General features: G+C 62.8%; 58 protein-coding genes and 1 tRNA gene. 49 read left to right on the top strand and 10 right to left on the bottom strand.

Features of this window, described 5'->3' with window-relative positions; translation table 11 throughout:
- The coding region (locus IL54_RS25255) for a hypothetical protein (protein WP_237748746.1) at positions 1 to 240 on the top strand (240 nt) is incomplete at its 5' end.
- A 64-nt stretch (positions 241 to 304) separates the two neighbouring features.
- Positions 305 to 481: a hypothetical protein gene (locus IL54_RS24750; protein ID WP_171899226.1), complete on the top strand. Its 177-nt coding sequence runs from the start codon at positions 305 to 307 to the stop codon at positions 479 to 481.
- 342 nt (positions 482 to 823) lie between these two features.
- On the opposite strand, the gene IL54_RS01615 is transcribed toward IL54_RS24750, so the two are convergent.
- Positions 824 to 900: transfer RNA gene (locus IL54_RS01615), tRNA-Pro, on the bottom strand.
- Positions 901 to 1,088: 188 nt separating this feature from the next.
- Here IL54_RS01615 and yajC point away from each other — a divergent pair.
- From yajC to IL54_RS01595, 4 genes are read left to right on the top strand one after another with little or no spacing between them, the layout of a single operon-like run.
- Positions 1,089 to 1,424: a preprotein translocase subunit YajC gene (gene yajC / locus IL54_RS01610; RefSeq protein WP_037472426.1), complete on the top strand. Its 336-nt coding sequence runs from the start codon at positions 1,089 to 1,091 to the stop codon at positions 1,422 to 1,424.
- A gap of 8 nt (positions 1,425 to 1,432) precedes the next feature.
- A complete protein-coding gene (secD, locus tag IL54_RS01605) occupies positions 1,433 to 3,031 on the top strand; it encodes a protein translocase subunit SecD (RefSeq protein WP_037472424.1) in 1,599 nt (532 codons plus the stop codon).
- A gap of 21 nt (positions 3,032 to 3,052) precedes the next feature.
- A complete protein-coding gene (gene secF / locus IL54_RS01600; RefSeq protein ID WP_037472423.1) occupies positions 3,053 to 4,039 on the top strand; it encodes a protein translocase subunit SecF in 987 nt (328 codons plus the stop codon).
- A 56-nt stretch (positions 4,040 to 4,095) separates the two neighbouring features.
- Positions 4,096 to 4,437, top strand: a complete 342-nt coding sequence (locus IL54_RS01595; RefSeq protein WP_076605437.1) for an Mth938-like domain-containing protein — start codon at positions 4,096 to 4,098, stop codon at positions 4,435 to 4,437.
- Between the two features lie 71 nt (positions 4,438 to 4,508).
- Here IL54_RS01595 and IL54_RS01590 read toward each other — a convergent pair whose 3' ends face one another.
- Positions 4,509 to 8,003, bottom strand: coding sequence for an autotransporter domain-containing protein (locus IL54_RS01590; protein WP_037472420.1), 3,495 nt, complete (start codon positions 8,001 to 8,003; stop codon positions 4,509 to 4,511).
- A gap of 338 nt (positions 8,004 to 8,341) precedes the next feature.
- Here IL54_RS01590 and IL54_RS01585 point away from each other — a divergent pair, with 338 nt between their 5' ends.
- From IL54_RS01585 to IL54_RS01575, 3 genes are read left to right on the top strand one after another with little or no spacing between them, the layout of a single operon-like run.
- The gene (locus IL54_RS01585; RefSeq protein ID WP_037472418.1) at positions 8,342 to 9,463 is read left to right on the top strand and encodes a Ppx/GppA phosphatase family protein; all 1,122 of its coding nucleotides are present in this window, start codon (positions 8,342 to 8,344) and stop codon (positions 9,461 to 9,463) included.
- Positions 9,460 to 10,164, top strand: a complete 705-nt coding sequence (locus IL54_RS01580; RefSeq protein ID WP_037472416.1) for an RlmE family RNA methyltransferase — start codon at positions 9,460 to 9,462, stop codon at positions 10,162 to 10,164. Before IL54_RS01585 ends, IL54_RS01580 begins: the two co-directional genes overlap by 4 nt.
- Positions 10,165 to 10,207: 43 nt before the next feature.
- Entirely contained in the window at positions 10,208 to 11,716 is a 1,509-nt protein-coding gene (locus IL54_RS01575) for a YifB family Mg chelatase-like AAA ATPase (protein ID WP_037472414.1), read from the top strand.
- A gap of 180 nt (positions 11,717 to 11,896) precedes the next feature.
- Here IL54_RS01575 and IL54_RS01570 read toward each other — a convergent pair whose 3' ends face one another.
- The 3 genes from IL54_RS01570 to IL54_RS01560 all read right to left on the bottom strand — a co-directional run bounded on the left by IL54_RS01570 (position 11,897) and on the right by IL54_RS01560 (position 15,882).
- Positions 11,897 to 12,274: a bactofilin family protein gene (locus IL54_RS01570; RefSeq protein ID WP_037472413.1), complete on the bottom strand. Its 378-nt coding sequence runs from the start codon at positions 12,272 to 12,274 to the stop codon at positions 11,897 to 11,899.
- On the bottom strand, positions 12,255 to 13,286 hold the full coding sequence (locus tag IL54_RS01565) for a M23 family metallopeptidase (protein WP_156106057.1): 1,032 nt from the start codon (positions 13,284 to 13,286) through the stop codon (positions 12,255 to 12,257). The genes IL54_RS01570 and IL54_RS01565 overlap by 20 nt, the downstream gene beginning before the upstream one ends.
- A 313-nt stretch (positions 13,287 to 13,599) precedes the next feature.
- Positions 13,600 to 15,882, bottom strand: a complete 2,283-nt coding sequence (locus tag IL54_RS01560; protein ID WP_037472410.1) for a putative bifunctional diguanylate cyclase/phosphodiesterase — start codon at positions 15,880 to 15,882, stop codon at positions 13,600 to 13,602.
- A 366-nt stretch (positions 15,883 to 16,248) separates the two neighbouring features.
- Between IL54_RS01560 and rpsL the strand changes: the two genes are divergently transcribed.
- From rpsL to IL54_RS01420, 28 genes are all read left to right on the top strand, one after another.
- A complete protein-coding gene (gene rpsL / locus IL54_RS01555; RefSeq protein ID WP_026002556.1) occupies positions 16,249 to 16,620 on the top strand; it encodes a 30S ribosomal protein S12 in 372 nt (123 codons plus the stop codon).
- A 15-nt stretch (positions 16,621 to 16,635) separates the two neighbouring features.
- Complete coding sequence (gene rpsG / locus IL54_RS01550; RefSeq protein ID WP_037472408.1) at positions 16,636 to 17,106, top strand: 30S ribosomal protein S7; 471 nt, start codon at positions 16,636 to 16,638, stop codon at positions 17,104 to 17,106.
- A 172-nt stretch (positions 17,107 to 17,278) separates the two neighbouring features.
- Positions 17,279 to 19,351 (top strand): elongation factor G, encoded by a 2,073-nt coding sequence (fusA, locus tag IL54_RS01545; RefSeq protein WP_037472406.1) that lies wholly within the window; start codon positions 17,279 to 17,281, stop codon positions 19,349 to 19,351.
- 137 nt (positions 19,352 to 19,488) lie between these two features.
- Positions 19,489 to 20,679 carry an elongation factor Tu gene (gene tuf, locus IL54_RS01540; protein WP_037472405.1) on the top strand — a complete coding sequence of 397 codons (1,191 nt, stop codon included), beginning with the start codon at positions 19,489 to 19,491 and terminating at the stop codon, positions 20,677 to 20,679.
- Positions 20,680 to 20,823: 144 nt separating this feature from the next.
- On the top strand, positions 20,824 to 21,132 hold the full coding sequence (gene rpsJ / locus IL54_RS01535; protein ID WP_007686587.1) for a 30S ribosomal protein S10: 309 nt from the start codon (positions 20,824 to 20,826) through the stop codon (positions 21,130 to 21,132).
- A 293-nt stretch (positions 21,133 to 21,425) separates the two neighbouring features.
- Positions 21,426 to 22,184: a 50S ribosomal protein L3 gene (gene rplC / locus IL54_RS01530; RefSeq protein WP_037472404.1), complete on the top strand. Its 759-nt coding sequence runs from the start codon at positions 21,426 to 21,428 to the stop codon at positions 22,182 to 22,184.
- 3 nt (positions 22,185 to 22,187) lie between these two features.
- Positions 22,188 to 22,811: a 50S ribosomal protein L4 gene (gene rplD, locus IL54_RS01525; RefSeq protein WP_037472402.1), complete on the top strand. Its 624-nt coding sequence runs from the start codon at positions 22,188 to 22,190 to the stop codon at positions 22,809 to 22,811.
- Positions 22,804 to 23,121 carry a 50S ribosomal protein L23 gene (locus IL54_RS01520; protein WP_037472401.1) on the top strand — a complete coding sequence of 106 codons (318 nt, stop codon included), beginning with the start codon at positions 22,804 to 22,806 and terminating at the stop codon, positions 23,119 to 23,121. Before rplD ends, IL54_RS01520 begins: the two co-directional genes overlap by 8 nt.
- A gap of 2 nt (positions 23,122 to 23,123) precedes the next feature.
- Positions 23,124 to 23,960, top strand: coding sequence for a 50S ribosomal protein L2 (rplB, locus tag IL54_RS01515; protein WP_037472400.1), 837 nt, complete (start codon positions 23,124 to 23,126; stop codon positions 23,958 to 23,960).
- A 6-nt stretch (positions 23,961 to 23,966) separates the two neighbouring features.
- Positions 23,967 to 24,242, top strand: a complete 276-nt coding sequence (gene rpsS, locus IL54_RS01510; protein ID WP_037472398.1) for a 30S ribosomal protein S19 — start codon at positions 23,967 to 23,969, stop codon at positions 24,240 to 24,242.
- The gene (gene rplV, locus IL54_RS01505) at positions 24,242 to 24,628 is read left to right on the top strand and encodes a 50S ribosomal protein L22 (protein WP_037472396.1); all 387 of its coding nucleotides are present in this window, start codon (positions 24,242 to 24,244) and stop codon (positions 24,626 to 24,628) included. The genes rpsS and rplV overlap by 1 nt, the downstream gene beginning before the upstream one ends.
- A 4-nt stretch (positions 24,629 to 24,632) precedes the next feature.
- Positions 24,633 to 25,328 (top strand): 30S ribosomal protein S3, encoded by a 696-nt coding sequence (gene rpsC, locus IL54_RS01500; RefSeq protein ID WP_037472395.1) that lies wholly within the window; start codon positions 24,633 to 24,635, stop codon positions 25,326 to 25,328.
- A gap of 21 nt (positions 25,329 to 25,349) precedes the next feature.
- A complete protein-coding gene (rplP, locus tag IL54_RS01495; protein ID WP_037472393.1) occupies positions 25,350 to 25,781 on the top strand; it encodes a 50S ribosomal protein L16 in 432 nt (143 codons plus the stop codon).
- Positions 25,782 to 25,784: 3 nt separating this feature from the next.
- Positions 25,785 to 25,994, top strand: coding sequence for a 50S ribosomal protein L29 (gene rpmC, locus IL54_RS01490; protein WP_037472392.1), 210 nt, complete (start codon positions 25,785 to 25,787; stop codon positions 25,992 to 25,994).
- 12 nt (positions 25,995 to 26,006) lie between these two features.
- Positions 26,007 to 26,270: a 30S ribosomal protein S17 gene (rpsQ, locus tag IL54_RS01485; RefSeq protein WP_037472391.1), complete on the top strand. Its 264-nt coding sequence runs from the start codon at positions 26,007 to 26,009 to the stop codon at positions 26,268 to 26,270.
- 200 nt (positions 26,271 to 26,470) lie between these two features.
- Entirely contained in the window at positions 26,471 to 26,839 is a 369-nt protein-coding gene (rplN, locus tag IL54_RS01480; RefSeq protein WP_007686569.1) for a 50S ribosomal protein L14, read from the top strand.
- Positions 26,839 to 27,150 carry a 50S ribosomal protein L24 gene (rplX, locus tag IL54_RS01475; RefSeq protein WP_037472390.1) on the top strand — a complete coding sequence of 104 codons (312 nt, stop codon included), beginning with the start codon at positions 26,839 to 26,841 and terminating at the stop codon, positions 27,148 to 27,150. The genes rplN and rplX overlap by 1 nt, the downstream gene beginning before the upstream one ends.
- Positions 27,150 to 27,722, top strand: a complete 573-nt coding sequence (gene rplE, locus IL54_RS01470) for a 50S ribosomal protein L5 (RefSeq protein ID WP_037472389.1) — start codon at positions 27,150 to 27,152, stop codon at positions 27,720 to 27,722. The genes rplX and rplE overlap by 1 nt, the downstream gene beginning before the upstream one ends.
- 52 nt (positions 27,723 to 27,774) lie before the next feature.
- Positions 27,775 to 28,080 (top strand): 30S ribosomal protein S14, encoded by a 306-nt coding sequence (rpsN, locus tag IL54_RS01465; RefSeq protein WP_037472388.1) that lies wholly within the window; start codon positions 27,775 to 27,777, stop codon positions 28,078 to 28,080.
- A 12-nt stretch (positions 28,081 to 28,092) separates the two neighbouring features.
- Positions 28,093 to 28,488, top strand: coding sequence for a 30S ribosomal protein S8 (gene rpsH / locus IL54_RS01460; RefSeq protein ID WP_037472387.1), 396 nt, complete (start codon positions 28,093 to 28,095; stop codon positions 28,486 to 28,488).
- A complete protein-coding gene (gene rplF / locus IL54_RS01455; RefSeq protein ID WP_037472386.1) occupies positions 28,488 to 29,021 on the top strand; it encodes a 50S ribosomal protein L6 in 534 nt (177 codons plus the stop codon). Before rpsH ends, rplF begins: the two co-directional genes overlap by 1 nt.
- Before the next feature lies 1 nt (position 29,022).
- Entirely contained in the window at positions 29,023 to 29,376 is a 354-nt protein-coding gene (gene rplR, locus IL54_RS01450) for a 50S ribosomal protein L18 (RefSeq protein ID WP_037472385.1), read from the top strand.
- Between the two features lie 2 nt (positions 29,377 to 29,378).
- Positions 29,379 to 30,119 carry a 30S ribosomal protein S5 gene (rpsE, locus tag IL54_RS01445; protein ID WP_037472384.1) on the top strand — a complete coding sequence of 247 codons (741 nt, stop codon included), beginning with the start codon at positions 29,379 to 29,381 and terminating at the stop codon, positions 30,117 to 30,119.
- A 5-nt stretch (positions 30,120 to 30,124) separates the two neighbouring features.
- Positions 30,125 to 30,304: a 50S ribosomal protein L30 gene (rpmD, locus tag IL54_RS01440; protein ID WP_037472383.1), complete on the top strand. Its 180-nt coding sequence runs from the start codon at positions 30,125 to 30,127 to the stop codon at positions 30,302 to 30,304.
- 134 nt (positions 30,305 to 30,438) lie between these two features.
- Positions 30,439 to 30,972 carry a 50S ribosomal protein L15 gene (rplO, locus tag IL54_RS01435; RefSeq protein ID WP_037472382.1) on the top strand — a complete coding sequence of 178 codons (534 nt, stop codon included), beginning with the start codon at positions 30,439 to 30,441 and terminating at the stop codon, positions 30,970 to 30,972.
- Between the two features lie 194 nt (positions 30,973 to 31,166).
- Positions 31,167 to 32,516, top strand: a complete 1,350-nt coding sequence (gene secY, locus IL54_RS01430; protein ID WP_037472381.1) for a preprotein translocase subunit SecY — start codon at positions 31,167 to 31,169, stop codon at positions 32,514 to 32,516.
- 44 nt (positions 32,517 to 32,560) lie between these two features.
- Entirely contained in the window at positions 32,561 to 33,217 is a 657-nt protein-coding gene (locus tag IL54_RS01425; protein WP_037472553.1) for an adenylate kinase, read from the top strand.
- Between the two features lie 241 nt (positions 33,218 to 33,458).
- On the top strand, positions 33,459 to 34,490 hold the full coding sequence (locus IL54_RS01420; protein ID WP_037472380.1) for an acyltransferase family protein: 1,032 nt from the start codon (positions 33,459 to 33,461) through the stop codon (positions 34,488 to 34,490).
- A 52-nt stretch (positions 34,491 to 34,542) separates the two neighbouring features.
- On the opposite strand, the gene IL54_RS01415 is transcribed toward IL54_RS01420, so the two are convergent.
- Positions 34,543 to 35,313 carry a CsgG/HfaB family protein gene (locus IL54_RS01415; protein ID WP_037472378.1) on the bottom strand — a complete coding sequence of 257 codons (771 nt, stop codon included), beginning with the start codon at positions 35,311 to 35,313 and terminating at the stop codon, positions 34,543 to 34,545.
- A 185-nt stretch (positions 35,314 to 35,498) separates the two neighbouring features.
- On the opposite strand from IL54_RS01415, the gene lepA reads away from it, so the two are divergent.
- From lepA to IL54_RS01400, 3 genes are read left to right on the top strand one after another with little or no spacing between them, the layout of a single operon-like run.
- On the top strand, positions 35,499 to 37,307 hold the full coding sequence (gene lepA / locus IL54_RS01410) for a translation elongation factor 4 (RefSeq protein WP_037472376.1): 1,809 nt from the start codon (positions 35,499 to 35,501) through the stop codon (positions 37,305 to 37,307).
- A complete protein-coding gene (locus tag IL54_RS01405) occupies positions 37,304 to 37,612 on the top strand; it encodes an alkylphosphonate utilization protein (protein WP_037472374.1) in 309 nt (102 codons plus the stop codon). Before lepA ends, IL54_RS01405 begins: the two co-directional genes overlap by 4 nt.
- The gene (locus IL54_RS01400; RefSeq protein WP_237748745.1) at positions 37,609 to 38,142 is read left to right on the top strand and encodes a hypothetical protein; all 534 of its coding nucleotides are present in this window, start codon (positions 37,609 to 37,611) and stop codon (positions 38,140 to 38,142) included. The genes IL54_RS01405 and IL54_RS01400 overlap by 4 nt, the downstream gene beginning before the upstream one ends.
- On the opposite strand, the gene IL54_RS01395 is transcribed toward IL54_RS01400, so the two are convergent.
- Positions 38,107 to 38,877 (bottom strand): EAL domain-containing protein, encoded by a 771-nt coding sequence (locus IL54_RS01395; protein ID WP_076605446.1) that lies wholly within the window; start codon positions 38,875 to 38,877, stop codon positions 38,107 to 38,109. The genes IL54_RS01400 and IL54_RS01395 overlap by 36 nt on opposite strands.
- 124 nt (positions 38,878 to 39,001) lie before the next feature.
- Positions 39,002 to 39,550, bottom strand: a complete 549-nt coding sequence (locus IL54_RS01390; protein WP_037472370.1) for a hypothetical protein — start codon at positions 39,548 to 39,550, stop codon at positions 39,002 to 39,004.
- A gap of 131 nt (positions 39,551 to 39,681) precedes the next feature.
- Here IL54_RS01390 and IL54_RS01385 point away from each other — a divergent pair, with 131 nt between their 5' ends.
- The 5 genes from IL54_RS01385 (at position 39,682) to IL54_RS01365 (ending at position 43,675) form a co-directional block, all read left to right on the top strand.
- A complete protein-coding gene (locus IL54_RS01385) occupies positions 39,682 to 40,068 on the top strand; it encodes a PH domain-containing protein (protein ID WP_037472367.1) in 387 nt (128 codons plus the stop codon).
- Between the two features lie 172 nt (positions 40,069 to 40,240).
- Positions 40,241 to 40,924 (top strand): hypothetical protein, encoded by a 684-nt coding sequence (locus tag IL54_RS01380; protein WP_193378801.1) that lies wholly within the window; start codon positions 40,241 to 40,243, stop codon positions 40,922 to 40,924.
- A gap of 42 nt (positions 40,925 to 40,966) precedes the next feature.
- Positions 40,967 to 42,118, top strand: a complete 1,152-nt coding sequence (locus IL54_RS01375; RefSeq protein WP_037472363.1) for a cupin domain-containing protein — start codon at positions 40,967 to 40,969, stop codon at positions 42,116 to 42,118.
- Between the two features lie 5 nt (positions 42,119 to 42,123).
- A complete protein-coding gene (locus IL54_RS01370) occupies positions 42,124 to 42,666 on the top strand; it encodes a pseudouridine synthase (protein ID WP_037472549.1) in 543 nt (180 codons plus the stop codon).
- 64 nt (positions 42,667 to 42,730) lie between these two features.
- A complete protein-coding gene (locus tag IL54_RS01365; protein ID WP_037472361.1) occupies positions 42,731 to 43,675 on the top strand; it encodes an L-lactate dehydrogenase in 945 nt (314 codons plus the stop codon).
- Between the two features lie 12 nt (positions 43,676 to 43,687).
- On the opposite strand, the gene IL54_RS01360 is transcribed toward IL54_RS01365, so the two are convergent.
- Positions 43,688 to 43,969 carry an I78 family peptidase inhibitor gene (locus IL54_RS01360; RefSeq protein ID WP_037472359.1) on the bottom strand — a complete coding sequence of 94 codons (282 nt, stop codon included), beginning with the start codon at positions 43,967 to 43,969 and terminating at the stop codon, positions 43,688 to 43,690.
- Between the two features lie 117 nt (positions 43,970 to 44,086).
- Positions 44,087 to 45,253, bottom strand: a complete 1,167-nt coding sequence (gene rnd, locus IL54_RS01355; RefSeq protein WP_037472357.1) for a ribonuclease D — start codon at positions 45,251 to 45,253, stop codon at positions 44,087 to 44,089.
- A gap of 129 nt (positions 45,254 to 45,382) precedes the next feature.
- On the opposite strand from rnd, the gene aspS reads away from it, so the two are divergent.
- From aspS to IL54_RS25640, 4 genes are all read left to right on the top strand, one after another.
- Complete coding sequence (gene aspS / locus IL54_RS01350) at positions 45,383 to 47,167, top strand: aspartate--tRNA ligase (RefSeq protein ID WP_037472355.1); 1,785 nt, start codon at positions 45,383 to 45,385, stop codon at positions 47,165 to 47,167.
- Between the two features lie 36 nt (positions 47,168 to 47,203).
- Positions 47,204 to 47,821: a phosphatase PAP2 family protein gene (locus tag IL54_RS01345; protein WP_162182178.1), complete on the top strand. Its 618-nt coding sequence runs from the start codon at positions 47,204 to 47,206 to the stop codon at positions 47,819 to 47,821.
- A gap of 39 nt (positions 47,822 to 47,860) precedes the next feature.
- Complete coding sequence (locus IL54_RS01340) at positions 47,861 to 48,652, top strand: polyphosphate kinase 2 family protein (RefSeq protein ID WP_037472546.1); 792 nt, start codon at positions 47,861 to 47,863, stop codon at positions 48,650 to 48,652.
- An 82-nt stretch (positions 48,653 to 48,734) separates the two neighbouring features.
- A partial coding sequence (locus IL54_RS25640; RefSeq protein ID WP_037472544.1) for a methyl-accepting chemotaxis protein occupies positions 48,735 to 49,938 on the top strand: 1,204 nt, incomplete at its 3' end.

Raw genomic sequence — 49,938 nt, 5'->3', positions numbered from 1 at the left:
GTTGGGCTTCGACAAGCTCAGCCCGAACGGCGATGGAGTGGGCTTGGTTACTCATTAGACGCGCCGTCCCTTTTCGAACATACGAAGCGGCAACTTGATTTCCTCTGCCTCCCTCTCGTTGCACAGCCGCCGATCAAAGATGGCGCGGATCGCTGGCGAGCGATCATGATACGTTATTCAAATGTATTTTATTCGTTCTCTGTCATTTTCCTATTGTGCGAATCGCGGGTTCGTTCATGATGTAGTTACCAGCACATTAACACCACAACATCTTGTGGAAGATGGCGGTAGAAAGGAGAAAATCATGAGCAAGACGATGAAGCCTGGTCAGTCTGCGCCCCGTTCGGGCCAGTACGGCATCTTCGGCCCTCGCGGCGGAGACACTGGCGCAGAGCGGACTGTGACGCGGGGCGAACCGCTGCCACCGACGCCGAAGCCCGGCATGGGTTACAAGCTGGTCGATCCGACCAAGCATAAGTAATCTGATTTAGCGGAGGTGCGACAAGACCCGGCTTATTCTTAACAAAGGCCAGCAAGCGGTAATCGGAACAAAACAGCCAGATGCTGGAACCCGTTCATAGTAGTCGGTATCGACGATCAAACCAATGCAGCGACTAACGGAAGGGCGGTTCAAAAGGGCCGCCCTTCCCTGTATGTCACAAGCAGTTGTTACTCCGCCCCCAACACGGCGCGCGCGTAGGCAAATCAAGCAGCCTTCGCCGCCCATGCCATTCACCACCAGTGATGAATATCGCCTCCCGCGCTTGCGCTTGGGAGATTTTCGGGCGTCCGTCCCCCGGACGGCCGCACTTTCCGAAAATCTTGGTCGGGACGAGAGGATTCGAACCTCCGACCCCCACACCCCCAGTGTGATGCGCTACCAGGCTGCGCTACGTCCCGACCGGAGGGCGCGCTTTAGAAGGGGTTTTGGGAAGTTGCAAGGGTTTCGATGCGGGCTTTCGCGCCCCATGTACGATTCCCTAATCATATTGCCTCCGCCCTTGCATCTGTGGTAGCCGCCCGGCCTTGATAGGCGGGCGCTGCCATGCGTTGCGCGGCCGACAGACACCAAGACGAAAGTCCCACCCATGTTCATATCGACAGCCTTTGCCCAGACCGCTGGCGGGGAAGCCTCCGGCGCCGGAATCCTGGTGCAGATGGCCCCGCTGGTCCTGATCTTCGTCGTCTTCTATTTCCTGCTGATCCGCCCGCAGCAAAAGAAGATGAAAGAGCATAAGGCCAAGATCGACGCAGTGAAGAAGGGCGACCAGGTCGTCACCGGCGGCGGCTTGATCGGCAAGGTCGTGCGCGTCGATGACATCTATGCCGATGTCGAACTGGCGCCGAACATGAAGGTCAAGGCGGTCAAGTCGACCCTGACCGACGTGATCGACCCGACCACTGCCAAGCCCGCGAACGACTGACCCCAACGATGCTCAATTTCTCGCGTGCGGCGGTGATCGCGATCATCCTGCCCCTGTTGATCGGCGTGCTGTGCGCGGTGCCGAGCTTCCTGCCCGATTCCGCCGTGGCCCGGCTGCCCGGCTTCATGCAGACGCGGGTCAATCTTGGCCTCGACCTGTCGGGCGGCAGTCACTTGCTGCTTGAAGCGTCGACGCAGGATGTCGCCAAGCAGCGGCTGGTCAATATGGAGGAGCAGGTTCGTACCGAACTGCGCCGGGCTGACCCGCGCATCGCGATCGGCGATATCTCCAGCCGCGACGGGAAGTTGAGCTTCATGGTGCGCGATCCCGCGCAGGTTGATGCCGCCGTCGAGCGCATCCGCCCACTGACGCAGGGCGCGGGGCTGACCGGCCAGCGCGATTTCGACGTGGCGGTGGTGAACAGCCAGACCGTGACGATCACCCCGACCAATGCGGGCATCGACAATGCGGTCAAGAGCGCGATGGAAGTCGCGACCGAAGTGATCCGCAAGCGCATCGACGAAATGGGCACGCGCGAGCCAACGATCCAGCAGCAGGGCAGCAACCGCATCGTCGTGCAGGTGCCTGGCCTGCAAGATCCCAAGGCGCTCAAGGATCTGCTGGGCCAGACCGCCAAGCTCGAATTCAAGCTGGTCGATACGACCGCCAACCCGTCCGAAGTGGCGCAGGGCCGCGCGCCGGTGGGCAGCGAAGTATTGCCTTATCTCGATAACCCGTCGGGCGTGCCGCTGATCGCGGTCAAACGCCAGGTGATGGTGTCGGGCGAGGATTTGACCGACGCGACCCAAGGCTATGACCAGAATAATCAGGCGATCGTCAACATCCGCTTCAACAGTTCGGGTGGCCGCAAATTCGGGCAGGTGACGTCGCAGAACGTCAATCGACCGTTCGCGATCATTCTCGACGGCAAGGTGCTGTCGGCGCCCAATATCAACGAACCGATCCTGGGCGGCAGCGCGCAGATCAGCGGCAATTTCACGGTCGAAAGCGCCAACCAGCTGGCGATCGCGCTGCGGTCGGGCAAGCTGCCGGTGGCGCTGGCGGTGGTTGAGGAACGGACGGTCGGACCGGGCTTGGGCGCGGATTCGATTCGCGCGGGCCTCATCGCATCGATCATCGCCGTGGTCGCGGTCGCGATCTTCATGTTCTTGAGCTATGGCCGCTTTGGCATGTATGCCAATCTGGCGGTCGCCATCAACGTCGCGGTCATCCTGGGTGTGATGGGCATATTGGGGGCGACGCTGACGCTGCCGGGCATTGCCGGGTTCGTGCTGACGATCGGCACCGCGGTCGACGCCAACGTGCTGATCTATGAACGGATACGCGAAGAGCGGCGGCGTGGGCGCAATGTCGTCCAGGCAATCGAACATGGCTATAAGGAAGCCAGCCGCACCATTTTCGAAGCGAACGTGACCCATGCCATTGCGGGCGGGATCATGCTGGCGCTGGGGTCGGGGCCGGTCAAGGGCTTCGCCATCGTGCTGCTGATCGGCATCGCGACCAGCGTGTTCACCGCCGTTACCTTCACCCGCGTCATCGTCGCCAACTGGGTGCGCCGCACCCGGCCGACGGACATCCATATTTAAGAGGGGCGGGAGGACACACCCATGAAACTTCTAAAGCTCGTCCCAGACAATACGAATATCGGCTTCGTCGCGATGCGGAAATGGGCGTTCGCGCTCACCGCCTTGCTGACGGTGCTGGCGGTCGGCGCTACGGCCTATAAGGGCCTCAACATGGGCGTCGACTTCGTCGGCGGCCTGATGATCGAAGCGAAATTCCCGCAAAATGTCGAAACCGACAAGGTGCGCACGACCATCGCCTCGCTCAATGTCGGCGAAAGCTCGCTGCAGCAATTCGGCGATCCCAAGACGGTGCAGATCCGCCTGCCCCTACCCGAACAGGGCGGGGCCGGGGCGGCCAATGCGGTGGTCGAAAAGACCCGCAATGCCATGACCGCGCAATTCCCCGGCGTCACCTTCTCCCGCTACGACACGGTGTCGGGCAAGGTGTCGGGCGAGCTGATCCAGAACGGCATCTTGGCGGTCGTGCTGGCGATCCTGGGCATCGCGGTGTTCAGCTGGTTCCGCTATGAATGGCAGTTCGGCGTGTCGACCTTCGTCGCGATCGTCCACGACGTGCTGATGACGCTCGGCTTCTTCGCGGTGACGCAGCTGGAGTTCGACCTCAATATCGTCGCCGCCGTGCTGACGATCGTGGGCTATTCGATCAACGACAAGATGGTGATCGACGACCGCATCCGCGAAAATATGCGCAAATATCGCAAGATGGACATGAAGGCGCTGATCGATCTGTCGGTGAATGAAACGCTGCCGCGCACGGTGATGACGTCGGTGACGATCATGCTGGCGCTCGGCGCGTTGCTGCTGTTCGGCGGCCATGTGCTGCGCGGCTTCACCGCGGCGATGATGCTGGGCATCATCGTTGGCACCTATTCGTCGGTCTATGTGTCGTCCTCGCTGCTGATCTCGCTGGGCCTGTCGCCCATGTCTTCGGAGAAGAAGGCGGCCAAGGCGAACCTTGCTTCGCAGGCCGAGCGGGTCGGGCCGCGCGATGACGGGGCAAAGCCCTGAGCGGCGAACGACGCACCGGGATAGAGCTGCGCCGCGACGATAGCGGGCAGGGGCCGATCGTCACCGGTTTTGCCGGGCGCGGTTTCCGGGTGCGCGACGATCTGTTTCCGAACGGCCTGTTGCTCAGGCCGGTGCGGGCGATGGCGTGGGACGATGCACCGACGGTCGATGCGCTGACGCTGGCGGCCCTCGGTGACCTGCTGGACGGCGATCCGCGTCCCGAATTCCTGTTGCTCGGCACAGGGGCCGGCCTGCGCCAGCCACCACGCGCCTTTGTGCGCGAGCTGGAGGCCAAGGGGATCGGCGTGGAGGCGATGGACAGCCGGGCCGCGGCGCGCGCCTGGGGCGTGCTGCGGGCGGAGGAACGATCTATCGTCGCGGCGCTGCTGCCGCTCTGAACCGCGCGATTGCGGGCACAAAAAAGGGCCGCCCGGTGGGGCGGCCCTTTTTCGTTGGCGCAAGGTACGGATCAGAAGTGGATTTTCACGCCCGCGCGATAGCTTTGATAGCTGATGTCCTTGCGCCAGACCGTCGTGTCGGCGGTCAGGTTCAGGTCCACAGAGCCGGCCCGGATGGTCAGGCCACCGCCGACTTCGCCCCAATTCTTGTCCGATCCGCCCAGCGCGAACGGCGCGAGGCTGCCGGTCCCGCCGACCAGATTGGCCAGGAAGAAGGCAGGCTGGTCGTTGAACTCATGGACATAATTGGCGGTGAGATAGGGTTTGAACCCGCCCGTATTCGCCTTGATCGTCGCGCCCAGGCGACCCTGTGCGCTGCGGATCGCATGGCGCTTGATCACCAGCGCGGCATCGCCGCCATATTCGGACAGGTTGCCAGAGCTGATATAGGCACCACGCAGCGCCGCACGGGGCACGATGCTGAACGCATCGCTGCCGAGTGCCTTGCTGAGGCCCAGTTCACCCGACAGCGCCAGTTCCTGGTCGCTGCCATAGAGGGTGTAGGGCGTGATGCCGACCGCGAAGGAGCGGCGCGAGCGAGTCGCCATCGTGCCTGCGCTGCCGACCGCATCCAGCTTCAGGCCGCCCAGATCGAACGCGCCATAGACCGTGCCCTGATAGAGGCGGGCGCGGCCCCAGTCATTGGCCCCCGTATTGCCCTTCAACTCGCTGAACGAGGCGGCGAGGCCGATGACGCCGGTGTCGCCGAACGCCTTTTCGATGCCGGCCGCCATGTACCAGCCATCGAACTGGTCGCGGCCAAGCGGCGTAGCGGTCCGCATCGGGGCGCTGTCGCCGTCAATATAACCGCCCGCCAGGAAGGCGCTGACGTCATCGGGCAACACGCCTTCGCGCGTCGTCGTGTCGTTGCTTCCACCCTGCGCCATGCCCAGATCGATATTGTTGAGGCTGGCGGCGGCCAGTTGCAGCGGCTGGCCGGTCATGGTCAGCGTGCCGCCCATCGCCCCGCCATCGATCTTCGTCAGGCGGTCACGATAGAAGCGCGCCATATTGTCGTTCAGCACTTCGGACATCGACGTCTTGAGCGCCTCGGTACGCGGTGCCATCGCTTCGAAGGTCGCCTGGACCCCGGCAACGCTCAGCAGATCCGCCTCGCCATAGAGATTGGCATAGTTGGCATAGAGCGACCGGTTCTGGTCGAGCAACTGGGCGAAGCTGGTCTGGTTCGGCGCAGCGCGGTTGACGACGTCGGCATAGAGGCCCGCGTCGATCCGCACGCTGACACTGTTGGGGCCGTAGAATAGCACGGGCTTCAACATGGCCGACAGGTTGGTCGGCGTCGCAAAGCTGCCATCCACGCCGCCTTCGGCAGTGAGGAAGGTATAGCTGTTGCCATAGCGGATCTTGGCGCCGCTCGCTGCACCGAAGACGACGCGCCCGCCGAGGGCGGCGATGCCGTCGATGGGATCACCGACCGCTAGCAGCGATACATCGCCATCGGCCTGTGCTGCGGTTATTGCTGCAGCGGCCGAAGCCTGTTGCTGGCTACCGCCACCATCGCCGCCGCCATTGCCGGTATCGGGGATTTCGCCCTCGCCGTCGCCATCGGCTTCGACGAACTGCGTTGCCCGCACCGCCAGCACGTCCGACACGCCATTGGCGCCCAGATCGATCTGCAGCGTGCTACCCGATGAGAGCAACGCATTGCCTTCGATACCAAGCGTGCCGATCGTGCCGACGCCGCCGGGCGCGATCGTGCCGAGGACGTTGGTGAAATAGGGCGCTCGGAGCGTTCCCTTGCCGGACAACAGCCCGGTCATCAGGAAATAGTCGCCCGGTGTTTCGACCGTGCCATCGACATTCACGACACCGGCGAGATGGGCAATGTCCATCAGGCTGGTCAAAGATCCGGTGGCCGTGACGTCAAGCGCGGCCCCCGCGCCGGAGATGGTGAAGCGATCGACGGTGGCGTCCATGTCCAGCGTCGTCTTGCCAGTGGCGCTGAGCGTCACATCATAATAGCGACCGATCACCCCTTGCGAGGCGAGCGGAGCGATATTGTTGGGCACGAAGCTGGTCGCGCCGGGCAGACCGTTGGCGAGAGTCGGCGTTGGCAGGACCGCTGCGCTGACTTCGCCCTCCTGCGCTTCATGAATCGCGCCTGTCAGCAGCGTGGCGTTTTCGGCATTGGGGCTGCGCTCGGCAATCTCCACCTTGCCCTTATTGTTGCTGACAACGGTCGAACCCGTGGTCGCGCCCGTCGTTTCCGCAACGGCGGGTTCGCCATCGACGATCAGCGTGTCGGTGCCGACATCATAGCAGACATCGTCCGGCCCATCATTGGGCTGATAGCAGATCTGGCCGAATTTCTGCGTGCTGTCCTGGCCGAACGCGCCTGCGCCTGGCGAGGTGGGAATGCCGTTCACCAAGGCGCCATTGCTGTCGATCACCCGATAATTGGGGTCAAGCGCGGTTACCCAATGGTCAGCATCGCTCCACAAGCCATCGCCGGCCTTGGCGGTGGCGTAGCGATAGGGATTGTTCTGTGCGATCCAGTCCCAGAACAGATAAAGCGGCTGGTAGAAGGACGAGCCGCCATAGGAGCTTTGCGGCTGTTCGAGGAAATAGCGGCTGCCGCCCGACAGGACGCCGATGATCGTCTGTTCGTTGAAAGCCTGGTCGAGGATCAGCGGACCACCCGAATCGCCGCCAGCGGTGCTGCCCTCATTGGGGAGCGCGTCATCCTTGAACAGATTGAAGTCGAACGGATTTTCACGCTCTGGATCGTCGAAATCGGTGTGATAGAGATTTTGCGTATAGCCGCCGGGCGCACCGAACAGGAAGGCGTCGATGTCATCGAGCGAACCGAGCATCCCAAGGAAGTTTTCCGCGGTCTTGCGCCGGAAGTCGATCCCCAGATTGTTGCCCGTCGTCCCGCTGCCGGTACGGCCATAGCCGGTGATCGTCACATGATAGCCGGTGCCCGACGTTTCGCTGATCGCCGAGGGCGCAGACAGGGCGGAAAAGAGCATCGTCCAGGTCGGCACGTCCGACGCGGGCGTGTCCAGCGTCGCCATCGCCACGTCGCCATAGAGGAAGCTCAACGCCGGCGGATCGAGCGAGTCGGGATGATAGGCGATATTGTTGACGTTATAGACGCTGAGTGACGTGTTGGTCTGAAAGCCGTTGCTCAGCCAGTCGATCAGGCCCGGACGGGCGTCGTTCTGAAAGGCGAAGGCGACCGGCACACCGCCGTTGACGGTGCTATAGTCCGGCGTGTCGAGGTCGTTGACGCAGTGGGCGGCAAAGATGACCGTGCGCGGGTTGATCAGCGAACCGGTGCAGACAAAGCCATCGGCGCGGTACATGATGCCGACGCCATTGACGTCGCTGCCGTCGATAATGTCGGACGGGCTTTTGCTGTCGTTGGGCACGACGGCGTGGGCCAGCGGTGCGAAGCCCAGAGCGGCGACCGCTGCGGATGCCAGAAGACTGGTGCGACCGGCACACGCAAGTAAGCGCGCACCATTCTTGCGAATGTGCATGATGTGAACTCCCCAAAGACCTGAAGGGAAGCTATGTCAGCAACAAGACGAACACAATGCGGCAATTTGCGAAACTTTCCTTATGTTTCAAAAAGGTCACAGAATGTCGGGATGCGTGCAAAAATCCAAAGTGGAATGGCGCAAATCCGGCATTTTCGGCATGGCGCTATTCGCCGATGCCTACGCGCTACTTCATGACAAAGGCCGTTAACTTTAACCTGGCGCAGCTTTTTGGCGCATGACGGCCGTCCCTTGCGCAACCGCGCCGATCCGCTTAGACATGATGGTAAGTTCCGGCTTCCCCACGAAGCTGGCGAAAAACAGAAGTGAGTTTCGGCATGGTGCAGCAAAGCCGCCCATCGCCGCAGAGTTCCGGTCCGACCGGCGGTTTTTCGGGCAAACGTGCCCGATCCGGTCAGGGCAATGGGAGCAAGGCTGCGGCCATTCCTCCCCCGTCACCATCGCGGGGTCTTGCGCCGCATGGCGCGCGTGAGCGGCGATCCTATGCCGCGATCGACCTTGGCACCAATAATTGCCGCCTGCTGATCGCCAAGCCATCCGCCGATGGCTTCATTGTCGTCGATGCCTTTTCGCGGATCGTGCGGCTCGGCGAAGGGCTGGCATCGACCGGGCGGATCAGCGATGCGGCGATCGATCGCGCCATCGCCGCGCTCTCCGTCTGCGCCGACAAGCTGCGCCGCCGTCATGTGACGCTGGCGCGTTCGGTCGCGACCGAAGCCTGTCGCCGGGCTTCCAATGGCACGGACTTCATCCAGCGCGTCTATCGCGAAACCGGCATCGCCCTCGACATCATCAGCGCGCAGGAAGAGGCGCGGCTGGCGGTGCTGGGCTGCCATGCGCTGCTGGAACCCGGCAATGGTCCGGCCCTGATCTTCGACATAGGCGGCGGATCGACCGAATTGGTGCTGGTCGATTCGAACGGATCGGCTGGGGCGCCACGGATCGTCGATTGGGTGAGTGCGCCGTGGGGCGTGGTGTCGCTGACCGAAAGCGAAGCGTTCGACCATGGCGACCGCGACGCGCGGCTGGCCGCCTATGACCGGATGCGCGCGCGGGTCAGCGAAGCCTTCGCGCCGCTTGCCCGCCGCTTGCCGCAGGGGGCGGAGGATATCCGCCTGCTCGGCACCTCAGGGACGGTGACGACGCTGGCGAGCGTGCATCTGAACCTGCCGCGCTATGACCGGCAGGTCATCGACGGCTTGATCGTGCCGTGCGAATCGATGCGGTCGATTTCCGAGCGCTTGTCGACCATGACCTTGATGGAGCGGCAGAAGCTGCCCTGCATCGGCACGGAGCGGGCCGATCTGGTGGTTGCGGGGTGCGCCATATTGGAAGCGATCCTCGACATCTGGCCCGCCGAACGGCTGGGCGTGGCGGATCGCGGGATTCGCGAAGGCATATTGCGTGGGCTGATGGACCGCGATGGGAGAGTGATGTGAGGGGCGCAGGCGTAGGCAAGGTGCGCGTCAAAAGCGCCAAGGGCAGGACCGCGCAGTCAGTTCGCTGGCTCGAACGCCATCTGAACGACCCCTATGTGCGCAAGGCGAAGGCGGAAGGCTGGCGCAGCCGTGCCGCGTTCAAGCTGATCGAACTGGACGAAAAATTCCATTTCGTGAAGGGATCGCGCGCGGTCGTCGATCTGGGCGTGGCACCGGGCGGCTGGTCGCAGGTCGTGCGCAAATTGGCGCCCAAGGCCACCGTCGTCGGCATCGACCTGCTGCCGGTCGATGCGATCGAAGGGGTGACCCTGTTCGAAATGGACTTCATGGACGACAAGGCGCCCGACATTCTGCGCGAAGCGCTGGGCGATGCGCCCGACCTCATCATTTCCGACATGGCCGCCAATACGGTGGGCCATGCCCAGACCGACCATCTGCGCACGATGGGACTGGTCGAGGCGGCCGCTTGGTTCGCGGTCGAAAATCTGCGCAAGGGCGGGACGTTCGTCGCCAAAGTGTTTGCCGGGGGCACTGATGGCGAACTGCTGGTCCTGCTCAAGAAGAATTTCACGACGATCAAACATGCCAAGCCCCCCGCCAGCCGCAAGGGCAGCGTGGAATGGTATGTCGTGGCGCAGGGGTTCAAGGGGCGACCCGATGAACCTGCGCGCGACCGGGCGGGCGATCCCGTAGCAGAATAGCAGCCGGAAGGCTGGCGGGCACGGGATAGGAAGCGGGGGTCACTTGGTCGCAACGGTATCGACGGTCGCCTATCTGGGGCTGGAGGCGCGGGCCGTCGAGGTGCAGTGCCAGCTCGTCCCCGGCCTGCCCAATTTCATTGTCGTGGGATTGCCCGACAAGGCGGTGGCCGAAAGCCGCGAGCGGGTGCGCAATGCGATCGCCGCTATCGGCCTGTCGCTGCCGCCCAAGCGGATCACTGTTAACCTCTCGCCCGCCGACTTGCCCAAGGAAGGATCGCATTTCGACCTGCCGATCGCCCTCGCATTGCTGGGGGCCATGGGCGTGATCGATGCCGAAACGCTGTCGGGCTATGTCGTGGTCGGCGAACTGGGGCTGGACGGGCGCACCGCGCCGTCGCCCGGCGTGTTGCTGGCGGCGCTGCATGCGGGCGGGCAGGATATGGGGCTGGTCTGCCCGGTCGCGCAGGGGGCGGAGGCCGCCTGGGCAGGGCAGGTCGAAGTCGTCGCCGCACCTGACCTGCTAAGTCTGCTCAACCATTTCAAGGGCACGTCGGCGCTGTCGCCGCCCCAGCCGGGCGCGGTCGAGGCACCCGTGCGGACGCTGGACCTCAAACAGGTCAAGGGGCAGGAAGTCGCCAAGCGCGCGATCGAGATCGCGGCGGCGGGCGGGCATAATCTGCTGATGGTCGGGCCGCCGGGCGCAGGCAAATCGCTGATGGCGGGATGTCTTCCGGGAATATTGCCTGAACTCACCCCATCCGAGGCGCTGGAAACATCCATGGTCGCGAGCGTAGCCGGGACGCTAGATGGCGGGCGGATCAGTCGGGCGCGGCCTTTCCGCCACCCCCATCATAGCGCGTCGATGGCAGCGCTGGTCGGCGGCGGTTTGAAGGCGCGGCCGGGCGAGGTCAGCATGGCGCATCTGGGCGTGCTGTTCCTCGACGAATTGCCGGAATTTCAACGGGCCGTGCTCGATTCGCTGCGCCAGCCGTTGGAAACCGGCGAAGTGACGGTCGCCCGCGCCAATGCGCATGTCACCTTCCCGGCGCGGGTGCAGTTGATCGCGGCGATGAATCCATGTCGCTGCGGCCATCTGGGCGATCCCGCCTTGGCCTGCTCCCGTGCGCCGCGTTGCGCCGCTGACTATCAGGCGAAAGTGTCGGGGCCGTTGCTCGACCGGATCGACCTGCATGTCGAGGTGCAGGCGGTGAGTGCTGCCGATCTGGTGCTGCCGCCCCCCGCCGAAGGATCGACCGAGGTCGCCGCGCGCGTCGCGGCGGCGCGCGATGTGCAGACGACGCGCTATGCCGGGACGAAAGTGCGGACCAATGCCGAGGTGGACGGCGATGCGCTGGAGGCTTTTGCAGGCCCCGACGAAGCAGGACGGCAACTTCTGGCCCAGGCGGCCGCGGCAATGAAGCTGTCGGCGCGGGGCTATACCCGCGTGTTGCGCGTCGCGCGGACGATCGCCGATTTGGCCGGCGCCGAGCGGGTCGGGCGGGTGCATGTCGCCGAAGCGCTCAGCTATCGTCGCCGCGCGCCGGTGAATTAGGGGATCGGCTGGACCGTCAGCAGCGTATAGAGACCGATGGCCGCGCCGCTGGCGACGAAAGCGATCAGAAAGCGGCATATGTCGGGCCAGAAATCGGGGCGTTCCATGTCGGTCGTCTCCTTGTCGGTGACGATGCGACGGGTAGAAGGACTTGAAACCCGCTTCCAATGACAAATGACGTTAGGCGCTCTCGTTGGCGATCAGCTTGAGTTCGGCGGCAGGCGCATTGTCCTTATGCGCAAAATGGCCGTCGATCCGGCTGCCCGCCTCGATCGTGATGCGCTCATAACGAACATCACCGGTGATCCGCGCGCTGCGCTCGACCACCAACTCGTCCGCCGTGATCGATCCATCGACAAGGCCTGCCAGGCGCGCGCTTTGCGCGGTGACATGACCGATGATGCGGCTCTCGGCCCCCTGGACCAGCGCGGCGCAGCTAATATCGCCATCCACCACGCCATCGACATGCAGATCGACCGACGCGGTGACGTTGCCGCTGATCGTGACGTCGCCGCCGATCAGCGAGAAGGGGGTGTTTTTAGCCCCGGTTGCCGACATCGGCGAAACGGGCCTTGGCGATTTGCTGGACTTGGAGAACATCCTGGGCAGCCTCCAGAAAACGGCGAGGGTTGATGGGCCGGTCATTTTGCCGGACCTCGAAATGGAGATGGGTGCCGGTCGAACGGCCGGTCGACCCCATGCCGCCGATCGTGTCGCCCCGCGCCACCGCCTCGCCTACCTTGGCGGCAAAGCGTGACAAATGGGCATAACGAGTCATCAGGCCGTTGCCATGATCGACCTCGACCACATTGCCATAGCCCTGCCGCTGGCCGACATACCGCACCTTGCCTGGCGCGGCCGCGACGATCGGCTGGCCATGACGGCCGGGGAAATCCATGCCGGCGTGGAAAGCGGCGTGGCCGTTGAACGGATCGCGGCGATAGCCGTAGGAACTGGTTTCCATCGGCGCCATGGTCGGCCTGCCCGACGGGATCGACAGCAGGCTGCGTTCCAGAAACTCCATTCGCGTTAGGGCATCGGCCAGATGTTCCAACTCGCCGGTCATGGCGCCCTTGCTGCCCTTCCACGGAACGAAGGGGCCACCCTGGGCGCGCGCGGCGGTGCGAGCGAGCTGGTCGGGGTTGAGGCCGAAGCTGCGAATCGCCGCCGCTGCCTTGTCCGCGCGACGTTCTACAGCAGCGGTCAGCAGCAGGGCGAAACGGCGCTGGCGCTCTTCCAGCCGCACGAGCGGCGCGGCTTCCGGGGCCATGCTGATCTTGGCGGTCAGCGTCTCCGCCTTGCCGGATGTGTCGGCGGCGGTCGGCGCGACCATGTCCGCGTCCTTGTCACCCTCGCCGCCGAAATGGGTCTTGTAGAGCGTGTCCATGAAGTCCTGCCGGGCTTCCAGATCCTGCGCCAATTCATCGACCGACTGGCGATAGCCCTCGACCTTGTTGGCGGCGGTCGCGATGGATTTGCTCTTGGCGGCGAGCGCAGCGCGCTCTTGCGTCACCGACGCGCTGTCAGCGATCATCGCCAGCGTCATGCCGCCCCAGCCGACCAGCGCCATCGTCAGCAGGCTGAGCGTCGTGAGTTGCAGGCGGCGGGAAATGCGCAGGAACCGGACCTGGCCGCCCGATCGCAGGAAAATCTCCCGCTCTGGGCATAAGGCGGCAAGCCGTGCCCGGAGAGCAGCTGCCCTCGATTTTCGATGATGCGACAATGACGACCCCGTAGCTCTTTTCGAGTCGGGCCGATAGCAAAGCCGGGCCACCCGCGCGAATCCACCGTTACGTAGACGTGACGAGTTGAGTGATGCGCGCGACTAAATGATCCCTGCGATTGTTTGTTCCCTCATAAATGCGATTTTTTGAACTCGCGCCTCAGCCGAGATCGGCCTGTGCTGTCGTTGCGAGCAGGCGGGTGACGGCCGCCGCAGGTATGGCCGGGCTGAAATGATAGCCCTGCCCATAATGACATCCGCCCGCCCGCAGATAATCGACCTGCCGACTATTCTCGACCCCTTCCGCCACCGTGCGGATGCCAAGGCTAAAGGCAAGGTTGAGGACGGTGCGGACGATGGCGGCGTCATCCGGGTCGGTTTCCAGGTCGCGCACGAAACGCTGGTCGATCTTGATGATGTCGATCGGAAATTGTTTGAGATGGGAGAGGGAGGCATAGCCGGTGCCGAAATCATCGAGGGCGATGCTGACCCCGGCATCGCTCAGTCGGTTGAGGGCGCGCCCGACCCGTTCGGCGTTGCGGCCCAAAAAGACCGATTCGGTCACTTCCAGTTCCACCGTCGAAGGCGGCAGGCCCGCATCCGCCAGCCGTTGCAGCAGGCGATCGGCAAAGGCATCGTCGTTCAGGTCCGCGCCGGACCCGTTGAACGCAATGGGGCCGACCGTCACGCCCGCGTCGCGCCAGCGCACGCAATCGGCGATGATGCGGTCGATCATCATCATGGTGATGATGGGGCCAAGTTCAGGATGTTCGAAGGCGGATGCGATCTCGCCGGGCATAATGACTTTGCCGTCCGCGGTCGGGCAGCGGAACAGCGCTTCGAACCCGACGATCGCCCCGCTATCGAGCGCGATCTTGGGCTGATACCAGGGGCAGGGCCGCTCATGCGCCAGGATATGGCGCGCCCGGTCCAGCATTGCGGCCTCACGCTCCCAGCTTTCCAGCAATTCAGGACCGAACAGCGTTGCGCGGCCCCGCCCGCTATTCTTGGCATGATAGAGGGCGATGTCGGCATGTTTGACCAGAGCGGTGACATCGTCGCCATGGTCGGGGAACAGCGCGACGCCGATGCTCACCCGGCATTCCATCGGCCGCCCACGATAGCTGAGCGGGGCGTGAAGATGCTCGGTGATACGGCGCAATATCGGTTGCACCGACTCGGCGTCGGGCAGGCGGGTCAGCAGCACGGCAAATTCGTCCCCGCCCATGCGCGCCACCAGATCGCCGGGGCGCAGCGCGTGCCGCAAGCGTCCGGCCACGGCGCACAGCAGGGCATCGCCAGCGTCATGACCGGCCGTATCATTCACGCGCTTGAACTCGTCCAGGTCGATCAACAGCACGGCCAGTTGCGCCCTCTTGGTCGGCGCGGCGGTCGCCTGCGTCACCGCTGCCATGAAATGCGCGCGGTTCGCCAGGCCTGTCAGCGCATCCGACATCGCCAGCCGTTCCAGATTCTGTTCGATTTCCTTGCGTTCGGTGATGTCGACCACGCTGGTCATGAAGCAGGCTTCATCGTCGATCACGATGGGCCGGGACGACAGCAACGCATTGCGAATGGCGCCATCACCACGGCGCAGACGGCATTCGAAATTATCGATCGCCTCCCCCTGTCGCAGCCGGGCGAACAGATCGTCGCGTACCGGCAGATCGACATAGGTTTGCTCGACATTGGTCAGCGAAACTGGGCCGCCAGCCGCATGCGCCTCCAGTGCGGCGCGGTTGATCCGCACGATGCTGCCGTCATAGCGTGTCACTAGCAGCGGCAGGGGGACGGCCATGAACATATGTTCCAGCGTATCCCGGCTGTTGGCGAGCGCAGCCTGGGCTTCGCGCGCGGCGAGGCCAGCCTTCCATTCCTTGCGCTGGAGCCGATTACCACGCGCGATCGCGATCCACATGCCGAAATGCAGCATCACCATCGCCAGGATCATGCCAGGCACGGTGGCCGACAGCGGGGCGGGGGTCAGATAGCCGATCAACAGCGCGATGCCGCAGGCCAGCCCGCCACCGACATTGCCGCGAAAGCTGGTCGGCACGACGAGGTAGAAGACCAGCGGAAGCATAACCAGCACGAAGACGGCTATGTCGCTGCGCGAACTGACGAGGAAGGCGACACCGACGGCGATGACCGCCTGCCAGGCAAAGCAGATGCGTTCGACCGCGCGGAAGCTGGTCATACGATGGCTGACCGAGAGGCAGGCCAGCGACCAGAGGATGACGACGATGCGCGCAGGCACCGCAACCCAGAAATGATCGGTTCCGGCAAAGCGCCAGTCGCTCATCAGGAACAGGGTATTGAGGACGGCCGATAGCGCGAACAGGATTTGGGCGTGCCCGCGCGACTCGCGCAAGCGCCCTTCCTGAAAGAGGCGTTCGCGGGCAGGGTCGCAAAATTCACCGGTATAGGGGGAGATGTCCGTCACATTTTGTCCATAGAAACACCATATGGGTGATTGGCCCGAAAAATAGGCGCGACAGGGTTATCAAAACCCTAACCACGCCGGGGCGAGGCACGGAAAATCACGGGTGTAGCGCCGCCCCGTCGCGACGCTTGACCCTTTGCCCGCGCAGGGCTATAGGCCCGGCTGCCCAGCGACCTGTCGCGTCGAGACTCGTCTTTTCTCGCCATTGCTGGGTGCTATTAGAGCTGAACATTGCCGGGTGCTCTTGCGGCTCCAGGGGGGTTTTATGCCCACCGGGGCCTTTGCTGTTTGGATGACGTCTGTTTTCCAAGCGGCTCGCAACACGGGGATGCCACGGTAAAGTAACTGAAAAAGGTGAAGGGCTTCATGCCAACAATCAACCAGCTGGTCCGCAAGGGCCGCGAACCGCAGAAGGCCAAGTCCAAGGTCCCTGCCATGGATGCGAACCCGCAAAAGCGTGGCGTTTGCACCCGCGTCTACACGACGACTCCGAAGAAGCCGAACTCGGCGCTCCGCAAGGTGGCGAAGGTGCGTCTGGTCAACCAGCGCGAAGTCATCACCTACATCCCCGGTGAAGGCCATAACCTTCAGGAACATAGCGTTGTTTTGATCCGTGGCGGTCGTGTCCGCGATCTTCCCGGCGTGCGCTATCACGTTCTTCGCGGCGTTCTGGATACCCAGGGCGTCAAGGATCGTAAGCAGAGCCGTTCGAAGTACGGCGCGAAGCGTCCGAAGTAAGGGGAGACCAAGAATATGTCACGTCGTCGTCGCCCCGAAAAGCGCATCATCCTGCCCGATCCCAAATATGGCGATATCGTGCTGTCCAAGTTCATGAACTCGATCATGCAGGACGGTAAGAAAGCCGTTGCTGAGTCCATCGTCTATGGCGCTCTCGAAACTGTCGAGACCCGCGCCAAGAAGGACCCGATCGGCATGTTCCATGACGCGCTGAACAACATCAAGCCGGGCATCGAAGTTCGCAGCCGCCGCGTTGGCGGTGCGACCTATCAGGTTCCCGTCGAAGTGCGTCCCGAACGCTCGCAGGCGTTGGCCATCCGTTGGCTGATCACCGCCGCGCGCAACCGCAGCGAAACCACGATGGCCGCGCGCCTGTCGGGTGAGCTGATGGACGCCGCCAACAATCGCGGCAATGCCGTCAAGAAGCGCGAAGATACGCACCGGATGGCCGAAGCCAACCGTGCCTTCTCGCACTATCGCTGGTAACATACCGCTACTGGTAAAAGGCAGGCGGGCGTTTCCAATGTCCGCTTCGCTGTCCGGTTTCAAAAATTGGTCCGTTCGTCAGGGGTCTCTACCCATGGCGGACGGATTGGTTTAGGGGCCACCCAAGAACTCGAATCCCCAACCGCCGGTGCGCCGGCAACGGAGAAGCATCATGGCCCGCAGCCATCCGCTCGAACGCTATCGTAATTTTGGTATCATGGCGCATATTGACGCCGGCAAAACCACGACGACCGAGCGTATCCTTTACTACACCGGCAAGTCCTACAAGATCGGCGAAGTCCATGACGGCGCCGCCACGATGGACTGGATGGAACAGGAGCAGGAGCGTGGTATCACCATCACGTCGGCTGCGACCACCTGCATCTGGAACGACCACCGCCTGAACATCATCGACACCCCCGGCCACGTCGACTTCACCATCGAAGTCGAGCGTTCGCTGCGCGTGCTCGATGGCGCGGTCGCCGCGTTCGACGGCGTTGCGGGCGTTGAGCCGCAGTCGGAAACGGTGTGGCGCCAGGCGGACAAGTATAAGGTTCCGCGGATGTGCTTCATCAACAAGCTCGACCGTACCGGCGCCAATTTCTATTATTGCGTGCAGACGATCATCGATCGCCTGGGTGCCATCCCCGCCGTTCTGTATCTCCCCATCGGTGCAGAGAGCGAGTTCAAGGGTCTGGTCGATCTGGTCGAAAACCGTGCGATCATCTGGAAGGATGAGAATCTCGGCGCTGAATTCTCCTATGAGGAAATTCCCGACGATCTCGCCGACAAGGCTGCCGAATATCGCGAAAAGCTGATCGAACTGGCCGTCGAGCAGGACGACGAGGCGATGGAAGCCTATCTCGAAGGCAATCTGCCCGACGTCGCGACGCTCAAGAAGCTGATCCGCAAGGGCACGCTGGCCCAGTCGTTCGTCCCCGTGCTGTGTGGTTCGGCGTTCAAGAACAAGGGCGTTCAGCCCCTGCTCGACGCGGTCGTCGACTATCTGCCTTCGCCGCTCGACATTGAGGACGTGCAGGGCATCAACCCCGACAACGACCAGCCCGACAGCCGTGCGACCGCAGATGATGCGCCGTTCGCTGGCCTGGCGTTCAAGATCATGAACGATCCGTTCGTCGGCTCGCTCACCTTCCTGCGCGTCTATTCCGGCACCCTGACCAAGGGCACCTATCTGAACTCGGTCAAGGACAAGAAGGAAAAGATCGGCCGCATGCTGCTGATGCATGCCAACAGCCGTGAAGATATCGATGCGGCTTATGCCGGCGACATCGTTGCGCTGGCCGGCATGAAGGAAACCACCACCGGGGATACGCTGTGCGCCGAGCGCCAGCCGATCATCCTGGAACGGATGGAATTCCCTGAGCCGGTCATCGAATTGTCGGTGGAACCCAAGACCAAGGCCGACCAGGAAAAGATGGGCGTCGCGCTCAATCGTCTGGCCGCCGAGGATCCGTCCTTCCGCGTTTCGACCGATCACGAATCGGGCCAGACCATCATCAAGGGCATGGGCGAGCTTCACCTCGAAATCCTGGTCGACCGCATGAAGCGCGAGTTCAAGGTCGAGGCGAATGTCGGTGCGCCGCAGGTGGCCTATCGCGAATATCTCAAGAAGGCCGTCGACGTCGACTATACCCATAAGAAGCAGTCGGGCGGCACCGGCCAGTTCGGCCGCATCAAGGTGAAGGTCACGCCGGGCGAGCGCGGCGCGGGCATCATCTTCAAGGATGAGATCAAGGGCGGTAATATTCCCAAGGAATATATCCCGGCGATCGAAAAGGGCATGCGCGAAACGGCCGCTACCGGCTCGCTCATCGGCTTCCCGATCATCGATTTCGAAATCAACCTGTATGACGGCGCCTATCATGACGTCGACTCGTCGGCCCTGGCGTTCGAAATCACCGGTCGCGCAGCGATGCGTGAAGTCGCGCAGAAGTCGGGCATCACGCTGCTCGAACCGATCATGAAGGTCGAAGTCGTCAGCCCCGAAGAATATTTGGGCGACGTGATCGGTGATATGAACAGCCGTCGTGGCCAGATCCAGGGCACCGACACCCGTGGTAATGCACAGGTCGTCGAAGCGATGGTCCCGCTGGCCAACATGTTCGGCTATGTGAACTCGCTGCGTTCGTTCACCCAGGGGCGTGCGAACTATTCGATGACCTTCTCGCACTATGATGAAGTGCCGCAGAATGTCGCGGACGAAGTCAAGGCGAAGATGGCCTGATGAATTTCCCCGGCCGAGCCGTGCAAGCGGCTCGGTTAGGGGCTGGTAATCTGCAAATTTGCTGCTATGGACGCGCCTTCGCGAGGCGCGGCCGAGCGGTCAGACCCAAGCTGATTTTGATTAGAAGGTAGGATAAAATGGCTAAGGCTAAGTTTGAGCGGAATAAGCCGCACTGCAACATCGGCACCATCGGTCACGTCGACCATGGCAAGACCTCGCTGACCGCAGCGATCACCAAGGTGCTGGCCGAAACCGGCGGCGCCACGTTCACCAGCTACGACAACATCGACAAGGCGCCTGAAGAGCGCGAGCGCGGCATCACCATTTCGACCGCGCACGTCGAATATGAAACCGAAGCGCGCCACTATGCGCACGTCGACTGCCCCGGTCACGCTGACTATGTGAAGAACATGATCACCGGTGCGGCGCAGATGGACGGCGCGATCCTGGTCGTGTCGGCCACCGACGGCCCGATGCCGCAGACCCGTGAGCACATTCTGCTCGCCAAGCAGGTCGGCGTTCCCCAGCTCGTCGTGTTCATGAACAAGGTCGACCTCGTTGACGACGCCGAAATTCTGGAACTGGTCGAGCTGGAAATCCGCGAGCTGCTGAGCAGCTATGATTTCGACGGCGACAACATCCCCGTCATCCCCGGTTCGGCCGTTGCCGCGCTGCAGGACAAGACCCCCGAAATCGGCCATGACGCCGTGCTGAAGCTGATGGCTGCCGTTGACAGCTGGATCCCGCAGCCTGAGCGTCCGATCGACAAGCCCTTCCTGATGCCGATCGAAGACGTGTTCTCGATCTCCGGTCGCGGCACCGTCGTCACCGGCCGCGTCGAAACCGGCATCGTCAAGGTTGGCGAAGAAGTCGAAATCGTCGGCATTCGCGACACCCGCAAGACCACGGTCACGGGCGTTGAAATGTTCCGCAAGCTGCTCGACGAAGGTCGTGCAGGCGACAATATCGGCGCGCTGGTTCGTGGCGTTGGTCGTGAAGACGTCGAGCGTGGCCAGGTTCTGGCCAAGCCCGGTTCGGTCATGCCGCACACCGAGTTCGACGCTGAAGTGTACGTGCTGTCGAAGGAAGAGGGTGGCCGTCACACGCCGTTCTTTGCCAACTATCGTCCGCAGTTCTACTTCCGCACCACGGACGTCACCGGCGAAGTCATCCTGCCTGAGGGCACCGAGATGGTCATGCCTGGCGACAACGTGAAGCTCGGCGTCAAGCTGATCGCGCCCATCGCGATGGACCCAGGTCTGCGCTTTGCCATCCGTGAAGGCGGTCGTACCGTCGGCGCAGGGGTTGTCGGCACGATCTCGAAGTAATATAGGCACCGCAGCGGCGCGAATCGCCTGATTCGCGCCGCTCGGATTTTTACCGCCTCGGATCGTCTTTCTCCGGCTCTAGCGAGCTAGAAGGACAGATTAAGAGGCGGTTGTTTTTTGGCTCTTTCGCATCGGTACAGGAATATGGACAGCAACATCCGCATTCGCCTTAAGGCGTTCGATCATCGCGTGCTTGATCAGGCGACCGGCGACATCGCCGACACCGCACGCCGCACTGGCGCTCTCATCCGCGGTCCCATTCCCCTTCCGACGCGCATCGAAAAGTTCACGGTCAACCGTGGTCCGCACATCGACAAGAAGTCGCGCGAGCAGTTTGAGGTTCGCACCTACAAGCGTATGCTTGACATTGTGCAGCCGACGCCGCAGACGGTCGATGCGCTGATGAAGCTGGACCTGGCTGCCGGCGTGAACGTAGAAATCAAGCTGGCCTAAGGCGAGCAAGTCCCTGCCTTCTGTAACAAGTCGGCAGGGTATCGGGTATTCCGGGAAACTGGAAGCTCACACGACACAAGGGATACCGCACAGCGCCGGGCAACTGGCAAGTCTGTGGTTCTGGTCCCCCGTCGCTGGTCCCGAGAGGGGTTGGCATCCAACCCGGACGGGGTGATCTGCATATTTGGGTTGGCCGCTAGGGAATGATCCCGAGCGGTTTTTTTCGTTGGATACGCCCGCCGGCGTCAGTTTCTTTTTAAGGCTTAGGCGGGCCTCTATTGGGAGTATGGATCATGCGCACTGGCGTGATCGCTAAGAAAGTCGGGATGACCCGCCTGTTCCAAGAGGACGGGCGTCACGTGCCGGTTACGGTTCTGGCCCTTGAAGGCAACCAGGTCGTGGCTCGCAAGGATGTGGACAGCGACGGCTATATTGCCGTGCAGCTGGGTGCCGGCGTAGCGAAGGTTAAGAATGTCGCCAAGCCGCAGCGCGGTCACTTCGCCAAGGCGGAAGTGGAGCCGAAGGCGCGTCTGGTAGAATTCCGTGTCGCCGAGGATGCACTCCTCGATGTCGGCGTGGAAATCGCCGCGGATCATTTCATCGACGGCCAGCTCGTCGATGTGTCGGGTCACACCCAGGGTAAGGGCTTTGCCGGCGCTATGAAGCGTTGGGGCTTCGGCGGTATGCGCGCCACCCACGGCGTGTCGATCAGTCACCGTGCCCATGGTTCGACGGGTAACCGTCAGGATCCAGGCCGCGTCTTCAAGAACAAGAAGATGGCCGGTCATATGGGTGATCGTGAACGCACGCAGCAGAACCTCGAAATCGTCCGCACGGACGTCGAGCGCGGTCTGCTGTTCGTCAAGGGCAGCGTGCCCGGTGCCAAGGGCACCTGGCTGACCGTCAAGGATGCCGTCAAGGTGCCCCGTCCGGCCGACGTTCCCTATCCCGCCAGCCTGAAAAAGGCTGACAACAGCAACGACAGCGCTCCCGCTGATACCCCGGCTGAAGAAGTCGCGGCAGTGGAAGCGACCGAAGGCCAGGAGGGCTAAACCATGAAGGTCAAGGTACAGACCCTCGACGCAGCGGAAGCTGGCGATCTGGAGCTGAACGATGCCGTATTCGGTGTCGAGCCCCGCGCCGACATCCTGCACCGTGTCGTCACCTGGCAGCTCGAAAAGCGTCGCGGTACGGCCCGCGGCACCCGCGAGCGTAGCGATGTTGCCCGCACGGGTAAGAAGTTCGGTCGCCAGAAGGGCGGCGGTACGGCTCGTCACGGCGATCGCCGCGCGCCGGTGTTCATCGGTGGTGGTAAAGCCCACGGTGCCCGCGTTCGTGACTTCAATCCCTCGCTGAACAAGAAGGTTCGCGCGCTGGGCCTGAAGATGGCGCTCTCGTCGAAGGTGAAGGACGGTTCGCTGTTCATCATCGACAGCCTCGACGTCGCCGAAGGCAAGACCAAGGCGCTGGTCGCCAATCTTGCCAAGCTGAACCTGACCAAGGTGCTGTTCATCGACGGCGACGCGGTCAACATCAGCTTCGCCAAGGCGTCGGCCAACATCATCGGCGTGGACTTGCTGCCGGCCGTCGGTGCCAATGTCTACGACATCCTGAAAGCCGACTCGCTGGTGCTCACCCGCGCCGCTGTCGAAAAGCTGGAGGCCCGTTTCAATGGCTAAAAAGCAAGCCGCAACGGTCGACAACCGTCATTATGACGTGGTTGTCGCCCCGCACATCACTGAGAAGTCGACCCTTCTCAGCGAATTCAACGCTGTGGTCTTCAAGGTGGCGGGCGATGCCTCCAAGCCTGAGATCAAGGCCGCTGTCGAAGCGATCTGGGGTGTCGACGTCAAGAGCGTGAATACGCTCGTGACGAAGGGCAAGACCAAGAAGTGGAAGGGCAAGCCCTACACCCGCTCCGACGTCAAGAAGGCGATCGTCCGCCTGGCCGAAGGCCAGTCGATCGACATCACCGAGGGAGTGCGCTAACCATGGCGCTGAAGCATTATAACCCGACGAGCCCCGCCCAGCGCGGCCTCATTCTCGTCGACAAGTCCAGCCTGCACAAGGGCAAGCCCGTCAAGGCGCTGACCGAAGGCAAGCGCAAGACCGGTGGCCGCAACAACAAGGGTCATGTGACCTCGCGTGGTATCGGTGGCGGTCATAAGCAGCGCTATCGTATCATCGATTTCAAGCGTCGCTTGTGGGATGTCGAAGGTACGGTCGAGCGTCTGGAATATGACCCCAACCGTACCGCGTTCATCGCGCTGGTCAACTATCCCGACGGTACGCAGGCCTATATCATCGCGCCGCAGCGCCTCGCTCCTGGTGACAAGGTCATCGCGGGCAAGAAGACCGACGTGAAGCCGGGCAACGCGATGGAACTGGGTCAGATGCCGGTTGGCACGATCATCCACAATATCGAGATGAAGCCGGGCAAGGGCGCACAGCTCTGCCGTTCGGCGGGTACCTATGCCCAGCTCGTTGGTCGTGATCGTGGCATGGTGATGATCCGCTTGTCTTCGGGTGAGCAGCGTTACATCCGTTCGGATTGCATGGGCACCATCGGCGCCGTCAGCAACCCCGACAATGGCAACACCAACCTCGCCAAGGCAGGCCGCAACCGTTGGAAGGGCATCCGCCCGCTGACGCGCGGTGTCGCCAAGAACCCGGTCGATCACCCTCATGGTGGTGGTGAAGGCCGGACTTCGGGCGGCCGTCATCCGGTTACGCCTTGGGGCAAGCCGACCAAGGGTGCCCGCACCCGTCACAACAAGTCGACCGACAAGATGATCATCCGGTCGCGTCACGCCAAGAAGAAGAGGTAATCCGCGATGGCTCGTTCCGTCTGGAAAGGTCCGTTCGTGGACCTCAGCCTTCTGAAGAAGGCAGAAACCGCGCAGGAAGCCGGTGGCCGTGCGCCGATCAAGACTTGGTCGCGTCGTTCCACCATCCTGCCCCAGTTCGTTGGCCTGACGTTCAGCGTCTATAACGGCCGCAAGCATGTTCCGGTGTCCGTGAACGAGGATATGGTGGGTCATAAGCTGGGCGAATTCGCTCCGACCCGCTTCTTCCCCGGCCACGCTGCCGACAAGAAGGGCAAGCGCTAATGAGCAAGGAAAAGGCTCCCCGTCGCGTCGCCGACAATGAGGCTCTGGCCGTCGGCACGCAGATCCGTGGTTCGGCCCAGAAGCTGAACCTGGTTGCCACGCTCATCCGCGGCCACAAGGTCGAGGACGCGCTGAACATCTTGGCCTTCTCCAAGAAGGCGATGGCAGTGGACGTGCGCAAGGTGCTGGCTTCGGCCATCGCCAACGCGGAAAACAACCATAATCTGGACGTCGACGCCCTGATCGTGGCCGAAGCATCGGTAGGCAAGGCGTTCACGCTGAAGCGTTTCCATGCGCGTGGCCGTGGCAAGTCGACCCGGATCCTCAAGCCCTACAGCCGCGTGCGCATCGTCGTGCGTGAAGCTGGCGAAGAAGCGGAGGCGTAAGCACATGGGTCACAAGAGCAATCCGATCGGTCTGCGTCTTCAGATCAACCGCACCTGGGACAGCCGCTGGTACGCCGAAGGCGCGGACTATGGCCGCCTGCTGCTGGAAGATCTCAAGATCCGCCAGTTCATCATGAAGTCGCTGCCGCAGGCCGCGATTTCGAAGGTCGTCATCGAACGCCCTGCCAAGCTGTGCCGCGTGTCGGTCTATGCTGCCCGTCCCGGTGTCATCATCGGCAAGAAGGGCGCGGATATCGAAAAGCTGCGCAAGAAGCTGAGCGCGCTGACCACGTCCGACGTGTCGTTGAACATCGTTGAAATCCGCAAGCCGGAAGTCGATTCCAAGCTCGTCGCACAGGGTATCGCTGACCAGCTCGAACGCCGCGTGGCTTTCCGCCGCGCGATGAAGCGGGCTGTGCAGTCGGCGCTGCGTCTGGGTGCCGAAGGCATCAAGATCACCTGCGGCGGCCGTCTGGGCGGCGCAGAAATCGCGCGCGTCGAATGGTATCGCGAAGGTCGCGTTCCGCTGCACACGCTGCGCGCGAACGTCGACTATGCCGAAGCCACGGCGCACACCGCCTATGGCGTGTGCGGCATCAAGGTCTGGATCTTCAAGGGTGAGATTCTGGGCCATGATCCGATGGCCACCGACCGGCTCATGCTGGAGGCTCAGACCTCCGGTGTGCGTCCGGCGCGCTGAACATAAGGTAGGTATAGCGTCATGCTGCAACCGAAGAAAATGAAGTTCCGCAAGACCTTCAAGGGCCGGATCAAGGGCGATGCCAAGGGCGGTTCCGCTCTGAACTTCGGTTCCTATGGTCTCAAGGCCATGGAGCCTGAGCGGATCACCGCGCGCCAGATCGAAGCGGCTCGCCGCGCGATCACGCGTCACATCCGTCGTCAGGGTCGTTTGTGGATCCGCGTGTTCCCCGACGTGCCTGTGTCGAAGAAGCCGGCCGAAGTCCGTCAGGGCAAGGGCAAGGGTTCGGTCGAATATTGGGCCGCCCGCGTCAAGCCGGGTCGCATCCTGTTCGAACTGGACGGCGTACCCGGTCCGCTCGCAGCAGAGGCCTTCTCGCGCGCCGCGATGAAGCTGCCCATCAAGACCAAGGTCGTTGCCCGCCTCGGCGACACCTCGCACCTGGAGGGTTAAGCCATGGCGAATGTTGCTGACCTTAAGACCAAGACGGACGACGAACTGTCGACCGAACTCAACAACCTGAAGCGCGAGCAGTTCAATCTGCGTTTCCAAGCGGCCACCAACCAGCTGGAAAAGCCCAGCCGCGTCAAGGAAGTTCGCCGGTCGATCGCGCAGATCAAAACTTTGCAGACCGAGCGTAACAGCTCGGCTGCGACCGCGAAGTAAAGGAAACACACGATGCCCAAGCGCGTGCTGACGGGAACGGTGGTTTCCGACAAGACCGACAAGACGGTGGTGGTTCGTGTAGAGCGCAAGGTTAAGCATGCGCTCTACGGCAAGATCATCCGCCGTTCGAAGAAATATCACGCCCATGACGAGGGCAATGTCTACAAGGAAGGCGAGACGGTCCGCATCGAGGAAACCGCCCCGATTTCCAAGCTCAAAACCTGGAAGGTCATCGAGCGCGTGGACACCCACAAGTCGCCGGAGGTTGCCGCTTAAAGGCGGAAACCCGGACTTTTAGGGTAGGCTCACTGATTATTTGGGTCTTATTGCGACGCGGGGCTGGCCTTTTCGATCAGAAGGGGTTACAGGCCCGCGCTTCGCGTAGGACCCGACAGAGTCTTGGCACGAAATTCGGAACCGCTGGGCCAGACCTTTCTGGAGCGTCCCGGTAGGCCAAATAAGAAGGAACCGGATCCATGATCCAGATGCAATCCAATCTTGACGTCGCTGACAACAGCGGCGCCAAGCGCGTCCAGTGCATCAAGGTGCTGGGCGGCTCGAAGCGTCGCTTCGCGAGCGTAGGCGACATCATCGTCGTCTCGATCAAGGAAGCAGCGCCTCGCGGCAAGGTGAAGAAGGGTGACGTGCATCGTGCCGTCATCGTGCGTACCGCCAAGGACGTGCGTCGCGCTGATGGCAGCGTGATTCGCTTCGACGGCAACGCCGCTGTGCTTATCAACAAGAACGAGGAGCCGATCGGCACCCGTATCTTTGGCCCGGTCGTTCGCGAACTGCGCGCCAAGAAGCACATGAAGATCATCTCGCTCGCTCCTGAGGTGCTGTAATGAGCGCTGCCAAGATCAAGAAGGGCGACAAGATCGTCGTCCTGGCTGGCAAGGACAAGGGCCGTACCGGCGCTGTCCTGCAAGTGATGCCCAAGGCCGACAAGGTTCTTATCGAAGGCATCAACGTGCATGCGAAGCATCGCAAGCCCGACCAGTCGAACCCGCAGGGTGGCATCGAGCGCAAGCCCGCGCCGCTCCACATTTCGAACGTGGCGGTCGCCGACAAGGATGGCAAGCCGACCCGCGTTCGTTTCGAGGATCGCGACGGCAAGAAGGTCCGTGTCGCCGTCAAGTCCGGTGAGGTGCTGTAATGGCCGATAAGTACATCCCGCGCTCCAAAGCGCTGTATGACGCCGAGATCGCCAAGGCGATGACCGAGAAATTCGGTTACAAGAACGTCATGGAAGTCCCCAAGATCGACAAGATCACGCTCAACATGGGCGTGGGCGAAGCGACCCAGGACAAGAAGAAGGTCACGCAGGCCGCCGAGGAAATGGAACTGATCGCTGGCCAGAAGCCGGTCATCACCAAGGCGAAGAAGTCGATCGCGCAGTTCAAGCTGCGTGAAGGCATGCCCATCGGTGCCAAGGTCACGCTGCGCCGCGAGCGCATGTATGAATTCCTGGACCGCATGATCAACGTGGCCCTGCCCCGCGTCCGCGATTTTCGTGGTCTCAATCCGAAGAGCTTCGATGGCCGTGGCAATTATGCCTTCGGTATCAAGGAGCAGATCATCTTCCCAGAGATCAGCTATGACCGTGTCGACAAGGTGCGCGGCATGGACATCATCGTGACCACCACGGCGAAGACGGACGATGAAGCGCGCGAATTGCTGCGCCTCTTCGGCTTCCCCTTCCCGCTCGAAGAGAAGCAGGCGGCCTGAACAAGGTCCCGCTTCTCTCCCAACGCTAAAGCTAAGGAAGAGAACTTAAGTCATGGCGAAACTGAGTTCGATCAACAAGAATGAGCGTCGCAAGAAGCTGGTTAAGAAATATGCCGGCCGTTATGCAAAGCTCAAGGCGATCGCGAATGACAACGCGGCCGATGACAGCGATCGTCTGATCGCTCGTCTGAAGATGGCGGAAATTCCCCGCAACGGCAACCCGACCCGCGTGCGTAACCGCTGCGAACTGACGGGGCGCCCGCGCGCTTATTACCGCAAATTCCGGCTCTGCCGTATTCAGCTGCGCGATCTGGCCAATAAGGGCCTGATCCCCGGCGTCACCAAGTCGAGCTGGTAAGGATATCATCTCATGGCATTGACCGATCCCCTGGGTGATATGCTCACCCGCATCCGCAACGGGCAGCAGGCGAAGAAGGACAGCGTTATGTCCCCAGCGTCCAAGCTGCGCGCCCGCGTCCTCGACGTGCTCCAGCGCGAAGGCTATATTCGCGGCTATTCCGAGGAAGATCTCGGCAAGCACCCTGGCCTGCGCATCGAGCTGAAATATTTCGAAGGGCAGCCTGCTATCAAGCATGTCGCCCGCGTGTCCAAGCCTGGCCGCCGCGTCTATTCGGGTTCGAAAGAACTGCCGGTGATCCGCAACGGTCTTGGTATCACGATCGTCTCGACGCCTAAGGGTGTTCTGTCCGACGCGGAAGCGCGCGACCAGAATGTCGGCGGCGAAGTGCTGGCGGAGGTGTTCTAATGAGCCGCATCGGTAAAAAGCCGGTCGCGATCCCCAATGGGGTGACGGCGACCATCGAGGGCGGGCAGCTCTCGGTCAAGGGGCCCAAGGGCACCCTGGCCATGCCGCTGCGCGACGAGATCAGCTATACGCTGGAAGGCGAAGGCATTCTCGTTCAGCCAGCCAACAAGACCAAGGCCGCACGGGCATTCTGGGGCATGCAGCGCACGCTGATCCAGAACCTGGTCACCGGTGTGACGGAAGGCTTCACCAAGAAGCTGCTCATCACCGGCGTTGGCTACCGCGCGAACTCGCAGGGCAAGAACCTGAAGCTGCAGCTTGGCTACAGCCATGACGTCGATTTTGCGATCCCCGACGGGATCGAGATCAAGACCCCGGATAACACCACGGTCGAGATCAGCGGCATGGACAAGCAGCAGGTCGGCCAGGTTGCCGCCGAAATCCGTCGCTGGCGCAAGCCTGAGCCTTATAAGGGCAAGGGCATCAAATATGCCGGCGAGTTCATCTTCCGCAAGGAAGGGAAGAAGAAGTAAGATGGCAAAGCTTTCCCTCTTCGCGCGGCGTCGTCGCCGTGTTCGCACCGCTCTCAAGGCTGTTTCGGGCACCCGCCCGCGCCTGAGCATTCACCGTTCGGGTCGTCACATCTACGCCCAGATCATCGATGACGCTGCCGGTACGACCGTCGCTGCGGCATCGACCCTGGACAAGGACGTGCGCGGCAAAACCGGCGCTACCTCGCAAGCCGCTGCCGATGTCGGCAAGCGCGTCGCCGCTGCGGCGACCGCTGCCGGTGTCACCCGCGTCGTGTTCGACCGTGGTGGCTTCCTGTTCCATGGCCGCGTGAAAGCGCTGGCCGATGCCGCCCGTGAGGGCGGGCTGGAGTTCTGATCATGGCTGACGAAAACACCACCGGCGAAGGCAATCAGCCCGCAGCCGTCCTGGCTCCTGAAGCGACGCCTCAGGAAGTCACCGAAAATCGTGGTCCCGGCCGTGGTCGTGGCAATCGCGGCGGCGGCGACCGCAACCGCAGCGATCGCGGCGGTGGCCGTGGTCGTCGTGACGATCGTCGCGGCGGTAACCGTGACGAAGATCAGGGCGAAGAACTGATCGAGAAGCTGGTCCACATCAACCGCGTCAGCAAGACCGTCAAGGGCGGCAAGCGCTTCGGCTTTGCGGCGCTGGTCGTTGTCGGCGACGGCAAGGGCCGGGCCGGTTTCGGCCATGGCAAGGCGCGCGAAGTGCCTGAAGCCATCAGCAAGGCGACTGCCGCTGCCAAGAAGGCAATGGTTCGCGTTCCGCTGAAGGCAGGCCGCACGCTGCATCATGATGGCCTTGGCCATTTCGGTGCGGGCAAGGTGACGCTGCGTTCGGCGCCTGCCGGTACCGGTATCATCGCCGGTGGTCCGATGCGCGCCGTGTTCGAAAGCCTCGGCGTCGCAGACGTCGTGACCAAGTCGAACGGCACGTCAAACCCTTATAACATGATCCGGGCGACCTTCGCGGCGCTGAGCGAACAGACGAGCCCCAAGTCGGTGGCGCAGCGTCGCGGCAAGAAGGTCGCCGACCTTCTGCATCGCGGTGGAGCCTCGGTCGAGGTCGCGCAGGCTGACGCCGAAGCGATTGTGGAGTAAGCGACATGGCAACAATCAAGATCAAGCAGATCGGTTCGCCGATCCGTCGCCCCGCCGACCAGAAGAAGATTCTGATCGGTCTGGGCCTTGGCAAGATGCATCGCGTGGTGGAACTGGAAGACACGGCGGAAGTCCGCGGTGCCATCAAGAAGCTGCCCCATATGGTGCAAGTGGTCGAGGGCTAAGCCCTTCGATCCGATGAAATGATGCGGGAGAGGGGGAAACCCCTCTTTCGTTTTTTTGACGGTCGGGCTATCGGCCTGGCCTCTTTAGGTTCCCACTGGGGACAGCGCGAACAAAGCGAAAGCGAGTGCACGATATGAAGCTCAATGACATCCGTGATAATGATGGCGCCCGCAAGGGCCGTATGCGCGTCGGACGCGGCATCGGTTCGGGCAAGGGCAAGACCGCTGGCCGCGGCCAGAAGGGTGCCAAGGCGCGTTCGGGCGTTGCCATCAACGGCTTCGAAGGCGGCCAGATGCCGCTCCACATGCGCATCCCTAAGCGCGGCTTCAACAACATCTTCGCCAGCGATTTCGCGATCGTGAACCTGGGCGCGGTGCAGAAGGCGATCGACGCCGGCAAGCTGGACGCCAACGCGACCATCGACCATGCCGCGCTCAAGGCCGCTGCGCTTGCCCGTGGTGGCAAGGATGGCGTCCGTCTGCTCGCCAAGGGCGAACTGACCGCGAAGGTCAGCTTCTTGGTTTCCGGCGCGTCGAAGGGTGCGCTGGAAGCCGTCGAAAAGGCCGGTGGCAAGGTCGAAGTGATCGAAGTCGTCGCGGCCGCCGACAAGGCGAAGGCCAAGAAGGGCACGGCGCTGGCCGCTGCCAAGGCTGCCCGGAAGGCGTAAGCCGCAGTCTCAGACTTGCAAGCACGGCCCCGCTGCCCGATATGGGTTGGCGGGGTCATGCGTATCGGGGGACTGTCTTTGCCACTTGGTATGGCAACTCCCCGTTCGACACGTTGAACCCGTCCCGCTAAGGGATGAGCGATTCCGCACCGGGGCTTGATGCCTCGGCAAGAGTGATTTGAAGGGCAGCCACCATGGCATCGAGAGCCGACCAGCTCGCATCCAATCTGAGCCTCGCGAAATTCAGCAAGGCCACCGACCTCAAGAAGCGCTTGTGGTTTACGCTCGGCGCATTGATCGTGTTCCGATTCCTCAGCTTCGTGCCCATGCCCGGCATCGATCCGACGGCTTTGGCCGGCGCGGTGCAGAATACGCGCGGCGGCGTCCTCGACATCTTCAACACCTTTTCGGGCGGTGCGCTGGAGCGTGCGAGCCTTATCGCGCTCGGCATCATGCCCTACATCACCGCGTCGATCGTGGTGCAGCTTGCCTCCTCGCTCTCGCCAAAGCTGGCGGCGATCAAGAAGGAAGGCGAAAGCGGCCGCAAGCGACTCAACCAATATACCCGCTACGGCACGGTGTTCCTGGCTGCGGTGCAGGGCTATTTCGCCGCCGTCGGCTATGAGACGCAGGGTGCGGCCGTGGTCGATCCCGGCATGGTGTTTCGCGTGTCGGCGGTCGTGTCGCTGATCGGCGGCACCATGTTCCTAATGTGGCTCGGCGAACAGATCACCTCGCGCGGCATCGGCAATGGCGTGTCGCTCATCATCATGGCGGGCATCGTTGCGCAGTTGCCGGTGACGTTGAGCAACCTGTTCAAGTCCGGCAGCGAAGGCACGATTTCGGGCCTGCTCATCTTCCTCGTGATGGTCATGGCGATCGGCCTCATCCTGCTGATCTGTTTCATGGAGCGGGCGCAGCGCCGGGTGCTGATCCAATATCCCAAGCGTCAGACCCGTCAGGGATTGATGCAGGCGGACCGCAGCCATCTGCCGCTCAAGGTCAACACCGCAGGCGTCATTCCGCCGATCTTCGCCTCGTCGCTGCTGCTGATGCCGCTGACCATCTCGCAGTTTGCGGGCCAGACGGTCGCGGGCGAAAGCCGGTGGGGCGATTTCGTCCTGACGCTCAACCAATATCTCTCGCACGGCAGCCCGGTCTATATGGGGCTTTATGGCCTGGGCATCGTCTTCTTCTGCTTCTTCTACACCGCTGTGGTGTTCAACCCGGAAGAGACGGCCGACAATCTCAAGCGCAATGGCGGCTTCATTCCCGGCATCCGTCCGGGCAAGAATACCGAACATTATCTGGATTATGTGCTGACGCGCATCACCGTGATCGGCGCCGCTTATCTGGCGTTCATCTGTCTGGTGCCGGAATTTGCCATCGCCAGGGCGGGAATTCCCTTCTACCTTGGTGGGACTAGCTTGTTGATCGTGGTCAATGTTACGGTCGATACCGTGACCCAGATTCAGAGCCACCTGCTCGCCCATCAATATGGCGATCTGATCAAGAAGGCGAAGCTCAAGGGCCGCCTGCGCTAAACGCGGCCCGGACGCTGGGCGCACAATAGGGGAGAATGCGCGCGATGAACATCATTCTGCTTGGCCCTCCGGGGGCCGGCAAGGGGACGCAGGCCAGTCGCCTGGTCGAGGACCGCGGCATGGTGCAACTGTCCACGGGCGACATGCTGCGCGCGGCCGTCAAGGCAGGCACGCCCGTCGGGCTGCAGGCCAAGGCGCTGATGGAAGCGGGTGCGCTCGTGCCCGACGATGTCGTATCCGGCATCATCGGCGAAGCACTGGATGCGCTTGCCGCTGATACCGGCGTTATTTTCGACGGCTATCCGCGCACTGAGGCGCAGGCCCATTCGCTCGATGTCCTGCTCGATGGACGCGGTCGCTCACTCGATCATGTGATCGAACTCGACGTCAATGAGGATGCGCTGGTCGAACGGATCACCGGTCGCTTCACCTGTGCCAATTGCGGCGCTGGCTATCATGATGTCTTCAAGCTGCCCAAGGTCGAGGGCGAATGCGACAAGTGCCAGAGCCACGAGTTCAAGCGCCGTCCCGACGACAATGAGGAAACGGTGCGCACCCGCATGGCCGAATATCGCGCGAAGACCGCACCCATCCTGCCCATCTATGAAGCGCGCGCGATCGTGTCGCGCGTCGACGGCATGGCCGACATGGATGATGTGACCAGCGCCATCGCGGCGATTCTGGACGGCGACGCCGCCTGATATAGCGCGCTACGGAAAAAAATGACCGACAGGGGCGGGTATGGCGGTGGCCATGCCTGCCCCTTTTGGCTTCATGGTGTCGATGACGAGGGTGTGGTGTACCATCCACCCATGGCCGTTAAGCATATTTGCCTTAACGCAACGCGATGCAGCAAAAGACCAGCAATAAAAATCAGGCTTTCATGGGCCGATTAACCACGATCTTGCCAGATTTATGTCTCCTATGTTGCTATAGCGGGCTGTGACTGGATCATCCCCCAAACGCGCACGGTTAACGGAACTGGATGCGCTGCGTGGCATAGGCGCGCTGTGCGTGCTGATCTTCCATTATTCCACGCGCTTCCACGAACTCTTCCCCCAGGCATCGCATGTGCCGTTCAGTTTCCCCGGCGGCAATTATCGGGTGCTGCTGTTCTTCACTATTTCGGGCTTTGCGATCTTCTTCACGCTTGATCGGATCGGGTCGGTCGCCGACTTCGTGGTCAATCGCTTCGCCCGGCTCTATCCCGCCTATCTGGTGGCGATGCTGGTGACGCTGTCGATCGAATATCTCGCCCATGCGACGCAGCTTCTGATCGGGCCAGGCGCGATCCTCTCCAATTTCACCATGTTGCAGGGCTTTGCCTTCCTGCCCGAAGTGGATGGCGCCTATTGGACGTTGACGGTGGAGATCGCCTTCTACGCCTGCATGATCGGCCTGTGGAAATTCGCGGGTTTGAAGCATCTGGAGCCGCTGCTCCTGCTATGGCTGGGCGTCCGCTGGCTCTGCGCCTTATGGCCCGACATGCCGGAGCGGATCATCATGCTGCTGGTGCTGCGCTATCTGCCCTTCTTCGTCATCGGCATGCTGTCCTACCGTGTCTGGGCGGGACGGCGCAGTTGGCGGCAGCAGGCACCCTATGCTGCGCTAGCGCTGGCGTCGGTCGCGACGATGGAGACATGGGACGTGACCATCGTCGCCTGCCTCCTGCTGGCGTCCTTTGCGGCGCTGATCGCGGGGCGGCTGCATATATTGCGCATCCGCCCGCTCATCTGGCTCGGCGGGATCAGCTATTCCTTCTACCTCATCCACCAGCATGTCGGTTTCGTCGTCATGCTGGAACTGGCCAAGGCAGGCTATAGCCCCTGGATCGGCTTCTTCGCCGCCTTCGCGGTCGCATTGACACTCGGCACGCTGATCAACCGCGTGGTGGAGCGACCAGCCGGAGAAGCGATATTGGCCTGGTGGAAGCGGCGGCGTGCGCTCCAGCCAGCCGCCGTGCAACCGGCATGAAAAAGGCGGCGCTGGCCCATCCAGCGCCGCCCCTTCGACTAACCCGTTCGACTTACTGCGCGACGGGCGCGGCGGCCGCGGCATTTTCCGGCAGGCCGCCCATCTGCGTCACCATCTTGGTATAGGCGTCCAGATAGGCGAGCACGATGACCTGGCCGATGTCGGTATTTTGATAACCGCCACCGCCGACCGCCGCCAGGCCGCCCATCCAGCCCAGGCCGCCACCGCCGCCGAAGCTCAGGTCCGACTTGCGGAAATAGCCCTCTGCCATCACTTCTTCTTCTGTCGTGCGCGCGTTGACGACGGAGAGCATGACATTGGCCTCGCTCTTCTTGACCGAAATGCCGCCCAGCAGGGCCCCGCCGATGCGGCCGCCCAGCATCCCGCCCAACATGCCGCCCAGCGCGTTGCCGCCGCTATTTTTGTTGGTGGTAACGATGTCGGGCTGGATGAAATAATCCGCCGCCTTCACCTGCCCCCGGCCCAGGTTCGACCCAGCCTGCAACTCGCCGGAATCCGCCATGGTGCGTTCCAGATTGCGGCTGGCCATCGACCGGCCGCGATTGACCAGGCCGAAACAGCCCGATTGCTGCACGAACAATTTGATGATCGCTTCGGGGCTGCCCAGGCTCAATTCCCGCCACCACTGATTGTCCGGCTCGACGATCGCCGCCGTGCCGATGCGCTTGGTGCAGCGGGGAATTTCCATCTGTTTCTTGGTTTGGGCCTGGCGGCCGGACGACCCCTTGTCCTTGGCCATGGCTTGCGGGACGACCAGGGCAAGGCAGGCCGTCGCCGCGGTCAGCATTTTCAATAGACGCATTATCAGAACCCCGTTTGTTGCTTGCTTTGAAACTGTGCAGGCGACCCTGATATTTTGCGACCAGCCTATCACAGCCGCCTTGGCCTTCCAAGCATGGGTACGCAGGCGTAACACTCTTTGTCATCCATCACGCCGCCCCTCGTGATCCTACTGACAGCGCGTGCAATCGCTGCTATCGGGCGGCGATGACCGAGCTTTCGCATATCCGTAACTTTTCCATCATCGCCCATATCGACCATGGCAAGTCGACCCTGGCCGACCGTCTCATCCAACGCACCGGCGGCCTGACCGACCGCGAGATGAGCGCGCAAGTCCTTGATAATATGGATATCGAAAAGGAGCGCGGTATCACGATCAAGGCGCAGACGGTGCGCCTGGATTATGTCGCCAAGGATGGCCAGACTTATGAACTGAACCTGATGGACACGCCGGGGCATGTCGACTTCGCTTATGAAGTCTCGCGCTCGCTGGCCGCATGCGAAGGTGCGTTGCTGGTCGTGGACGCGGCGCAGGGCGTGGAAGCGCAGACGCTGGCGAATGTCTATCAGTCGATCGAGCATGATCATGAGATCGTGCCGGTCCTCAACAAGATCGACCTGACCGCCGCCGAACCCGAAAAGGTGCGCAAGGAAATCGAGGACGTGATCGGCCTCGATGCGTCCGAAGCGGTGTTGGCGAGCGCCAAGTCGGGCATCGGCATCGACGAAATCCTCGAAGCCATCGTCAAGAAAATCCCCCCGCCCAAGGGCGACCGCAACGCCCCGCTCGAAGCGATGCTGGTCGATAGCTGGTACGACCCTTATCTCGGCGTCGTCATCCTCGTCCGCGTCGTCAATGGCGTGATCAAGAAGGGCCAGGCGATCAAATTCATGATCGGCGGCACTGAACATCTGATCGACCGGGTGGGCTGCATGCGCCCCAAGATCGAGCAACTGCCCGAACTGGCGGCGGGCGAGATCGGCTTCATCACCGCGCAGATCAAGGAAATCGCGCAGACCCGCGTCGGCGACACCATCACCACGGTCAAGAATGGCGCGACCAAGCCGCTGCCGGGCTTCAAGGAAGTCCAGCCGGTGGTATTCTGCGGCCTGTTCCCCGTCGATGCCAACGACTTCGACAAGCTGCGCGACTCGATCAGCAAGTTGCGCCTCAACGACGCCAGCTTCTCCTTCGAAATGGAAAGCAGCGCGGCGCTCGGCTTCGGCTTCCGCTGCGGCTTCCTGGGGCTGCTCCATCTGGAGATCATTCAGGAGCGGTTGACGCGCGAATATGATCTCGACCTCATCACCACCGCCCCGTCGGTGGTGTACAAGATCCAGCTGACCTATGGCGCGGGCGAGATCGAGCTGCACAATCCCGCCGACATGCCCGACCCGACCAAGATCGACGAGATCGAGGAGCCGTGGATCGAGGCGATCATCTATTGCCCCGACGAATATCTCGGCTCGATCCTGAAACTCTGCCAGGACCGGCGTGGCATTCAGAAGAACCTGACCTATGTCGGCGGCCGCGCGCAGGTGACCTATGAACTGCCGCTCAACGAAGTGGTGTTCGACTTTTACGATCGCTTGAAATCGATCAGCCGTGGCTATGCCAGTTTCGACTATCACCAGATCGGCTATCGGACGGGCGATCTGGTCAAGATGAGCATCATGGTCAATGCCGAACCCGTCGATGCGCTCAGCATGATCGTCCATCGCGGCACCGCCGAATCGCGCGGTCGCGGCATGTGCGAACGGCTCAAAGACCTCATCCCCCGCCATTTGTTCAAGATCCCGATCCAGGCGGCGATCGGCGGCAAGGTGATTGCGCGCGAGACCATCGCGGCGATGCGTAAGGACGTCACCGCCAAATGCTATGGTGGCGACATCAGCCGCAAGAAAAAGCTGCTCGACAAGCAGAAGGAAGGCAAAAAGCGGATGCGCGAATATGGCAGCGTCCAAATCCCGCAGGAAGCCTTCATCGCGGCGCTGCGCATGGGGGATGAAAATTGAGCGGGTCCGACGAAGATTATGTGTTCGACGAGGCATCGGGCGAGTGGGTGCCTGCGTCGCAATTGACCGAGGCAGGCGATGCCGCCGATGCGGTCGAAGTCCGCGATGCGGTGGGCAATTTGCTGGCCGATGGCGATCAGGTGACGCTGATCAAGGATCTGGTGGTCAAGGGCGCGGGGCAGACGCTCAAGCGCGGCACGCTGATCAAATCGATCCGCCTGACCGGCGACGCGCAGGAAATCGATTGCCGCCATGACGGGATCAAGGGCCTGGTGCTGCGCGCGGAGTTCGTGAAGAAGCGATGAGCGGCGCGCCTGTCCGTCCCGCGTCGCTGGCGCAGATGGTGCCGATCGCGGGGCAGGTGGCACGGATCGAGCGGGCGGCGGCGTTCCTGGCCAATGGCATGTCGCTCGGCCGTTGCCCGGATGCGGCCGATGACCGACGCCGCGCCATGCCCGCCAAGATGATCGGCAATGGCCTGCGCGAACTCGACTTGTTTCTGACCGACCTGATCGCCGAAGCGCGACGGATCGACCGGCTGGGGGCGGGGGCAGGGGATGATCCCGGCGTGCGGCCGAGCAGTCGCCTTTCCAGCGCAGCCGAGGCGTGGCATCGGGCGGGGCCGCAATTGGGACTGAAGGACGAGGGGCGCATGGTGCTGCGCGGCCTGCGCGCGGCGCAAAATCGCCTATGTTTCGGCCGGTTGCGTCGGGCCGACAGCGAAGCGGCGATGCAGCAGGCTTGCGCCGACTATGCGCGGTTGGCGGGCGATGTGCTGGCGGCGGTGCAGGCGCGCCGTTCAGGCGACGGCGGCGTAGCGATCGCGGCCGGGTAACGTCACGTTCGGTAGGCTCTTGAAGCCGGGCCGGGCCAGCAGATAGCCCTGAATATAGCGAACGCCCATTGCGCGTAGCGCTTCATATTCGCCGACCGTCTCAATCCCTTCGGCAATGACGATGATACCCAGCGATTGGGCGATGCGCAGCACGCCCTCCACGATCATTCGGCGCGGCAGGCTGGTGTCGAGGCCGCGGATCAGGTCCATGTCGAGCTTGATATAATCGGTCTGGAATTTGGCCAGCAGCCCCAGGCCCGCATGGCCCGCCCCGAAATCGTCGATCGCGGTGCCGAACCCCATTTTGCGGTAGGAATCGATGATGGTCCCGACATGGTCGGAATCGACCATCTCCTCATTTTCGGTGAATTCGAAGATCAGCCGTTCGGTCGGAAAGCCGGTCTTCTGCGCGGTCTTCAAGGTCAGCTGGATGCAGGCGACGGGCGAATAGACGGCATTGGGCAGGAAATTGATCGACAGCTTCGCGTCAGTATCAAGAATGCCTGCCGCGACAGCGCCCTCGATCGCCGCCACGCGACATTGCTGGTCGAACGCATAGCGATTTTCCGGCGTGACTTCCGCCATGACCTCGCCTGCGCCTTCGCCATTGGGGCCGCGCACCAGTGCTTCGAACGCGAAAGGCCGTCCCGTCTGGATGTCGACAATGGGTTGGAACGCCATTGCAATGTCGAATTGATGGGCTTGCGACCGGCAGCCCTGGCATCCTGTCTGCACCAAACGTCCTCCTACAACCGAAGGCGTAACCCGGCAGATGCTAACAGCCTGTAAACCCTGCAACTCGTGCAGCCGCTTTTGCGACGGACCGAGTGGGAAGGGGGATATCGCCTCTATGTCAGCGTCAGGTCGCGCACCAGTCGATCGGCGCGGCGGACCAGGGACTGGCATGACCCTTTAGGATCATGATCTCGCCAAGCGACACCTCGTCGCGGGTCAGCCTGCGCGCGGCAGGGTCGGCGTCGGTGGGGTCTGGCTTGGCGTCGAATCGGCCGCCGTTGAGCAGGGCGAGCAGGGCCATCCGGCCCCGCTGCGCTTTTTCCGCTTCTTCCGGGCAACGGGCACCATCTTCGGCGGGCACGCGGATGTCGGACAGGCGATAGCGGCGGCCCTCATAGGCGTAGCTGTTGGCGGTCAGCACGCAGGCATCGCCGTTCGGGTCGTCGCAGGCGGTAAAGGATGCGTTGATGCTGGTGGGCGTGTTGCCTGCTGCGCTGTTGCCGCCTCCCGGCAAAGCGTCCTTGAGCAGAAAAACGGCAAGCCCGGCGATGGCGAAAGCGACGAGCAGCAGTCGCACCGGCACGATCCGGGCGGGCCGCTCCTGCTTCTCATGCAGCCAGCGGCGGTCCCTGTCCGGGTTGCGATCCTCGATATCGTACAGATTGCGTGCCATGGCCGCTCCTACCTTCCGACATCTTCTAGCAGGATGCGGACGAATATTTGGTTAACCAAAGCGCTTGCGCGGCGCTTGACGCCGCGGGGACGGCATGGTCAAACCGCGCCGGTTCACACGCAGGAGGCGGCATGAGCGACACCTGGCTGTATGACGAAAACCCCGCCATGTTTCGGGCGCATCCGCTGCTGTTCACGCTACTGCTGCTGTCGGTGGTTGGCATCCTGGTGATCGCTGTCTGGTGGGTCATGCACAAGGGCGAGCGGCTGGCCTTGTCGGAGCGCGAAGTGCTGCTCGAACGCGGGCTGCTGTCCAAGCAGCGGACCGAAGTGGCGCTGGGCAGCATCCGCAGCGTGCGGATCACCCAAAGCCTTGGCCAACGCATCTTCGACGTCGGCCATGTCGAGATGTTCAGTGCGGGTGATGTAGCGGAAATCGCGATCAAGAACATGCCGCGCCCCGGCCGTATCCGGGCGCTGGCGGCGGCGCGCAACCTCGATCTTTTGCCGCAACGCTAGGGCATATTGCACGCCGCGCTTGACTTGCGCGCAAATATTCCAACGATAGCAACCACAAGGGAGCCGCATCAGAGCATCCCCGCAGGCAGGATGGACGCCAGAAAGGACCGCCGGTCGCATCATGCGGCACGGCGCTCATAAAAGGGTGCTCTGCATGGTAGGCCTGCGCGTAATGCCTTCATTGCCGGATTTGACCGCCGAGCAGCGCGCGGACATCCGTCAGGCGTGCGGATTTGCCTGCGTGCGCTGCGGCGTCACCCTCTATCGCTATCTGGGATTGCCCGACGGGCCGGGTGCCACCTTGCTATGCCCGACCTGCCACGGCCTGGTCGAGGAAGGGAGGCTGACCCCGACCCAGGTCCATAGTTTCCACGCCAATCCCGTGGTGCGCCAGCGGCATTTCGCACGCGACCGGCTGCCTTTTTCCTCCGAATTGCCCCACCTGATCGTCGGCGGATCACGGGTGCTGCGCGATACCCCGATCCCGATCACGCTGGAGGGCGAACCGATCCTGATCTTCGCCCCGCCCCGCCGGATCAATGGCGCGACTCGGATCAGCGTGCGTCTGGGCGGGCCGGATGGCGAGCCGGTGCAGGTGATTGACGGCAATGAATGGCTGCCGACCGATGGCAGTTGGCACTTCTTGCTGCGCGGCGATCGCTATTCGATGATGGCTGCGCGGGCCGACGGTCTGGCCGTGCTGCGTATCGTGACCCGCAATCGGATCGCGGTCGAGCATCTGCGCACGACGATCAAGGGACGGCGGCTGGAAGTGACGCCCGACTGGCTGGAAATTGACGGCAAACGCTATATCGACCGGATCGGCAGCGGCACGCTCATCGGGCTGGAACTGTGATCGCGCTTTGACAGGCGAGCGCCCAACCGGCAGGGCGGGATCATGCAATTTGCCCATTTCGATATCGACCATTTCCTGCGCACCCATTGGCAGAAGACACCGGCCCTGATCCGCAATCCGTGGACGGCGTGGCGCAATCCGCTGGAGCCGGACGAACTGGCGGGCCTGGCCTGCGAGGAGGGCGTCGAATCGCGCCTCGTCATGGCCGCGGGCGACCGGCTGGCGATGGAGAGCGGGCCACTGCCCGAAACCCGCTTCGGCGATCTGGGGCGTGACCGCTGGACCTTGCTGGTGCAGGCGGTGGACCAGCATGTGCCCGACGTCGCGGCGCTGATCGACCCCTTCCGCTTCGTGCCCGACTGGCGGATCGATGATGTGATGGTCAGCTATGCCAGCGATGGCGGCGGCGTGGGCGCGCATTTCGACCAATATGACGTGTTTCTGGTGCAGGGCCTGGGCCGCAGGCGCTGGCGGGTCGGGCCGCGCTGCGACAGCGCGACGCCACTCTTGCCGCATGACGACCTGCGCCTGATCGCCGACTTCGAGGCGACCGACGAATGGGTGCTGGAACCGGGCGATATCCTCTATGTCCCGCCCTGCTTCGCGCATGATGGCGTCGCGGTAGGCGATGACTGCATGACCTATTCGATCGGCTTTCGCGCACCATCGCGCGCCGAACTGGTCGAACATTGGAGCGAACATCTGGTCGATGCCTTGCCCGACGAGGATCGCTATGCCGACCCGGATCTGGTGCGGCAGGACCATCCCGGCGAAATCGCCGCCTCGGCGATCGACCGGCTGCACGGGCTGGTGCTGGAAGCCCTGAGCGATCGGGCGACCTTCGCCCGCTGGTTCGGCGCCTATAGCAGCCAGCCCAAATATGCCGACACCGATTGGCAGCCCGAAGAACCCGCTGACGTCAACATGGCCCGCGCACTGATCGCGGCGCAGGTGCCGCTGTGCCGCAATCCCGCGAGCCGCTTCGCCTTCATGGCGCAGGCGGACGACGCCGTGTCCCTGTTCGTGGACGGGCAGAGTTTCGATTGCGTTGGCGATGGCGCGCTACTGGCGCGCGCCTTGTGCGGGCGGGGCGATCTGATGGTCGATCCCGCGCTGGCCGGATCCGACACGGCGCTGGCGCTGATCGCGGCGCTGATCGATCAGGGCAGCGTTGCCTTTGACGAGGGGGAATGACGACGATGACGCTGATCCTGTTCAACAAACCCTTCAACGTCCTGTGCCAGTTCACGCCGGAGCCGAACGGCCCGGAGCGCCCGACGCTCAAAGATTTTATCGACGTGCCGGGCGTCTATCCCGCCGGGCGGCTGGACACCGACAGCGAAGGGCTGTTGCTGCTGACCGACGACGGGCGGTTGCAGGCACGGATCGCCGACCCGCGCTTCAAAATGCCCAAAACCTATCTGGCGCAGGTGGAGGGTGAGCCGGACGAAGCGGCGCTCGATACGCTGCGGCGCGGGGTGACGCTCAAGGACGGGCGGACCTTGCCCGCCGAGGTCGAGCGGATCGACGACCCGGCGCTGTGGCCGCGCGATCCGCCGGTACGGTTCCGCAAGACCGTCACCGATTGCTGGATCAGCCTAACCATCCGCGAGGGCAAGAATCGACAGGTGCGGCGCATGACTGCGGCGGTGGGGCATCCGACGCTGCGCCTGGTGCGCTGGCGGATCGGGGACTGGACACTGGAGGGCGTGGAGCCCGGAACATGGCGGGACGCGGGCTAAGCCTGTAGGATGCCTACGGTGCGTAGGCACCGATATTCACCCTCTTAACCGAACAGGATTATGCATGGGGGAGGATCAGGGGCGCGTCGCGATCATCGGCGCTGGCCATGTCGGCGCGACCACGGCCTATGCGCTGATGCTGCGCGCCTTGTTTCGGGAAATCATCCTGATCGACAATGATGCTGCGCTTGCGGCGGCGGAGGCGGCCGACATTACCGACGCTGGCGGACTGGCGCGTCCCGCGATCGTGCGGGCGGGCGACTATCAGGATGCCGCATCGGCGCGGATCGTCATCCTGACGGCCGGCGCTGCGACCAAGGGCGACGAAAGCCGACTGTCGGTTGCTGGGCGCAGCGCCGATATCGTGCGCAGTTGCGTGGGCCAGTTGATGGCGGCCGGTTTCGACGGCATCATCCTGGTCGCGGCCAACCCTGTCGATGTCATGACGATGGTTGCGCAGCAGGAAAGCGCGCTGCCCCATGCGCGCGTGATCGGCACGGGCACCTTGCTGGATTCCAATCGCCTGCGCGCGCTCCTCGCCCGGCAGTTGGCGATCGCCCCGGCCTCCATCGACGCCATGATCCTGGGGGAGCATGGCGACACATCCTTTGCCGCGTTGTCGATCGCGACGGTCGGCGGCACCCCGATCGCTCGATTTGCGGCGGATGCCGGGCCCATCGCACCGGAATCCCTGAACCAGCAGGTTCGCCAGGCGGCCTATCGGATCATCGAGGGCAAGGGCCATACGTCGTTCGGAATCGGAACCGCGATCGTGCGGATTTGCGAAGCCATCGTCCGCAATGAACATGTGATCTTGCCCGTATCCGCGCATCTGACGGGGCAGTTCGGTATCGACAACCTCTATCTAAGCCTGCCCTGCATATTGGGTGCCGGGGGTGTCGAGCGTGTCCTGACGCCCGACCTGGACGGCGCAGAGATTGCCGCCTTCCGACAATCGGCTGCCGCTGTCGGTGCTGTGCTCAAGACAGCGGGGACGGGGTCGAAATAAGAACCGGGCGCTTTACCCGCACCGCGCCGAGGTGATCAGCATCGCGTCGTCATAACTGACCGTCAGCCGATCCGGACGGAAGTCCATCGTCATCGCCATGCCGGGTCCGCCCCAGCGCAAAGTCTTGGCACCAGACGCTTGAAGCAGGGCGGTGCCGGTTTCGGCGCTGGCCTTCTGGCCCGTAAAGCGGGCGAGACTGTCGTGGTTGCAGGAGCCATCGGCCGTGACCGGCGGGGTGGTGGTGGCGCAGGCGGTCAGGACTAGCGCGGCGGTCAGCGACATGATGCGGTGCATGATGTTTTTCTCCTAACACATAATATCCGTTCGCCCTGAGCTTGTCGAAGGGCCTCACTTTTCTTTGAAGAGGAAGTGTGGGGCTTCGACAGGCTCAGGGCGAACGGAGGTAGGGAATTACTCCGTCCGCGTCATCTTCAAACGCCCACCCTTGACCGCAAAAGCCAGCCGGCCTTCGACCAAGTCCACCGCATCGCGGCCAAATTGTTCGTAGCGCCAGCCTTCCAGGATCGACAGGCCATCGCGCACGCCGGCCGCCAGCGCTTCGATATCATCGGACCGCGCCAGCAGGCGGGAGGCGACATTGATGTCGCGCGAGCGGATCTTGAGCAGCAGCTTGAGCAGATCAGCGACCAGCGCGCCATCCTTGCCCAGGCCCGGACGGCGCGGTTCGCGGTCGGGCATCTCGTCCTTGCCGAGCGGCTGGTGCTTGGCGATCGCGTTCATCAACCGTGCGCCAATGTCATTGGTGCGCCAGGTGGCGGACAGGCCACGCACCTTGCCCAGATCTTCCTGGGTCCGGGGCGGGTGGCTGGCAATGTCGGCCAACGTCTCGTCCTTGACGATGCGGCCACGCGGCAGATTCTTGTCCTGCGCCTCGATCTCGCGCCAGGCGGCCAGCGCCTTCAACCGGCCCAGCACATCGGCCTTCTTGCTAGCGATGCGGACGCGCTTCCACGCTTCTTCGGGCAGGTTCTCATAGTTGGACGGATCGCTGATCCGCTCCATTTCCTGGTCGAGCCAATCGCCGCGCCCGGTCTTGCGCAATTCTTCCAGCATCTTGGGGAATATCTGGATCAGGTAGGTGACGTCGCCGATCGCATAGTCGATCTGCCGCTTGTCGAGCGGACGGCGCGCCCAGTCGGTAAAGCGCGCGCCTTTGTCGAGCTGCACGCCCATCCACGCCTCGACCAGATTGCCGTAACCAATCTGTTCGCCAAGGCCCAAGGCCATCGCTGCGATCTGCGTATCGAACATCGGGTGCGGCGTCTTGCCGGTCAGGTTGTGGACGATCTCAATATCCTGCCCGCCCGCGTGAAAGACCTTCAGCACATCCTCATTCTCGCACATCAGGTCGAGCAGGGGTTTGAGGTCGATGCCGGGCGCCATCGGGTCGATCGCTGCGGCCTCATGCGGGTCGGCGACCTGGACCAAGCAGAGTTCCGGCCAATAGCTGTTTTCGCGCATGAATTCGGTATCGACCGCGATATAGGGGGATTTTGCGATACGGGCACAAAATGCGGCCAGGGTCTTGCTGTCGGTAATCAGCGGATGAATTTGCATATAGTCTTCGATCTTATTATGGGCAGGCCCGCTCCCTGGCGGGCTCGTCGCTAGTCGACGTTCCAGCCCATAACCCGGCTGCAACACTTTGTCATTTCCGTAAAACGAAGCTGAAAGAACCCAAACGCCATGCACGCCTATCGCACCCACACTTGCGGCGCCCTTCGTGAAGCCGATGTCGGCGCGACCGTCCGCCTGTCCGGCTGGGTCCATCGCAAGCGCGACCATGGCGGGGTGTTGTTCATCGACCTGCGCGATCATTATGGCATCAGCCAGGTGGTGGCAAAGGCCGACAGCGAAGCGTTGCATGTGCTGGAAGGGCTGCGGCTCGAATCGGTCGTGACCATCGACGGCACGGTCGTCGCGCGCGGTCCCGAAGCGACCAATCCGAAGATGGAAACCGGCGCGATCGAGATCGTCGCCGACAGCGTGACCATACTGTCCACCGCCGCCGAGCTGCCGCTGCCGGTGGCGGGTGAGCAGGATTATCCCGAAGATATTCGCCTGCGCTACCGCTTCCTCGACTTGCGGCGCGAAACGCTGCACGGCAATATCGTCAAGCGCACGAAGATCATTTCCGACATGCGCCGCCGCATGGAGGACGCAGGCTTCACCGAATATTCGACGCCGATCCTGACCGCGTCCAGCCCCGAAGGCGCGCGCGACTTTTTGGTGCCGAGCCGCATCCATGCGGGTAAATTCTACGCCCTGCCGCAGGCACCGCAGCAATATAAGCAGCTGTTGATGGTCGCGGGCTTCGACCGCTATTTCCAGATCGCCCCCTGCTTCCGCGATGAAGATCCGCGGGCCGACCGGCTGCCCGGCGAATTCTACCAGCTCGATCTCGAAATGAGCTTCGTCACCCAGGAAGAAGTGTGGGACACGATGGAGCCGGTGATCGCCCAGATCTTCGAGAAATTCGCCGACGGCAAGCCGGTTACGCCCGCAGGCAGCTTCCGCCGTATTCCCCATGCCGAGGCGCTGCTGAAATATGGCAGCGACAAGCCGGACCTGCGCAACCCGATCGAAATTACCGATGTGACCGAGCATTTCGTGGGTTCAGGCTTCGGCATCTTCGCCAGCCTGGTCGACAGCGGCAGCGTCATTCGGGCGATCCCGGCGCCGGGCGCTGGGGCTGGCAGCCGCAAATTCTTCGACGAAATGAATAATTGGGCGCGGGGCGAGGGCTATTCGGGCCTTGGCTATGTCAACATCAAGGATGGCGTCCCCGGCGGCCCGATCGCCAAAAATCATGGCGAAGAAGCGACCGCCAAGCTGATCGCGGCGCTCGGCCTTGGCGCGAATGACGGCGTGTTCTTCGCCGCTGGCAAGGAATCGCAGGCGGCCAAGCTGGCGGGCCTCGCCCGGACCCGCGTGGGCGAAACGCTCAACCTCATCGACAAGGACCGGTTCGACCTGTGCTGGATCGTCGACTTCCCCTTCTATGAATATGACGAGGACACCAAGTCGGTCGATTTCGCGCACAACCCCTTCTCCATGCCGCAGGGTGGCCTCGACGCGCTCAACAATCAGGATCCGCTGACGATCAACGCCTATCAATATGACATGGTCTGCAACGGCTTCGAAATCGCATCGGGGTCGATCCGTAACCAGTCGCCCGAACTGATGGTCAAGGCCTTCGAACTGGTCGGTCTGTCGCAGCAGGATGTGGAAGAACGTTTCGGTGGCCTCTATCGCGCCTTCCAATATGGCGCGCCGCCGCATGGTGGCATGGCCGCTGGCGTCGATCGCATCGTGATGCTGCTGTGCGGTGCGCAGAATCTGCGCGAAATCACGCTGTTCCCGATGAACCAGCGCGCCGAAGACCTGCTGATGGGTGCGCCTAGCGCCGCCGAGTTCAAGCAGTTGCGCGAACTCCATGTCCGCGTGGTGGAGCCGCAGGCCAAGGGTTGACCCGGCATGGTCCTGCGCGGTTTTCAGGAGAAGAACATGAAGACCCGCAGGACCATGACCCGCCGCCCGCTGCTCCCGCTCTGCGCGATCGGTCTGCTGCTCGGCCTTCTCAACTGGGGGCTGCAGGGACCGTTGCCGGGTGAAGCCACGCTGACGCGCGGCGTGCAGGCGCTGTTCGGGCATCAGCCCGGCTGGGCCAATATCATGACCAAGAGCGCGACCGCGCCATGGATGTGGGCGATGACGCTGGCGGTCGCTATCCTGCTCCATATTCTGCACGGCGCGCGCATGGCGCTCGCCGTGCCAATCAGCTTTGCCCTGGCGATCGCAGCGGACGGGCTGCTACGCTTTTACGTCCATTCGCCCCGTCCGCTCGTGGCACTGGTTGCAGTCGCCAAGCCTAGTCCATCCTCCGGCCTGCCCTCGACTTACGGGCTGGTCACAGGCGCAACGATCGGCCTGCTGGCGATCGTCGCGTTGGCGGATCGGCGTGGCGCGGTGCGGGCGATTGGCTGGATCGCGATCGGCTGGATGGTGACTGGCTGGGCCGCGCGGGTGACGATGGGCGGCCATTGGACCAGCCAGTTGCTGGCCAGCTACGCGCTGTCGGCGGTTATGGCGCTGGGCGTCGTCAGGCTGCTGCGCCGCGGTTGAACCTCGACAGCGTGCCCATGCAGCGTCATGATGGCGCTCATGACCATCACCCTGACCGACTATGAATCCGCACCGAAATTCGATGGCGATTATGATGCGACCCTCGCCGCCTTGCAGGAGCGGCTGGCCAAGATTCAGGTCGCGCACATCCTGCACAAGCGGCGCAGTGTCATCCTGCTGGAGGGCTGGGACGCGGCGGGCAAGGGCGGGATCATCAAGCGGATGTCCGCCGACTGGGATCCGCGCTTCTATCAGGTCCATCCCATCGCCGCCCCTAACGAGGTGGAGCGCGACCATCATTTCCTCTGGCGTTTCTGGACCCGGCTGCCCGCCAGCGGCAATATCGCGATCTTCGACCGCAGCTGGTATGGCCGGGTGCTGGTAGAACGAGTCGAGGGTTTCGCCAAGAAGGCCGACTGGAAGCGCGGCTATGACGAGATCAACGCCTTCGAAAGGCAGCAGATCGATGCGGGCATGAACATGGTCAAATTGTTCGTCCACATCACCCAGGAAACGCAGGACGAACAATTGGCGCAGCGGCTCGATACGCCGTGGAAGCGGTGGAAGACCGGGACCGACGATTATCGCAATCGCGCGCGCCGGGACGATTATCTCGACGCGATGCACGCGATGTTCAAGAAGACGGACACCAAGCATGCGCCCTGGCACGTCATCGACAATAATCATCGCAAGGCTGGGCGGATCGCAGCCCTGACCTATGTTGCCGAACGGCTGGAACGATTGGTGCCGATGGACTTTCCGGCGGCGGACCCGGCCGTGGTGAAATTGGCGGAACAGGCCTTTGGCTATGTTCCTGGAAAGTCGCAGTAAAATAGTGCAAATACAAGGGCTTGTAACATTATTGTCATAAATTCCTAACGGCCTGTTTACCAATGGGCGCTAACGCACACCCATGTTTGCTGCGCGTCTTTCCTTGTCCGATACCAGCCCCGTCATAAGGCTGGGCCGTCCGCTCAGCGAGGCGGTCGATTGTTTTCAGGATGATTCCGGGCTGCGGCTGCTGCCGGTGTTGGATGAGGCCGACCGGCCAGCCGGTGCGATCTACGAACGCGACATGCGGCGCATCCTGTTCAACCCTTTCGGTCATGCGCTGCTGCGCAATCCCAGTTTCGGCGGACGACTGGACGATCATGTCCGGCCCTGCGCCACGGTCGAGCGCAGCGCCGCCGTCGAACAGTTGGTCGATCTCTACGCCGCGCAGGGGACCGGGTGCGAGGGGCTGATCCTGGTGGAGCGCGGGCGCTATGCCGGTGTGCTGGGCGGGCCGCTGCTGTTGCGCCTGACGGCCGAGCGCGACGCGCGGACGGTCCTGGCCCGCACCGAACGCGCCGAGCGGATCACGCGGGAAAGTACGGGCTTTCGCGCCGATATCGGCGCGCTGATCGCGGACATGGTGGCCATGGCGGAGCAATTGTCGGTCCTGGCGGGACAAGTGTCGGACCGGGCGACCGGCGACCGCACTGATTCGACGGCGATGGCGGTAGCAGCGGTGCAGACGGCCGATCGGCTGGCCGCGCTACAGAGCGGTGGCGCGGAACTCGGCCACTTATTCGCGGCGATGGAGGCCGAAGCGCGCGATGCGGGCGCGGCCATGCGCGAGGCGGCGGCGCGGAGCCGGTCGGGCGTGGCGCAAAGCGCGGCGCTACGCGACGAAGCGGACGGGATTGGCGAGGTTGCCGCGCTGATCGACGCCATTGCCGGCGCGACGGCGATGCTGGCGCTCAACGCAGGCATAGAGGCGGCGCGCGCGGGCGAGGCGGGGCAGGGCTTCGCCGTGGTCGCGCGCGAGGTCAAATCGCTCGCCGCCCAGACGCGCGCGGCGGCGGCGGGCATTGGCGAGCGGATCGACCATATCCGCGCGGCCGTGGGCGATGTCGCAGCGGGCCACGCGACGATCGACGATGCCATGACGCGCGCCGACCGGCTATCGACCGCCTTGTTTGATGCAATGGCGCGGCAGGGCGCGTTCACGCGCACGATCGCCGACAGCGTCGCTGAAGCCGGATCATCCAGCGACCATATCCGCGCGGGCGCGCAAGCGATCAGCGACAATGCGCTGGCCACCGCGCACGGCGCGCAGGAAATGCGTGCCGTAG

Origin of the sequence: Sphingobium sp. ba1 (assembly GCF_000743655.1) — a bacterium.
GTDB lineage: Bacteria > Pseudomonadota > Alphaproteobacteria > Sphingomonadales > Sphingomonadaceae > Sphingobium.
Note: the sequence above shows the minus strand (reverse complement) of the source record. Positions and strands in the feature narration are given on the sequence as shown.

What these genes read in the sequence shown, in the direction of transcription:
- tuf (WP_037472405.1), top strand. Translation starts at nt 19,489, where the DNA reads ATGGCTAAGGCTAAGTTTGAGCGGAATAAGCCGCACTGCAACATCGGC.
- lepA (WP_037472376.1), top strand. Translation starts at nt 35,499, where the DNA reads ATGACCGAGCTTTCGCATATCCGTAACTTTTCCATCATCGCCCATATC.
- IL54_RS01520 (WP_037472401.1), top strand. Translation starts at nt 22,804, where the DNA reads ATGGCTAAAAAGCAAGCCGCAACGGTCGACAACCGTCATTATGACGTG.
- IL54_RS01375 (WP_037472363.1), top strand. Translation starts at nt 40,967, where the DNA reads ATGCAATTTGCCCATTTCGATATCGACCATTTCCTGCGCACCCATTGG.
- rpmD (WP_037472383.1), top strand. Translation starts at nt 30,125, where the DNA reads ATGGCAACAATCAAGATCAAGCAGATCGGTTCGCCGATCCGTCGCCCC.
- IL54_RS01390 (WP_037472370.1), bottom strand. Translation starts at nt 39,550, where the DNA reads ATGGCACGCAATCTGTACGATATCGAGGATCGCAACCCGGACAGGGAC.
- fusA (WP_037472406.1), top strand. Translation starts at nt 17,279, where the DNA reads ATGGCCCGCAGCCATCCGCTCGAACGCTATCGTAATTTTGGTATCATG.
- rplB (WP_037472400.1), top strand. Translation starts at nt 23,124, where the DNA reads ATGGCGCTGAAGCATTATAACCCGACGAGCCCCGCCCAGCGCGGCCTC.
- rpsS (WP_037472398.1), top strand. Translation starts at nt 23,967, where the DNA reads ATGGCTCGTTCCGTCTGGAAAGGTCCGTTCGTGGACCTCAGCCTTCTG.
- rplF (WP_037472386.1), top strand. Translation starts at nt 28,488, where the DNA reads ATGAGCCGCATCGGTAAAAAGCCGGTCGCGATCCCCAATGGGGTGACG.
- yajC (WP_037472426.1), top strand. Translation starts at nt 1,089, where the DNA reads ATGTTCATATCGACAGCCTTTGCCCAGACCGCTGGCGGGGAAGCCTCC.
- IL54_RS01590 (WP_037472420.1), bottom strand. Translation starts at nt 8,003, where the DNA reads ATGCACATTCGCAAGAATGGTGCGCGCTTACTTGCGTGTGCCGGTCGC.
- rpmC (WP_037472392.1), top strand. Translation starts at nt 25,785, where the DNA reads ATGGCGAATGTTGCTGACCTTAAGACCAAGACGGACGACGAACTGTCG.
- rpsJ (WP_007686587.1), top strand. Translation starts at nt 20,824, where the DNA reads ATGGACAGCAACATCCGCATTCGCCTTAAGGCGTTCGATCATCGCGTG.
- rnd (WP_037472357.1), bottom strand. Translation starts at nt 45,253, where the DNA reads ATGCAAATTCATCCGCTGATTACCGACAGCAAGACCCTGGCCGCATTT.
- rplO (WP_037472382.1), top strand. Translation starts at nt 30,439, where the DNA reads ATGAAGCTCAATGACATCCGTGATAATGATGGCGCCCGCAAGGGCCGT.
- rplC (WP_037472404.1), top strand. Translation starts at nt 21,426, where the DNA reads ATGCGCACTGGCGTGATCGCTAAGAAAGTCGGGATGACCCGCCTGTTC.
- IL54_RS01385 (WP_037472367.1), top strand. Translation starts at nt 39,682, where the DNA reads ATGAGCGACACCTGGCTGTATGACGAAAACCCCGCCATGTTTCGGGCG.
- rplD (WP_037472402.1), top strand. Translation starts at nt 22,188, where the DNA reads ATGAAGGTCAAGGTACAGACCCTCGACGCAGCGGAAGCTGGCGATCTG.
- rplX (WP_037472390.1), top strand. Translation starts at nt 26,839, where the DNA reads ATGAGCGCTGCCAAGATCAAGAAGGGCGACAAGATCGTCGTCCTGGCT.
- IL54_RS01400 (WP_237748745.1), top strand. Translation starts at nt 37,609, where the DNA reads ATGAGCGGCGCGCCTGTCCGTCCCGCGTCGCTGGCGCAGATGGTGCCG.
- IL54_RS01570 (WP_037472413.1), bottom strand. Translation starts at nt 12,274, where the DNA reads ATGTCGGCAACCGGGGCTAAAAACACCCCCTTCTCGCTGATCGGCGGC.
- rplN (WP_007686569.1), top strand. Translation starts at nt 26,471, where the DNA reads ATGATCCAGATGCAATCCAATCTTGACGTCGCTGACAACAGCGGCGCC.
- IL54_RS01380 (WP_193378801.1), top strand. Translation starts at nt 40,241, where the DNA reads ATGCCTTCATTGCCGGATTTGACCGCCGAGCAGCGCGCGGACATCCGT.
- IL54_RS01365 (WP_037472361.1), top strand. Translation starts at nt 42,731, where the DNA reads ATGGGGGAGGATCAGGGGCGCGTCGCGATCATCGGCGCTGGCCATGTC.
- IL54_RS01345 (WP_162182178.1), top strand. Translation starts at nt 47,204, where the DNA reads ATGAAGACCCGCAGGACCATGACCCGCCGCCCGCTGCTCCCGCTCTGC.
- secF (WP_037472423.1), top strand. Translation starts at nt 3,053, where the DNA reads ATGAAACTTCTAAAGCTCGTCCCAGACAATACGAATATCGGCTTCGTC.
- IL54_RS24750 (WP_171899226.1), top strand. Translation starts at nt 305, where the DNA reads ATGAGCAAGACGATGAAGCCTGGTCAGTCTGCGCCCCGTTCGGGCCAG.
- IL54_RS01360 (WP_037472359.1), bottom strand. Translation starts at nt 43,969, where the DNA reads ATGCACCGCATCATGTCGCTGACCGCCGCGCTAGTCCTGACCGCCTGC.
- rplE (WP_037472389.1), top strand. Translation starts at nt 27,150, where the DNA reads ATGGCCGATAAGTACATCCCGCGCTCCAAAGCGCTGTATGACGCCGAG.
- IL54_RS01565 (WP_156106057.1), bottom strand. Translation starts at nt 13,286, where the DNA reads ATGGCGCTGGTCGGCTGGGGCGGCATGACGCTGGCGATGATCGCTGAC.
- secD (WP_037472424.1), top strand. Translation starts at nt 1,433, where the DNA reads ATGCTCAATTTCTCGCGTGCGGCGGTGATCGCGATCATCCTGCCCCTG.
- IL54_RS01585 (WP_037472418.1), top strand. Translation starts at nt 8,342, where the DNA reads ATGGTGCAGCAAAGCCGCCCATCGCCGCAGAGTTCCGGTCCGACCGGC.
- rpsG (WP_037472408.1), top strand. Translation starts at nt 16,636, where the DNA reads ATGTCACGTCGTCGTCGCCCCGAAAAGCGCATCATCCTGCCCGATCCC.
- IL54_RS01425 (WP_037472553.1), top strand. Translation starts at nt 32,561, where the DNA reads ATGAACATCATTCTGCTTGGCCCTCCGGGGGCCGGCAAGGGGACGCAG.
- rpsL (WP_026002556.1), top strand. Translation starts at nt 16,249, where the DNA reads ATGCCAACAATCAACCAGCTGGTCCGCAAGGGCCGCGAACCGCAGAAG.
- rplR (WP_037472385.1), top strand. Translation starts at nt 29,023, where the DNA reads ATGGCAAAGCTTTCCCTCTTCGCGCGGCGTCGTCGCCGTGTTCGCACC.
- rplP (WP_037472393.1), top strand. Translation starts at nt 25,350, where the DNA reads ATGCTGCAACCGAAGAAAATGAAGTTCCGCAAGACCTTCAAGGGCCGG.
- aspS (WP_037472355.1), top strand. Translation starts at nt 45,383, where the DNA reads ATGCACGCCTATCGCACCCACACTTGCGGCGCCCTTCGTGAAGCCGAT.
- rpsH (WP_037472387.1), top strand. Translation starts at nt 28,093, where the DNA reads ATGGCATTGACCGATCCCCTGGGTGATATGCTCACCCGCATCCGCAAC.
- rpsN (WP_037472388.1), top strand. Translation starts at nt 27,775, where the DNA reads ATGGCGAAACTGAGTTCGATCAACAAGAATGAGCGTCGCAAGAAGCTG.
- secY (WP_037472381.1), top strand. Translation starts at nt 31,167, where the DNA reads ATGGCATCGAGAGCCGACCAGCTCGCATCCAATCTGAGCCTCGCGAAA.
- IL54_RS01340 (WP_037472546.1), top strand. Translation starts at nt 47,861, where the DNA reads ATGACCATCACCCTGACCGACTATGAATCCGCACCGAAATTCGATGGC.
- IL54_RS01415 (WP_037472378.1), bottom strand. Translation starts at nt 35,313, where the DNA reads ATGCGTCTATTGAAAATGCTGACCGCGGCGACGGCCTGCCTTGCCCTG.
- rpsE (WP_037472384.1), top strand. Translation starts at nt 29,379, where the DNA reads ATGGCTGACGAAAACACCACCGGCGAAGGCAATCAGCCCGCAGCCGTC.
- IL54_RS01370 (WP_037472549.1), top strand. Translation starts at nt 42,124, where the DNA reads ATGACGCTGATCCTGTTCAACAAACCCTTCAACGTCCTGTGCCAGTTC.
- rpsQ (WP_037472391.1), top strand. Translation starts at nt 26,007, where the DNA reads ATGCCCAAGCGCGTGCTGACGGGAACGGTGGTTTCCGACAAGACCGAC.
- rplV (WP_037472396.1), top strand. Translation starts at nt 24,242, where the DNA reads ATGAGCAAGGAAAAGGCTCCCCGTCGCGTCGCCGACAATGAGGCTCTG.
- rpsC (WP_037472395.1), top strand. Translation starts at nt 24,633, where the DNA reads ATGGGTCACAAGAGCAATCCGATCGGTCTGCGTCTTCAGATCAACCGC.